The organism is Streptomyces sp. NPDC034085 (assembly GCF_055575555.1).
This window is the reverse complement of sequence record NZ_JBVISL010000011.1, coordinates 108313-164855: the sequence shown is the minus strand read 5'-3', so window position 1 is coordinate 164855 and position 56543 is coordinate 108313. Positions and strand designations below refer to the sequence as shown.

Below are 56543 nucleotides of genomic sequence, written 5' to 3'. Positions count from 1 at the left end.
GGGCAGCTTCAAGGTACTGGCCAACGCCGTTCTCGGGGGCAGTCCGTACGCGTCCGAGCAGGAGGTCATCGGGCAGGACTGGGACGGGATCCTGGCCAACAGCCCCTACAACAACCTCCAGAACGCCGACTACGGCGCGGAGTCCGTCATCCAGTCCCTCGACAGCACCGACCGGGCGTGGAAGCAGACCTGGGAGGACATCGCCCCGCGCCGGGAGATCGACCCCTCGAAGGCGGCCGAGCCCACTCGCGAGCGGGACGGCGGTGAGCAGCGATGACGGACTGGGGAGCGCTGGCCGACAAGGGTCTGGGGCAGCTGGAGAACACCTGGACCGCCGCGAAGAAGAAGGTCGGCGAAGGCATCGACAAGGCCACCGACGAGATCGGCGACGTCCTGCACAAGGTCGGCAAGGACCGTTGGGCGGACGACGTCGAGGACCTCGGTGACGGCCTCGCCGCCCGTCTCGGCGCATCCGTGGCGGAGCAGCAGCTGGGTCAGACCGAGCAGGCCGACGAACTCCTCCACGGCTCACCGGCCGACATCCGCGCGTCGGCCGCGCACATGAAGGACTTCCAGGCCGCGTTCGACCGGGTCGGCCAGGGCATGAAGGCACTGGACGCCGGCAGCTGGAAGGGGGCGGCGGCCGACGCCTTCCGCGAGGCGTTCGCCGTGCATCCGACCAAGTGGCTGCACGCCGCCGACGCCTGCCAGAAGGCGGGCGACGCCCTGACCAGGTACGCCGACACGGTGGAGTGGGCCCAGAAGCAGGCGGGACAGGCCGTCGAGCTCTACAGGAAGGCACTCAAAGCCCACGAGGATGCCGCCGACGCCTACGCGAAGGCCGTCGACGCCTACAAGGCGACCGCCTTGGCGGGGAAGAACCCGGGCCCGGTACCGACCGCGCCGGACAACGTCGGAGCGGCGGAAGCGAAACACGCCCAGGAGATCCTTGCGGAAGCCCGTCGCCAGCGCGACGAGGCTGCCACCAGCGCCGGGACCGCCCTGACGGCCGCGCTGGAGCACGCCCCGGCCCAGCCTCCGCCCCTCCTCCGGGCCAAGGCCGCCGTCCTCGACCACGGGGCCGCCGCGTCCCTGGAGCTCGCGCACTTCAGCGGAGGTGTCGCCAAGGGCACGGCCGGGATGCTCAACTTCCTGCGCGGCATCAGCCCGTACGACAGCTACAACCTGACCCACCCCGCCGAGTACCAGCAGAACGTCAGCATGACCCTGGCGGGCCTGGTCTCGGCCCCCGCCCACCCCGACCGCGTCGCCGGCGCCCTCATCGACCCCTTCCGGAACGACTTCGCCGAAGGCGCCGGCCGCCTGCTGCCCGAGTTGCTGGGCACGGAGGGCTTCGGAGGTGCGGCCAGGACCGGGGCCCGGGCCGGAGCACGGGTGGCGGAGGAGGCGGTGGAGGGCGCGGCGGCCAAGGAGGCCCGCGCGGCCCAGCAGGCGGAGCCGGAGGCATCCGCCCGCGCCCAGGGGCAGAAGGTGTGCCGCGAGGACCCGGTCGACGTGGCGACGGGCCGCATGGTGCTCCCCCAGACCGACATCGTCCTCCCGGGCACGCTCCCCCTCCTCTTCACCCGGACCTTCGAGTCCTCGTACCGGACGGGCCGCTGGTTCGGCCCGTCGTGGGCGTCGACGGTCGACCAGCGTCTGGAGATCGACGAGGAGGGTGTGATCCTCGTCCGCGAGGACGGCAGCCTGCTCGCCTACCCGCACCCCGAGCCCGGTGTCCCCGTACTCCCCTCGCACGGGCAGCGCTGGCCGCTGACGCTCGACGCGGACGGCGGATACACGGTCACGGACCCGGAGTCCGGCAACGTCCGCCACTTCGACGACAACGGCCTCATCATCCAGCTGGAGAACCGGACCGGCGCCTGGATCACCTTCACGTACGACGAGTCCGGCGCCCCGGCCTCTCTCCGCCACAGCGGCGGCTACGATCTGCGCCTCACCTCGTCCGACGGCCGGATAACCCGCCTCTCCCTCGGTGACGGCACGGAGATCCTCCGGTACGCCTACACCGGCGGCCACCTCACCTCGGTCACCAACTCCTCGGGCCTACCGCTCCGCTTCGGGTACGACGAACTCGGCCGGATGACGTCCTGGACCGACACCAACGACCGCCACTTCGACTACGTCTACGACGACCGGCACCGCTGCATCGCGCAGTCGGGCACCAACGGCCACCTGAACGTCCGCTTCGCGTACGGGGACGGCGTCACCACCCTCACCGACTCCCTGGGCCACACCACCCGCTTCCTGGTCAACGACCGGGCCCAGGTCACGGCCGAGATCGACCCGACGGGCGCCACCACTCAATCCGCGTACGACGCCTACCACCGCCTCCTGACGCGCACGGACCCGCTCGGCCACACGACGCGCTTCGAGTACGACGAGGACGGCCGCCTGACCACCGTGGTTCGCCCGGACGGCCGTGCGGTGCGGGCCGAGTACGACGCCCTCGGCCTGCCGGTGAAGGTCGTCCAGCCGGACGGCCGCGTCTTCCTCAGCACGTACGACGCCGCGGGCAACCGCACCTCGGCCACCGCGCCGGACGGCACCACGACCCACTTCGCGTATGACCCGCGCGGCCACCTGTCAGCGGTGACGAACGCCCTGGGCCACACCACCACGATCCGCTGCAACCGGGCCGGCCTGCTCCTGGAGGCGGTCGATCCGCTCGGCGCGAGCACCCTCTACACCCGGGACGCCTTCGGCCGCCCGACCGCCGTGACGGACCCCCTGGGCCACACCACACACCTCACCTGGAGCGTCGAAGGCCGCCTGCTCCACCGCCAGAACCCTGATGGCTCCGCCGAGTCCTGGACGTACGACGGAGAGGGCAACTGCACCTCCCACACCGACGCGGTGGGCGGTCGGACCGTATCCGAGTACGGGGACTTCGACCTCCTCACGGCCCGCACGGGTCCCGACGGCGCCCGCTACACCTTCGACCACGACACCCAGCTCCGCCTCACCGCCGTCACCAACCCCCAGGGCCTCACCTGGCAGTACGCCTACGACCCGGCCGGGCGTCTGGCGTCGGAAACGGACTTCGACGGCCGCACGCTGACGTACGCGTACGACGCGGCGGGCCGCCTGGCAGCCCGCACCAACGCCCTCGGCACGCACACGACGTACGAGCACGACGCCCTGTCCCAGCTCCTGCACAAGCACACACCGGACGGCACCACGTCCTACGCGTACGACGCCTTCGGCGCACTCGCCCGGGCCGTCTCCCCGGACGGTACGGTCCTGACCCGCGAACGCGACCCATACGGACGCCTCACCGCGGAAACCGTCGACGGCCGCACGCTGTCCTACACCTACGACCTCCTGGGCCGCCGGGTCGGCCGCACCACGCCCAGCGGCGCCCATTCCCGGTGGACGTACGACGCCGCGGGCCACCGCACCGAACTCAACGCCTCGGGCCGCACGATCGCCTTCGAACGCGACGCGGCCGGCCGGGAAGTGACCCGCACCTTCGGGCCCCACCTCGCCCTCACCCACGACCACGACCCGCTCGGGCGCCTCACCGACCAGCACCTGACCGGCCAGGACGGTCGCACGCTCCAACGCCGTGGCTACAGCTACCGCGCGGACGGAGCCCTCACGGCCGTCGACGACGCCCTCGCGGGCCCGAGCACCTTCACCTTGGACTCGGCGTCCCGCGTCACCGCAGTCGACGCCGCGAACTGGTCGGAGCGCTACGCCTACGACGAGGCGGGCAACCAGACCCGAGCCGGCTGGCCCGTCCAGCACGCGGGCACCGAGGCCCACGGCACCCGCACCTACTCCGGCACCCGCATCACCAGCGCGGGCGGAGTCCGCTACGAGCACGACGCGCTGGGCCGGACCGTCCTGCGCCAGAAGACGCGCCTCTCCCGCAAGCCGGACACCTGGCGCTACGAGTGGGACGCGGAAGACCGCATGAGCGCCGTCACCACTCCCGACGGCACGCGGTGGCGCTACCGCTACGACGCCTTGTCCCGCCGTACGGCGAAACAACGCCTGTCCCCCGACGGATCGGTCGCCGAAGAGATCCTCTTCACCTGGGACGAAACCACCCTCTGTGAGGAATCCACCGGACAGGTCGCCCTCACCTGGACCCACGACGGCCTCCACCCGCTCACCCAGGCGGAACGCGTCCTCGGCACCACCGACGAGCGGTTCTTCGCCATCGTCACCGACCTCATCGGCACCCCGAAGGAGCTCGTAGCGGAATCCGGCGAGATCGCCTGGCGCTCCCGCTCGACCCTCTGGGGCACCACCGCATGGCCCCGCAACGCCGCGGCGTACACGCCGCTCCGCTTCCCGGGCCAGTACTTTGACCCCGAAACGGGCCTCCACCACAACTACTTCCGCACCTACGACCCCGAAACGGCCCGCTACCTCACCCCGGACCCCTTGGGCCTCACCCCGGCCCCCAACCCGTCAACGTATGTCCACAACCCGCACACCTGGTCGGACCCCCTGGGCCTCGGCCCGTGCCCCGATATTCCCGAGCGAAAGCTCGACTACATGTTCGATCACGACATCAAGCCAGACCCGCACAACAGTGCACGTGCGAAGCAGAATGCACAACAGCTGAAGAGCATCGGATTCCATGACACCCCAGCATCTCGCGAGTACGTGCGAAGGCACCTCGAAGAAGCTGCGGCAAGCGGACACTTCGAGGAACATTTCAGCAATCAATACGGAAATTACGGCGTAACCAAGTCCGTCATTACAGGACCGAATGGCATTCGCCAAATGGAAGCGACTTGGCAGCTCACGCCTGACGGTGTCCCGCAATTCACAACCGTCGTCATCAAGGGCGGCAGCTACTGGCGCAGCATCACCTCAGCCCCATAGGAGCGCTTGAATGCCCGAGTTCGTCACACCTGATCCCCAGGCGTTCATCAACGCGTTTGGTGTGGAGCCAGAAGCACAGGGAGAAGGCGGTTACAAACTGCGCTTCTTGGAAGTCACCGGAGAGCAGATCGAGTTCTCATACGACGCTACCGCAGGATCGATTGCCGTCACCTGGACCCCCTCACCCTCAGGCATGCCCGTGACCATCTATCGTGAAGGTGCGGAACTATTGAGGGTCGATGAGTCATTCAACCAGACACGACTCATCGTCGAATTCCGAACCCAGGACACGGTAGGAGAACTGATCCTCCAAGTATTTCCGCACCCGGACCTCCAGGAGAAGACCTTGCTCGCTTAGCCACCGTGCTCCCCGACGCCCTGCGGGCGTCAACGGGCCGCTCGGCGGCTCCCTGCGCACCTCACGAACGGGCAGAGGTGAACGCCCGGCGGTAGGCCGACGGGGAGGTGGCCAGGGTGGATGAGAGGTGGCGGCGGAGGGAGGCCGAGGTGCCGAAGCCCGATTGGGTGGCGACCTGGTCCACCGGGAGGGTGGTGGTTTCCAGGAGGCGGCGGGCGTGGTCGACGCGGCGTTGCGCCAGCCACTGGCCCGGCGGCATGCCGACCTCCGACACGAAGCGGCGGCAGAAGGTGCGGACGCTCATTCCGGCGTGGGCCGCCAACTCCCGCAACGTGAGCGGGCGGTCCAGGTGGTGCAGGGCCCAGGCACGGGTCGCGGCCGTCGTGGCGGTTTCCGGCTCCGGCATCGGGCGCTCGATGTACTGGGCCTGGCCGCCCTCCCGCCACGGCGGGACCACGCACAGGCGCGCCACCCGGTTGGCGATCTCGCTGCCGTGGTCGCGGCGGACCAGGTGCAGGCACAGGTCCACTCCGGCGGCGACCCCGGCCGCCGTGAGGACGCGGCCGTCGTCGACGAAGAGGACGTTCTCGTCGACCTCGATGTGGGGGAAGGCCCGTTGGAAGGTGCGCGCCTCGTTCCAGTGCGTGGTGGCGCGCCGCCCGTCGAGCAGGCCCGCTGCGGCGAGTACGTACGAGGCCGTGCAGATCGACACGATGCGGGCGTGCGGCCGGAGCAGGGCGAGGGCCTCGGCGAGGTCGGCCGGCAGCCAGTCCCGGGGCTCCGTCGGGCCGCAGGTGAAGGGCGGGATCACCAGGGTGTCCGCCGTGCGCAGGGCCTCGGCGCCGTGCCCGACCGTGATGGTGAAGTCGGCGCTGGTGGCGACCGGGGCGCCCGTCAGGCTGCACGTGGTGACCTCGTAGAGCGGTTCGCCGTCCGGCCCGCAGGCCGTGCCGAAGATGCGTACCGGGATGCTCAGTTCGAAGGGGTAGACGCCCTCCAGGGCCAGGACGACCACACGGTGCAGCGCAGAAGACATGGCAAGATCTTTTCAGATGGTGGCAGTCTTGCCACTCGTTCCGCAGGCCGCGGTGCGGAAATCTTGATCTCGGGACGGGGCCGCAGGGGCCCCTCCGGGAACGGGGTGGCGTGATGCGTGCGGTGGCTCAGGACGGGTTCGGCGGGCCCGAGGTGCTCGAGGTCGTCGAGGTGGAGCGGCCGGAGCCGGGGCCGGCCGAGGTGCTCGTACGGGTCCATGCGGCCGGGGTCAACCCGACGGACTCCTGGCACCGCGCCACCGGCGGGCTGGCAGGGAAGCCGATCCGGCTCGGCTGGGACGTGTCCGGGGTCGTCGAGGCGGTCGGCATCGGGGTCACCACCCTCGCCCCCGGCGACGAGGTGTTCGGCATGCCGCGCCACCCCGTCCCGGCGGGCACGTACGCGGAGTACGTCACCTCCCCCGCCCGGCACCTCGTCCGCAAGCCCGCCGCGCTGAGCCACGTACAGGCCGCCGCGCTGCCGCTGGCCGCGCTCACCGCCTGGCAGGCCCTCGTGGACACCGCGGGCCTGTGCCCCGGGCAGCGGGTGCTGGTCCACGCGGCGGCCGGCGGGGTCGGGCACCTCGCCGTGCAGATCGCCAAGGCGCGCGGCGCGTACGTGATCGGCACCGCCCGCGCCGCCAACCACGCGTTCCTGCGGGGGCTGGGCGCGGACGAGGTGGTCGACTACACCGCGGTCGACTTCGAGACGGCCGTCGAGCCGGTGGACGTCGTACTCGACGCCATCGGCGGGGAGTATGGGCCCCGTTCGCTGCGCGCCCTGCGGCCCGGCGGCATCGTGGTCTCCCTCGCCTCCCCGGCCGAGGCCCGCCTCGCGGTGGAGGCCGGGCCGCTGGGGCTGCGGGCGGCCTTCATGGCGGTGGAGGCCGACCACGCGGGGATGCGGGAGATCGCCGCCCTGGCGCAGGCCGGTCTGCTGCGGCCCGAGATCGACACGGTGCTGCCGCTGGAACTGGCCGGGAAGGCCCACGAGCTCAGCGACGGCGGCAGGACCCGGGGGAAGATCGTCCTGTCCGTCACCGCATGAACGACGGCACGGTCGACGGCACGACCAGCCGGGGCGGCCGGTCCTCCGACGCGGGGCCGCACGAGCGCCTGCTCGTACGGCCCCGCCCGGCGTGCGCCCGCTAGGAGACGGCCACCCCCTCCAGGAACGGCTCCAGCGCCTCGCGCAGCGCGGCCGGCTGGTCGTAGTGGACGTAGTGGCCGGCGTCGGGGATCTCGGCGTACTGCCCGGCCGGCAGGACGCGGACCATCTCCTGTGCCTCCGCGCGGCCCAGATCGCCGTCCAGGGCCCGCACGACCAGGGTGGGGCAGCGGACCTGGGCCAGCTCCTCCCAGTGCGCGTCGTGCACCCAGGTCTCGCGGACGGTCAGCATCTGGCTGCGGGAGAAGACCGGGCGCCAGCCGTCCGGCGCCTCGTGCATCACCTCGGCGAAGAAGGCGCCGCGGCCGGGGTCGGGGCGCTCGACGCGGGGGTCGTCCTCGCCGAACCAGCGGCGGGCGGCGTCCTGCGTGGGGAAGGGCAGCGGCCAGCGGCGGAACCATTCCTCCCACTCCTGCTGGGAGGCCTCGCCCAGGGCGGACGCCCGCATGTCGCAGATGACCAGGGCCTGGACCAGATCGGGGCGCCGGGCGGCAAGTTGCCAGCCGGTGAGGGCGCCCATGGAGTGGCCGATCAGCACCACGGGGGCGAGCCCGAGCTGCTCGATGACGGCCTCGGCGTCGGCGACGAAAGCCTCGCGGCCCAGCGAGGCGGTCCGGTCGGGCCCGGCGGCGGGGCGGCTGCTGTGGCCGTGCCCCCGCTGGTCCAGGGCCACGACCCGGCGGTGCTCGCCGAGCCAGCGGGCGGTGCCGGCCCAGTGGAGGGCGCGGCCCATCAGGCCGTGGAGTAACAGGACCGCCGGTTTCCGGGGCTCGGCAGGCGGCTCCCGGAACTCCCAGGCGGCCAGGCGTACGCCGTCGGCGCCTGTGACATCGATGCGCTGTACCACCGGAGATGCACCCCCTTCGCTCCCGGCCAGACTATCGAACCCGCATTCGAAAACGGGCGTCTCGCCGACAACACCGCTCTTTCGAGTGACCTTGCTCAAGGATTGGCCGCCCCTGCCGATGGAGATCCTTTCAACAGGGAGGCGGGCCGCTCGGGGAAGACGGTCCGAAGGGGATGACCTTGAGAGCTCGGGGCTCCAGGTCAGCAAGGGGAGGACCGGTCCCGGCGCCGAAAGGCGCCGGGACCGCCTTGCGTCCGGCCGGCCGGCGGCACCGGGCCGCCGGCCGTCAACACCCTCGGAAGGTCAGCCCGGTGCCGTCAGCGCTTGGCGACGAACACGTGCGACGCGATGTCGGCGTCCAGCTCCGCCGCCTCGCCGCCGCTGCCGACCAGCACACCGCCCGGAGACTCCGTCACGCTCACCACCGAGCCGGGCTGCACGCCCGCCCGGCGCAGCGTGTACATCAGCTGGGCGTCGGTCTGGATCGGCTCACCGATCCGGCGGACGACCACCGTCTTGCCCTCGGTGCCCGGATCCAGCTCGGACAGGCTGACCATGCCGTCCTCCAGGAACGGGTCCGCCTCCGCCTTCTCGCCCAGCTCCTCCAGGCCCGGGATCGGGTTCCCGTACGGGGACTCCGTCGGGTGGCGCAGCAGCTCCAGTACGCGCCGCTCCACCGCTTCGCTCATCACGTGCTCCCAGCGGCAGGCCTCGGCGTGCACCTGCTCCCACTCCAGGCCGATGACGTCGACGAGCAGGCACTCCGCGAGACGGTGCTTGCGCATCACGCGCGTCGCGAGCTTGCGGCCCTCGTCGGTCAGCTCCAGGTGGCGGTCGCTGGCCACCGCCACCAGCCCGTCGCGCTCCATGCGCGCCACGGTCTGGCTCACCGTCGGGCCGCTCTGGTCCAGCCGCTCGGCGATCCGGGCGCGCATGGGGACCACACCTTCCTCTTCCAGCTCCAGGATGGTGCGGAGATACATCTCCGTGGTGTCGATCAGTCCGGACATTCGTGCCCCTCGGATTGCGTGCGCTGGCCCTGTCCCCAATTCTGACGCATCGCGCCGACAACCGTCCCGCGCCGGGCGTCAAGGCATGTACGGGACATCCGCCCGGGGCCGCGCCGCGGTGGCGGACGGGGTGCACGGGGCGGGCGGTGCGGGATTGACGGCCGTATTGACACGCCCTTGGTCCAGACCGCACGGTGAGCGGCGGACATCGGCGACGCAGCCACCGCGCACCCACACCCTGGAAGGGCCTACGGCGTATGAGCGAGAGCAAGCTGGCCGGGCAGTTCTTCGACGCCGCCATCGGCCTGCTGGAGCGGGTGCGCGACGAGGAGGGCTCCCGGATCAACGAGGCCGGGGCCGAGATCGCCCGGGCCGTCGCCTCCGGGAACCGGCTGTTCGCCTTCGGCGCCGGACACTCCTCGCTGCCCGCGCAGGACGTGGTCTACCGGGCCGGCGGGCTCGCGCTGATGAACTTCCTCGCCGTCCCGGGCACCGCGGGCGTCGACGTCATGCCGGCCACGCTGGGCAGCGCGCTGGAACGGGTCGACGGGCTCGCCGGAGCGGTCCTGGACAGCAGCCCGGCCACCGCCGGTGACGTCCTGGTCGTCATCTCGCTGTCCGGACGCAACGCCCTGCCCGTCGAGATGGCCATGAACGCCCGCGCGATCGGCCTGAAGGTCATCGGCGTGACGTCGCTGGCGTACGCGGCGGGGACCAGGTCGCGGCACGTGTCGGGCACGTTCCTGAAGGACCACTGCGACATCGTGCTGGACAGCAAGATCGCGGTGGGCGACGCCGAGTTGACGGTGGACGGCATCGACGCGCCGTTCGCTCCCGCGTCGACGGTGGTGACGAGCGCGATCATGCAGGCGGTGATGGCGGCGGCGGCCGGGGAGCTGGCGGCACGGGGCGTCGAGCCGCCGCTGCTGCGGTCGGGGAACGTGGACGGCGGGCACGAGTGGAACGGGCGCGTCATGCGGGAGTACGGGGACCGGATCTTCTTCCGGCACTAGACGGCCCCCTCCCGGGCGCTGCCCGGACCCGCGCCTCAAACGCCGGCGGGGCTGCAAGACCCTGGGGCTCCGCCCCAGACCCCGCGCCTCAAACGCCGGCGAGGCTGGTTGTGCCGGCCAGGCGGGAACGAGGGCACTCACCGGAGGGGGCGGGGGCGGGGTGGGGTGTCGTCCGGGACTAAAACGAGATGAATTCGGCGCGAGGTACCGCTCCCCAACCGGACCCGGAACAGGCGCCGAACATCGAAGCCCGTCCCGGACGACACCCCACCCCGCCCCCGACCCCGGCCCACGACACCCCGCCCACACCGCCCGGCCAGGGCAACGGCCCGGCCAGGGCAACGGCCCCCGCCGGGGCAGCCACACCCCCACCCCACCCGGCCAGGGTCACGGCAGGGGCGGGTGTGTCGCCAGGGAGAGGTCCGCGGCCACTCGGGCCGCCACCTCCTCCGCGTACAGCGCGTCCGCGCGCTCGAACGGCGGGCGGGAGGCGCCGCGGAGGAACGTGAGGGCGCCCAGGGTGCGGCCGCGGCTGCGGAGGACCGCGCACAGGGCGTGCGTGGCGCCCGGGGGCCACTGGCGGGCCCGGGCCCACGCGTCGGCCGCCTCCCCCGCCGGGGCGCTGGCCCGGACCGGGCCGATCCGGTCCAGGGCCTGGAGCGCCGGGTGCGCGGCCCCGTACCGGACGGGAATCGCACCCGGCCCCGGCAGGAGCAGCGCCAGCCCCGACGGAGAGGCCGCCGAGCGGACCAGGCGCCGCCCCGGCCCGGGCGCCAGTACGTCGACCAGCGCGTGCTCCGCGAAGCCGGCCAGCGCGTAGTCCAGCCGGACGGCGGCCGCCTCCGCCGGGTCCTCGCACTCGGCGGCGGCCCGCCCGGCCCGGTAGAGCTGGTTGGTCCGGAACCGCAGCTGCCCGGTGTCCAGCTCGGCCTGGCGGGCCTCGGTGACGTCCTGGAACAGCCAGCCGACCCCCAACGGGACCGGCTCCTCCGCCAGCGGTGACGCCAGCCGCAGGAACCCGCACCGCCAGCAGCGCCGCCGCACCCCCTCCGGGGTGCGGACCGACACCCACAGCTCCAGCGGCGACGGCGGCGCCCCCTCGGCCAGCACGTGCTGGAGCGCGCCCTCCAGTTCCTCCACGCCCTGCTCCAGCAGGTCCCCGAGCGGCCGCCCCAGCAGCGCGCTGCGCCCGGCTCCGAAGGCGCGCGCGGCGTGGGCGTTGACCACCGCCGGCCGCAGGTCCACGTCGACCAGGACGACCCCCCACGAGGCGTCGTCCATCAGCGCCTCGCTGAGGGCGATGGACCGCTCCAGGTCGATCTGGGCGTGGACCTCGCTGAAGGCGCAGTAGACCCCGGCCGGCTTCCCGTCGGCGCCGGGCACCGCGGCGGACTGGGTCCGTACGAGGATCCGGCCGCCTTCCTTGGTCAGCAGGGCGAACTCGTGGACCTGCCGGCCGGGCGCGTCCTGCGCCGCCATCAGCCGGTCCTGCACGTCGTCGGCGTCCGCGGCGCGCGCGGCCCACCCCGCGAAGCCGCGCCGCCCCACCGCCTCGGCGGCGCTCCAGCCGAGGATCCGCTCGGCCTCGCGGTTCCAGTGGGTGATCACGCCGTCGGAGTCGAACGCGCACAGGGCGGCGTCCATCCCGTCGAGCAGCGCGGCCAGCAGATCGTCGGCGGTCTCGCTACGCCCGGAAGCACTCACCTGGCACCCCCCGCAGGTGTTCGCGTGTGCGGCACGTCAGATCATTGAACTGGAACGTGACCCAGGCCACAGCCGCTTCTCGGAATCGTCCCGGAATGTCCGCCTCGCCATTCGCCCCGTAAATCACTTGAGGGCTCCGGAAGGGCGGCCTAGGCTCTGCCGTACACGAGAAGGGAGGTGGTTCCCGAAATGTACGGAAACCGGACGCGTGAGGTGGCTGCGGGCTAGGGCCCGTCGTCAGCAGCGCACCCAGTGCGGTGCCCGGCGGAAATCGCCCGGCGCCAATCCCAAGCAGTCACCCGACCCGCGGGCTCGCCGGCACGTCCGGCCGGCTCCTCTCACTGCAGGAGAGGAACCCGAGCCCGCGGGTCGTCTGCGTCTGCGCCCCGCCGGGACACGGGGACTGCGGGCGGAACCCGCAGCACCGGGCCGCGGACCCCGCCCCGCTCCCCGACAGCCGCCGGCGTCACGGGCAGAGGCGCTCCACCCGCCACTTGTCCCCGTCGAGGACGTACCGCAGCCGGTCGTGCAGCCGGTTCTCGTGGCCCTGCCAGAACTCCAGCGCGTCGGGCAGCACCCGCAGCCCGCCCCACTCCGGCGGCACCGGCACCTGCTCGCCCTCCGGGTAGCGCTCGGCCAGCGCCGCGTAACGGCGGTCCAGCTCCGCCCGCGACCCGATCACCGTCGACTGCGCGCTCGCCCAGGCGCCCAGCTGCGAACCGTGCGGCCGGGACCGGAAGTAGGCGGCCGTCTCGTCCCGGCCGATCCGCTCGGCCCGGCCCGTCACGATGACCTGGCGGGCGATCGGGTGCCAGGGGAACAGCAGCGAGACGTACGGGTTCTCGTCGATCTCCCGGACCTTGCGGGAGCCGTAGTTGGTGAAGAAGACGAAGCCCCGCGAGTCGTACTGCTTCAGCAGCACCGTGCGGGAGCTGGGCCGCCCGCCCGCCGTGGCGGTCGAGACGACCATCGCGTTGGGTTCGAAGAGGTGCGAGTCGGCCGCCTGCTGGAACCACAGGGCGAACTGCGCCATGGGGTCGCCGGCGAGGCCCGCCTCCTCGACGATCTCGGAGCGGTACTGCTTGCGCATGACGGCGGGGTCAATGTCCTGATCGGTCACACGGTCATCCTGCCGCAGGACGCCGGCCGCCGGTGTGCCGTATGTCACGCTTCCGCAGGCCCACGGGAACGGACAAAATCTTGGGGCCGGTCCGAGGGTTCCCGCACGGATGACCTTCGGCCCTGCCGGGCATCAACGGGGATGACCGCGCCGGACCGCGAATCACGCCGGAACCGCGCGTGTTCGCACTACCTGAGGAGCCGCCTGATGTCCGATTTCGTACCCGGACTCGAAGGGGTCGTCGCGTTCGAGACGGAGATCGCCGAGCCTGACAAGGAAGGCGGATCGCTCCGCTACCGGGGGGTGGACATCGAAGACCTGGTCGGGCACGTCTCCTTCGGGAACGTCTGGGGCCTGCTGGTCGACGGTGCGTTCAACCCCGGCCTGCCGGCCGCCGAGCCCTTCCCGATCCCGGTGCACTCCGGCGACATCCGCGTCGACGTGCAGTCCGCGCTCGCCATGCTCGCGCCCGTATGGGGTCTGAAACCGCTGCTCGACATCGACGTGGAGACCGCCCGCGACGACCTCGCCCGCGCCGCCGTCATGGCGCTGTCGTACGTCGCCCAGTCCGCCCGCGGCCAGGGCCTGCCGATGGTGCCGCAGCGGGAGATCGACAAGGCCGAATCCGTCGTCGAACGGTTCATGATCCGCTGGCGGGGCGAGCCCGACCCCAAGCACGTCAAGGCCGTCGACGCGTACTGGACCTCCGCCGCCGAGCACGGCATGAACGCCTCCACCTTCACCGCCCGCGTCATCGCCTCGACGGGCGCCGACGTCGCCGCCGCCCTGTCGGGCGCCGTCGGCGCCATGTCCGGGCCGCTGCACGGCGGCGCGCCCTCGCGCGTGCTCGGCATGATCGAGGAGATCGAGCGCACCGGCGACGCCGTCGCGTACGTCAAGAAGGCCCTGGACAAGGGCGAGCGGCTGATGGGCTTCGGGCACCGCGTGTACCGCGCCGAGGACCCCCGCGCCCGCGTCCTGCGGCGCACCGCCAAGGAGCTGGACGCCCCGCGCTACGAGGTCGCCGCCGCCCTGGAGAAGGCCGCGCTGGAGGAACTGCACGCCCGCCGGCCCGACCGGGTCCTCGCGACCAACGTGGAGTTCTGGGCCGCGATCATGCTGGACTTCGCCGAGGTCCCGGCGCACATGTTCACCTCGATGTTCAGCTGCGCCCGCACCGCCGGCTGGTCGGCGCACATCCTCGAGCAGAAGCGCACGGGCCGCCTGGTGCGCCCCTCCGCCCGCTACATCGGCCCGGGGCGGCGCGACCCGCGCGACATCGAGGGCTACGGGGACATCGCCGCCACGGCCTGAGCGCCCGGCGGTGCGTTCCGGCGCCGCATCCCGGACGGGGTGCGGCGCCTCCGCGCGTCCGGGTCCGTCAGCCCAGGGCGGCGTCGATGAGCGCGGACCACTGCGCCACCACCCGCGCCCGGCGGGCCGTGTCGTCGGTCAGCACGTTGGCCAGGCCCAGACCGCGGGCCATGTCGAGGAGCCCCTGCACGGTCTCCCGTACGCCCGGCCGCGACTCGTCCGCGCCCAGCAGCTCGACGGCGATCCGGTGGGTCTCGCGGCCCACCCGGGCTTCGAGCTCGACCACCTGGGGGCGCAGCTGCTCCTCGTTGGAGGCGGCGACCCACAGCTGGAGCGCGGCACGGAACAGGGCGCCGGTGTACAGGTCGACCAGGGCCTCGACCACCGCCGGACGCGGCGCCGGGGCGGCGTGGAACAGCTCGCGCAAGGCGGTGGAGCGCTCCTCGGCCACGTACGCGACGGCGGCGGTGAAGAGGGCCTCGCGGGTCGGGAAGTGGTGCTGGGCGGCGCCGCGCGATACCCCGGCGCGTTCGGCGACGACGGCGACGGTGGAACCCGCCCAGCCGTGTTCCGCCAGGCAGGAGACGGCCGCCTCCAGCAGGTGGCGCCGGGTGACCCGGCTGCGGGCCTGCTTGGGGACGAGGCCGGTCTGCCGGGGGGCGGGGCCGGTCACCGTGCCCATGAGGGGTCCCGGCGCTCGAAGCGGGCGGTGATGCCCTCGCGGGCCTCGTCGGAGGCGAAGAGGCGTGCGGAGAGCTCCGTCAGCCGGTCGCCGTCCCGGTCCAGGGCCTCCCGTACGGCGGCGGTGACCATGGCCTTGGTCTCGGCGAGGGCCTGCGGGGAGGCCTTGCGGAGTCCGTCGAGGACGGGCGTCAGGGCGGTGTCGACGTCGTCCGCGGTGTGGAGCGTCAGCAGCCCCATGCGGGCGGCCTCGGCGGCGTCGAAGGGCTCGGCGGTGAGGAAGTAGCGGGAGGCGGCGCGGGGGTCGAGGCGCGGCAGCAGGGTCATGGAGATCACGGCGGGGGCCAGGCCGAGGTGGGTCTCGGTGAAGGCGTACGAGGACTGCGGTCCGGCGGCGGCGATGTCGCAGGCGCCGAGGAGGCCGAGGCCGCCGGCGCGTACGTGCCCGGTGACGCGGGCGACGACCGGCTTGGGCAGGGCGGTGACTTCGCGCAGCAGGGCGAGGAAGTCGGCGGGGTCGCACGGGGACTTCAGGTCGGCACCGGCGCAGAAGGTGTTCCCGGTGTGGGTGAGGAGCACCGCCCGGGCCCCGGGGTCGGCGGCCGCCCGCGCGAGGGCGTCGCGGAGCTCGGCGACGAGCTGGGCGGAGAGCGCGTTGCGGTTGGCCGGGGAGTCGAGGGTGAGCGTGGTGATGCCGGTTGCCGGGCCGGCGGTGGCGTGCACGAGTGGGGCCATGTCTCCTCCGGAGGGGGTGTACGGGTGGGGCGCCCGGCCGGGCCCTCCCGGGGGGAGAGTACGCCGTTGCCCTGGCCGGGCCTTTGCCCTGGCCGGGCGGTGTGCTGTGGGCGGCGTCCCGGTGGGCCGGTGTTGCCCCTGGCTGGGCGGTGTGCTCTGGCGGGGTGTCGTGGGCCGGGGTCGGGGGCGGGGTGGGGTGTCGTCCGGGACGGGCTTCGATGTTCGGCGCCTGTTCCGGTTGTGCTCTGTTGGACGGTACCGCGCGCCGAATTCATCTCGTTTTAGTCCCGGACGACACCCCACCCCGCCCCCGACCCCTCCGTACGTCTCCTAGTACGACTTGGGGAGGCCCAGGGTTTGGTGGGAGACGAAGTTGAGGATCATCTCCCGGCTGACCGGCGCGATGCGGGAGACGCGGGCCGCCGTGATGAGGGAGGCCAGCCCGTACTCGCGGGTGAGGCCGTTGCCGCCCAGCGTGTGCACCGCCTGGTCCACCGCGCGGACACACGCCTCCCCCGCCGCGTACTTCGCCATGTTCGCCGCCTTCCCCGCGCCCATGTCGTCCCCCTCGTCGTACAGGCGGGCGGCCTGCTGCATCATGAGGCGGGCCAGTTCCAGGTCGATGTGCGCCGCCGCCAGGGGGTGGGCGATGGCCTGGTGGGCGCCGATCGGCTCCTTCCACACCTGGCGGGTCTGCGCGTACGCGACGGCCTTGGCCAGGGCGTGGCGGCCCATGCCGATTGCGAAGGCGGCCGTCATGATGCGTTCGGGGTTGAGCCCGGCGAAGAGCTGGAGGAGGCCCGCGTCCTCGTCGCCGACGAGGGAGGAGGCGGGGAGGCGGACCTCGTCCAGGGTGAGTTCGAACTGCTTCTCCGCCGCCTGGAGTTCCATGTCGATGACCGAGCGGCCGAAGCCGGGCGCGTCCCTCGGGACGATGAACAGGCAGGGCTTGAGGCGGCCCGTGCGGGCGTCCTCGGTGCGGCCGACGATGAGGGTGGCGTCGGCGATGTCCACGCCGGAGATGAAGACCTTGCGGCCCGTGAGGATCCAGTCGTCGCCGTCGCGGCGGGCCGTGGTGGTGATGCGGTGGGAGTTGGAGCCGGCGTCGGGTTCGGTGATGCCGAAGGCCATGGTGCGGCTGCCGTCGGCGAGACCGGGGAGCCAGGCGCTCTTCTGGGCGTCGGTGCCGAAGCGGGCGATGACCGTGCCGCAGATGGCGGGCGAGACCACCATCATGAGGAGGGGGCAGCCCGCGGCGCCCAGCTCTTCGAGGACGATGGAGAGTTCGGCGATGCCGCCGCCCCCGCCCCCGTACTCCTCCGGGAGGTTGACGCCGAGGTAGCCGAGCTTGGCGGCGTCGGCCCACAGCTCGTCGGGGTGGCGGCCCTCGCGGGCGACGCGGGTGAGGTAGTCGCGGCCGTAGCGCTGCCCGAGGGCGGCGACGGCTGTGCGCAGGGCCTTGTGCTCTTCGGTCTCGATCACGGCTGTTCCTCCTGGACTACGGCGAGCAGGGCGCCGAACTCGACCTGGCGGCCGGTGACGGCGTGGAGCGCGGTGAGCGTGCCGGAGGCGGGGGCGAGGATGCGGTGCTCCATCTTCATGGCCTCCAGCCACAGCAGGGGCTGCCCTGCGGTGACGGTGCTGCCGGGGGCCAGGCCCTCGGCGACGCGGACGACGGTGCCGGGCATGGGGGCGAGCAGGGAGCCCGGTTCGGTGCGGTCCTGGGGGTCGGGGAACCGGGGGACGGGCACGAGGGTGTGGGAGCCGAGCACCGAGTCCACGTAGACCTCGGTGTTCGAATTACGTTTCACGTGGAACATCCGCCGGACGCCGTGCACTTCGAGGGTGACGGCCTCCGGGCTGGCGGCCAGGACGCGGACGCCCGGCTCCTCCACCGGCGCGTAACGGGCCTCGTACGCGGTGCCGGCCACGGTGTAGCGGCGGCTCTGCGGCTGGGAGCGGAGGTTGCGCCAGCCGCCGAGGCGGGCGGCGAGGGGCGCGTCGGCGGCGGGGGCCGCGTCGGCGAGGGCGGCGGCCAGGCAGGCCAGGGCGGGGTCCGGGGCGGCTGCGGTGAGGGCGTCGAGGTGGCGGTCGTAGAAGCCGGTGTCGAGGCGGGCGGCAGCGAACTCCGGGTGCCGCAGGGAGCGTACGAGGAGGTCCCGGTTGGTGGTCAGCCCGTGGATCCGGGCCCGGGACAGGGCGTCCGCGAGGATCCTGACCGCTTCGGCGCGCGTCGGCGCGTGGGCGACCACCTTGGCCAGCATCGGGTCGTAGTGGACGCCGACGGTGTCCCCGGCGGTGAAGCCGGTGTCGACGCGGACCGCGCCGGGGACGTCGAGGGTGTGCAGCACCCCGGTCTGCGGCCGCCAGTCGTGGGCGGGGTCCTCCGCGTAGAGGCGGGCCTCCACGGCATGGCCGGTGGGCTCCGGCGGGGTGGAGGGGAGCGCTTCGCCCTCGGCGATCCGCAGCTGGAGTGCGACGAGGTCGAGGTCGAAGACCTCCTCCGTGACCGGGTGTTCCACCTGGAGGCGGGTGTTCATCTCCAGGAAGCACGGGCGGCCGTCGGCGCCGACGAGGAACTCGACCGTGCCCGCCCCCCGGTACGAGACGGCCCGGGCGGCGGCCACGGCGGCGCTGTGGAGCCGCTCGCGGAGCGCTGCGGGCAGGCCGGGGGCCGGGGCCTCCTCGATGACCTTCTGGTGGCGGCGCTGGAGGGAGCAGTCGCGGGTGCCGAGCGCCCAGACGGTGCCGTGGGCGTCGGCGAGGACCTGCACCTCGACGTGGCGGCCGCGCTCCACGTACGGCTCGGCGAAGACCTCGTCGTCCCCGAACGCCGACAGGGCCTCGGCGCGGGCCGCCTCCAGGGACTCCTTGAGGGAGTCGAGGTCCCGTACGACGCGCATCCCGCGGCCGCCGCCGCCCGCCGCGGCCTTGAGGAGCAGGGGCAGGTCGCCGGGGGTGGCGGTGGCCGGGTCGACGGGGTCGAGGAGGGGGACGCCGGCGGCCCGTACGAGTTCCTTGGCCCGGGTCTTGGAGGCCATGGCCTCGATGGCGGCGGGCGGCGGGCCGACCCAGGTCAGGCCGGCGTCCAGGACCTGCCGGGCGAAGTCCGCGTTCTCGGAGAGGAAGCCGTACCCGGGGTGCACCGCGTCGGCGCCCGCCGCGCGGGCCGCCTCGATCAGCAGGTCGCCGCGCAGGTAGGTGTCGCCGGGAGCGGCCCCGGGCAGGCGGACGGCCGCGTCGGCGCTGCGGACGTGCAGGGCGTCGGCGTCGGGGTCGGAGTGGACGGCGACCGTGGCCAGGCCCAGGGCGCGGGCCGTGCGGAAGATCCGGACGGCGATCTCGCCCCGGTTGGCGACGAGGAGGGAGGTGATCGGAGCGGTCATGTGGGGGCTCACATCCGGAAGACGCCGAAGCCGCCGCGGGCGCCCTCGACGGGGGCGTTGTGGACGGCCGACAGGCACAGGCCGAGGACGGTACGGGTGTCGCGCGGGTCGATGACGCCGTCGTCGTACAGCCGCCCGGACAGGAACATGGGGAGGGACTCGGACTCGATCTGCGCCTCCACGAAGGCCCTCATCCCCGCGTCCTGTTCCTCGTCGTACGGGAGTCCCTTCGCGGCGGCGGACTGGCGGGACACGATGGAGAGGACTCCGGCGAGCTGGGCGGGGCCCATGACGGCGGACTTGGCACTGGGCCAGGCGAAGAGGAACCGCGGCTCGTAGGCGCGGCCGCACATGCCGTAGTGGCCGGCGCCGTAGCTGGCGCCGATGAGGACGGACAGGTGCGGGACCTTGGAGTTGGAGACGGCGTTGATCATCATCGAGCCGTGTTTGACGATGCCGCCCTGCTCGTACTCCTTGCCGACCATGTAGCCGGTGGTGTTGTGGAGGAACAGCAGCGGGATGTCCCGCTGGTTGGCGAGCTGGATGAACTGGGCGGCCTTCTGCGACTCCGCGCTGAACAGGACGCCCTGGGCGTTGGCGAGGATGCCGACCGGGTAGCCGTGCAGGGTGGCCCAGCCGGTGACCAGGCTGGTGCCGTAGAGGGGCTTGAACTCATCGAAGTCGGAGGCGTCGACGATGCGGGCGATGACCTCGCGGGGGTCGAAGGGGGTCTTCAGGTCCGCGGGGACGATGCCGAGGAGTTCCTCCGGGTCGTACAGCGGCTCCTCGGCCGGGGGCGGGTCGGCGTACGGTTTGCGGTGGTTGAGCCGGGCCACGACACGGCGGGCCTGGCGGATGGCGTCGTACTCGTCGAGGGCGTAGTGGTCGGCGAGCCCCGAGACGCGGGCGTGCATGTCGGCGCCGCCGAGGGACTCGTCGTCGCTCTCCTCGCCGGTGGCCATCTTGACCAGCGGCGGGCCGCCGAGGAAGACCTTGGAACGATCCTTGATCATGATGGTGTGGTCCGACATCCCGGGGACGTACGCGCCGCCGGCGGTGGAGTTGCCGAAGACCACGGCGACGGTCGGGATGCCCTCCGCCGAGAGCCGGGTGAGGTCGCGGAAGACCGCACCGCCCGGGATGAAGATCTCCTTCTGGGAGGGCAGGTCGGCGCCGCCGGACTCGACCAGGCTGATGCAGGGCAGCCGGTTCTGCCGGGCGATCTCGTTGGCCCGCAGCGCCTTCTTCAAGGTCCACGGGTTGCTGGCGCCGCCGCGCACGGTGGGGTCGTTGGCGGTGATCAGGCACTCGACGCCCTCGACGGTGCCGATGCCGGTCACCATCGAGGCGCCGACCGGGTAGTCGCTGCCCCAGGCGGCGAGGGGTGACAGCTCCAGGAACGGGGTGTCCGGGTCGAGGAGCAGCTCGATCCGCTCGCGGGGCAGCAGTTTGCCGCGGTCGCGGTGCCGGGCGGTGTACTTCTCGCCGCCGCCGGCGAGGGCCTTGGCGTGCTCGGCGTCGAGCTCCGCGAGCCGCTCCAGGGCGGCGGTACGGGCCTGCGCGTGCTCGGCGGCGAGGGGGTCGACGGTGGTACCGAGGCGGGTCATGGGGTCCCCTCCGGGGCGGGCGGCGGGCTGGCGGTGCGGTGCGGCGGCGCCTCCCGGGACGACGGCGGGCCGGCGGGGGCCGGTGGGCCGGCGGCGGGGTGGTCCGCCCGGGCCGGTGGGCCGGCGGCGGGGTGGGGTGGGGGCAGGAGGCGGGCCGGGACGTCGAGGTGGCGGGCGCGCAGCCATTCGCCGAGGGCCTTGGCCTGCGGGTCGAAGCGGTGGCCGGAGGCGACGCCGTCGCCGAGGAGGCCGGTGACGGTGAAGTTGAGGGCGCGCAGGTGGGGCAGTTCGTGGCGGGTGACGGGCAGGCCCCGGGTCTCGGGCAGCAGGTTCTGGAAGGTCTCGGCGGTGAGGGTGCGGTGCAGCCACTGCCATGCGTCGTCGCTCCCGACCCACACCCCGACGTTGGCGTCGCCGCCCTTGTCCCCGCTCCGGGTCCCGGCCACCGCTCCGAGCGGGGCGCGGACCGTGGGCCCGGTCCCGTCCGGAGCCGGGATCCGGGGCCGGTCTCCGGCTCCTGCGGACGGGGTCCGGTGCAGCGGCGCGGAGTCCGGGGGGCGCGTCGAAGGGGGGACCGGCAGGCGGGTGCCGTCTTCGAGGACCGCCGTGTGCGGGACGGAGCCTGCCGGGACGAGGGCCGAGGTGAACACCCCGTACGGCTGGGCGGGGCCCGGCGGGGCCGTCACGTGGAACCCGGGGTAGCTGGCGAGGGCCAGCTCGACCGCCGCCGAGGTCAGTTCCCGCCCGACCCGGTCCGGGGAGGGATCGCGGACCACCAGCCGCAGCAGGGCGCTCGCCGTCTCCTGTGTGTCCGCGTCCGCGTGGTCCGTGCGGGCGAGCGTCCAGCGGACGCGGTCCACCTCCCGCAGCGCTTCGGCCAGTTGCGCCCGCACCAGGGCGGCCTTGGCCTCGATGTCGAGCCCGGTGAGGACGAAGACCACCTCGTTGCGCCAGCCGCCGATGCGGGTGACGCCCACCTTGAGGGTGGGGGGCGGCGGTTCCCCCTCGACCCCGCTGATCCGGACCCGGTCCTCGCCGTCCGGGGTGAGGCGGACCGTGTCCAGGCGGGCCGTGACGTCGGGGCCGAGATAGCGCACGCCCTGGGTCTCGTACAGGAGTTGCGCGGTGACGGTGCCCGGCGTGACGGCTCCGCCGGTGCCGGGGTGTTTGGTGATGACCGCCGAGCCGTCCTCGGAGATCTCCGCGAGGGGGAACCCGGGCCGCCGTACGTCGTGGGCGGTGAAGAAGGAGTAGTTCCCGCCGGTGGCCTGCGTGCCGCACTCCAGGACGTGGCCCGCGACCACCGCCCCCGCCAGCCGGTCGTACTCCTGGGGACCCCAGTCGAACCACCAGGCGGCCGGCCCGCTGACCAGCGCCGCGTCCGTGACCCGGCCGGTCACGACCACGTCCGCGCCCGCCCGCAGGCAGGCGGTGATCCCGGCGCCGCCCAGGTAGGCGTTGGCGGTGAGGGCATCGGGGTACGCGGTGGTGGCCGCGCCGCTCCCGGACGGCATCAGGTCGTCGCCCTCGACGTGCGCGACGGAGACGGGGACCCCCACCTTGGCGGCCAGGGCCCGTACCGCCGCGGCCAGCCCCGCGGGGTTGAGCCCGCCCGCGTTCGCCACGATCCGCACGCCCCGCTCGTGCGCGAGCCCGAGGCCTTCCTCCAGCTGCTTCAGGAACGTCTTGGCGTAGCCGAGGTCCGGGTTCTTCAGGCGGTCGCGGCCGAGGATCAGCAGGGTGAGCTCGGCGAGGTAGTCGCCGGTCAGGACGTCCAGCGGGCCGCCGGTCAGCATCTCGCGCACGGCGTCGGACCGGTCGCCGTAGAAGCCGGACGCGTTGGCGACGCGCAGCGGCCGCCGCGTCACCGCCGGCTCCCCTGCGGGTCGCGGCCCGGGCCCGCAGGACCCGCGAAGGCCTGTGCGATGCCGAGCCACTGGTCGGCGTCGGGTCCGGTGGCCGTGAGCCCGAGGTCGGCCCGGTGGGCGCGCTGGGTGACCAGCAGGCAGAAGTCCAGCGCGGGCCCCGTGATCCGCTGCACCGCGTCGGCCGGGCCGTACGCCCACACCTCGCCGGTGCCGGGGGCCGTCAGCTCCACCCGGAACTCCGCCTGCGGCGCCGGCAGGCCCCGGACGGCGTACGCGTAGTCGCGCGCCCGCACCCCGATCCGCGCGACGTGCCGCAGCCGGGCGGTGGGGACGCGGCGTACGCCGAGGGCGTCGGCGACGTCCTGGCCGTGCGCCCAGGTCTCCATGAGCCGGGCGCTCGCCATGGAGGCGGCCTTCATCGGGGGCCCGTACCAGGGGAACCGCGCGTCCGGCGAGGCGGCCGCGAGTGCCGCGTCGAGCGCGGCCCGGCCCTCCCGCCAGCGGGCGAGCAGCTCGGCGGGCGCCAGGGCCGCCCCCTCCTCGGCGCCCTCGTCGACGAAGGACTCGGGGGCCTTCAGCGCCTCCTCCACCCTGCGCGCGAAGCCCTCGGCGTCGGTGAGGGCGAGCAGCGCGGCCTGGTCGGTCCAGTGCAGGTGGGCGATCTGGTGGGCGATGCTCCAGCCGGGCGCGGGCGTCGGCCGCGCCCACGCGGTACCGGGCATGCCGGCCACCAGCGCGTCCAGTTCCCGGCCCTCGTCCCGGAGGTCGGCGAAGACCGCGGCGAGGGCGGAGCTTTCCGCGGCGAGGGCTTCCGCAGCAGGGGTACCGGGCGCGGGGGGACCTGCGGCGGGGGTTCCTGCGGCGGGGGTTCCTGCGGCGGCGGACGGATCGGGCACGGGGTGCTCCTCTCTCGGCGTGAGCGGAAGCCTGGCAGCCTCCGCTAAAACAATCAAGCACGCTTGCATGATTTGTGCGCCGTGCGTGACATTCCCGCCAGGATCGCCAACTGCCCGTCCGGATGCGGTGCTTGGCGTCCCGCCGCCATCCGGCAAGGCCCGCCCAAGGCAGCGGCCGCGCCCTGCCGCGCACGCCGAGGGACGGTTCCGGCCGTACGCCGGGAAGGCGCCGGAGGGGCGACCGCCGCGCGCCGATACTGGGGGCCGCCTGTGCAGCCGCCGCACCCGATCCCCTCCACGCCAGCCGACGACGAGGACGGTCCGCCGTGAACCCCGCTGCCCCAGCCGACTTCCACTCCCTCTATCCCCAGCTCGACGCCACCGCCCTCACCGCCTACGCCGACGCCCTGGAGAGTGGCGACCTCACCGGCCTCCCGCCCGCGCGCGCCGCCGAAGCCCAGGTCGTGCGCGCAGCGGCCGTCTTCACCCGCGGCGAGGTCACCGGCGCCTGCGGCGACCTGCTCGACGCCGCGCTCTGGCGGCACACCGGCCCCCGGCCGCGGGCGGTCGTCGTGATGCCCTCGCCGTGGACGGGCCTGGGCTGGGCCGCGTACGCCGTCCAGGGGGCCGCGTTCGCGGCACGCGGCTACGACGTACTGGCCTACACCGTCCGCGGCTTCGGCCGCTCCGACGGCCAGGCCGACTTCGCCGGGCCCCTGGACGTCGCCGACGGCAGACGGGCCCTGGACCACCTGCTGGAGCGCGCCGCCGGCCCCGTCACCCGGATCGGCTTCCTCGGCGTCTCGTACGGCGCCGGCATCAGCCAGCTCGTCGCCGCGCACGACCCCCGGGTCGACGCGGTGGCGGCGCTCAGCACCTGGGGCGACCTCGGCGAGGTGCTCCGCGAGAACTCCACCCGCCGCTGCGCCGCCGTACAGGCGCTGCTCACGGCGGCCGGGCGGGCCCGGCTCAGCCCGGAGACGGAGCGGGCGCTGGAGGACGTCCTGGCCGACCGGGACGGCGAAGCGACGCTGCGCTGGGCGCAGCAGCGCTCACCGTTCGGGCAGGTCAAGGAGCTGAACCGGCGGCGCGTGCCGGTCTTCCTCGCGCACGCCTGGCACGAGACGCTCTTCCCCGCCAACCAGACGCTGAGGCTGTTCGACGAGCTCACCGGGCCCAAGCGGCTCGACCTGTCGATCGGCGACCACGGCGGCCCGGAGAGCGCCGGACTGCTCGGGCTGCCGAGTCCGGTGTGGACGGACGCCCACCGCTGGTTCGACCACCACCTGCGGGGCGCCGCCAACGGTGTCGACGCGGAGGGCGAGGTGCTCGCCGAGGTGATGTGGACCCGCGCCCTGGAGCCCTCCGCCGGCTGGCCCGACCTCACCCGGGAGGTCCGTCGGCTGTACCTCACGGGAGGCGGGGGCCTGGCCGAGGAGCCCGAGCACGGCTGGACGGCGGGCGTGCTGTGCGGGGTGGACACCCCGGCCGCGGTGGCCGACGCGATCGTGCGCTCGGGGTACGCGGAGATGGCGGGGCGGCCCAGGACGTACCGGGCCGGGGAGATCGACTCCGCCGTGACCGCGACCTGGGTCGGCGCCCCCGCCGAGGAGACCGTCCGCGTACGGGGCATCCCGCGGCTGCGGGTGACGTACCGGGCCGCGAACTCCGGCTCCACCTTCGTGGCATACCTCCTGGACCTCGCCCCGGACGGCTCGGCCCGCCTGATCACGCACGCCCCGTTCAGCGACCTGCCGTCCCCGCCGGACAGCCTGATCGGCGCGGACATCGACCTCCAGGCCACGGCGTACGACGTCCCGCGCGGGCACCGCCTCCTGCTGGTGGCGGCGGGGCGCGACCCCTTCTACGGGGACGCCAACCTGCCGCGCGCGACGCTGGCGTTCACCTCGCCGGAGCCGACGCCGTCGTACCTGGAGGTGCCGGTGGGGTGAGCGGTGGGCGGGTTCCTCGGGGACGAGGCGGCGGGCCGGGCCCCGGCCCGCCCCCGCATCCGGCCCCCGATGTCCCCGGCCCAGCCCCCTGGGGCCAGGCGCGGCGGATCGCTACGCGCTCCTCTCGTCCCGGCGGGTTGCGGTCGGCTGGGGCTTGGCGAACTCCTCGATCAGGACGGGGTATTGCTCTGCGCCGTGTCCGGCGGCGATCGCGCGGTCGGCCATGGCCTTGAACAGCTTGGGGAGTTCGGCGTTGACGCCCGATGCCTCGCTCTCTTCGATCAGGTGCGCCATCGCCCTCGCGTCGGTCTCCAGGGCCGACACCTCGGCCGGGAAGGAGCCGTCGTCGATCTGCTGGGCGTATCCGGGGAGCCATTCGGCCACGCCGGCGGCCATCTGGCGGGCGAACGGCGCGTAGGTCGCGGCGTCCACGCCGGCCGTCCGGAGCAGGGCGGTGCCCTGGAGCCAGGCGTTCAGGACGCTCCACATCATGGCCAGACCCGCCACGTCGTAGAGGGACGCCAGCCCGGGGTCGGTGCCGAGGTGGGTGACGGTGCCGAGGGCATCGAGATCCTGGAGGTGGGGGCCGCTGAGGAGGATGACCGCCTCAGGGGTACCGATGGTCGAGGGGATGGCCATGATGGCGCCGTCCACGTACCGGGCGCCCCGCTGCTCGGCCCAGCGGGCGGCTTCCCGGGCCTGGGCCGAGTTGCCCGAGGTGAGGTTGAGCAGGGTGGTGCCCTTGAGCTCGCTCGCGTCGAGCAGCTCGTGCACGGCCTGGTAGTCGGTGAGGCAGATGATCGTCAGGGAACCTGCCGTGAGCGCGTCGTCCACCGTGGGCGCCGGCTGTGCGCCTTCGGCCACCAGCCGGTCGGCCTTGGAGGCCGTACGGTTCCACACCGTGGTGGGGTGTCCGGCCTTCAGGAACGCGCCGGCGAGGGCCTGGCCCATGAGTCCGAGTCCGATGACGGAGACGGGGAGTTTGTCGGTCATGGCAGCATCGTCAACGTTGATACCGGTCTCAAGGTCAAGTGGGGGATGCGATGCGGATCGGGGAACTGAGTCGCCGGACGGGCGTCAACGCCCACCAGTTGCGCTATTACGAAGCCCAGGGCCTGCTGGCGGCGGAGCGCCGCGCCAACGGCTACCGCGAGTACGACGAGACCGCCGTACTGCGGGTGAAGCAGATCCGGCACCTGCTGGGGGCGGGATTGTCCTCCGAGGACATCGCGTACCTGCTGCCCTGTGCGGTCGGCGAGGTCCCGGAGCTGCCCGGCTGCCCCGAACTGCTCGCCGCGATGAGGACCCGGCTGCGGCGCATCGACGATCAGATGGGCAGGCTCGCGCAGTCCCGTGGCGCCCTGTCCGACTACATCGACGCGGCCGAGCGCACGGGCGGCGAGGACTATCCGGCCTGGAACACCGCATGAAGGTCCCCGCCGAAACGTTTTAGGGTGGACGGCACATCGTGAACCGGAACAAGGAGCAGACGTGAGCGCCATCGCCCTCCAGCAGGAGATCGCCCGGGAACTCCAGGTCGCCCCGGCCTTCGAGGCCGAACAGGAGATCGAGCGCCGGGTGGCCTTCCTCACCGAGCGGCTGACCTCCACGGGTCTGCGGGCCCTCGTACTCGGCATCAGCGGGGGCGTCGACTCGACCACTGCGGGCCGGCTCTGCCAGCTCGCCGTCGAGCGGGCCCGCGAGGCCGGTCACGAGGCGCGGTTCTACGCGATGCGGCTGCCCTACGGTGTCCAGGCCGACGAGCACGACGCGCAGCTGGCGCTGTCCTTCATCCAGGCCGACCACGTCCTGACCGTGGACATCAAGCCCGCCAGCGACGCGGCGCTGGAGGCGTCGGTGGCCGCCGGCGTGACCTTCCGCGACGCCGCGCACCAGGACTTCGTGCACGGCAACATCAAGGCCCGCCAGCGCATGATCGCCCAGTACGCGGTGGCCGGCGCGCACGCCGGTCTGGTGGTCGGCACCGACCACGCCGCCGAGGCCATCTCCGGCTTCTTCACCAAGTTCGGCGACGGCGCGGCCGACCTGGTCCCGCTGACCGGCCTGACCAAGCGCCGGGTGCGCGCGGTCGCGGACGCGCTGGGCGCGCCCGCCGAGCTGGTGTGGAAGGTCCCGACGGCCGACCTGGAGACCCTCGACCCGGGCAAGGCCGACGAGGACGCCCTCGGAGTCACGTACGACGACATCGACGACTTCCTGGAGGGCAAGCCGGTGGACGAACGCGCCTACGAGACGATCGTCGCCCGCTACCGCCTCACCGACCACAAGCGCCAGCTCCCCATCGCCCCCTGATCGCACCGCCGTCCTGATCGCCGTCCGGTGCGGGTATCAGCCCCGGACGGCCGCCAGTAGCCGGGCCGGGGGCGTCGGGGGCACCCGCCCCCTCACCCCCGCCCCCGCTTCGCCTTCCTCTTCCCCTGCGAGCGCACCGCGCCCATGCTCGCCGCGATCACCAGGGCGATCGCGAGGGCGTCGAGCGCCGACATGGCCTGGCTCAGGATCAGGAATCCGGCCGTCGCCGCGATGGCCGGTTCCAGGCTCATCAGGATCGCGAAGGTCGGCGCCGGCAGGCGGCGCAGGGCCAGGAGCTCCAGCGTGTACGGGAGCACCGACGACAGCAGCGCCACACCGAGGCCCAGGGCCAGCGTGCTCGGGGTGAGCAGGTCGGAGCCGGCCTCCGCCACGCCGAGCGGGAGCGAGATGACGGCGGCCACCGCCATCGCCAGGGCCAGGCCGTCGGCCTGCGGGAAGCGGCGGCCGGTACGGGCGCTGAAGACGATGTACGCGGCCCACATCGCGCCCGCGCCCACCGCGAAGCCCGCGCCGAGCGGGTCGAGCCCGCCCAGGCCTCCGCCGCCGTGGCCGGCCAGCAGGGCGACACCGGTCAGGGCGAGGGCGGCCCACAGCAGGTTCACCAGGCGGCGCGAAACGATCACGGACAGGGCCAGCGGGCCGAGCACTTCCAGGGTCACGGCCGGCCCCAGGGGAATGCGGTCGATGGACTGGTAGAAGAGGCCGTTCATCCCGGCCATGGCCACCCCGAAGGCGACGATCGTGCCCCAGTCGGAGCGCCCGTACCCGCGCACCTTGGGCCGGCACACCAGCAGCAGCACCAGCGCGGCGGCCGCGAGCCGCAGCGTGACCACGCCCGCCGCGCCCACCCTCGGCATGACCATCACCGCGAGGGCAGCGCCGAACTGCACCGACACCCCGGCCGAGACCACCAGCGCGACCGGCCCGAACCGGGAGGACCGGGCGGGGGCGGGGGTCGGGGCCGGGGCGGAGACCGGGGCGGCGGTCGTCGAGGACGAGGAGGAGGGCGCAGGCATGAATCCAGCCTAAGGGGTATGTAAGCCCCATCCCCACGTGTCCTGCCTTACCCCCGGCCCCGCGCCCTCCCGTACCCCCGGCCCCGCGCCCCTACGACTCTTCCGCCGCCCCCTCCGCCAGCCCCTCCGCCAAGAGCTCCGCCAGGTGCCGGCCCCGCCGGCCGGCCAGCTGCGCGATCTGGGTGCGGCAGGAGAACCCGTCCGCCAGTACAGCCGTCTCGGGCGGCGCGGCCCGCAGCGACGGCAGCAGCTGTTCCTCCGCGCACGCCACCGAGACGGCGTGGTGGCCCGGCTCGAAGCCGAAGTTGCCCGCGAGGCCGCAGCAGCCGCCGCTGAGCTCGCCCGTGAGCCCGGCCCGCTCGCGCAGCCGCCGGTCGGCGGCGTCGCCGAGTACGGCGTGCTGGTGGCAGTGGGTCTGGCCCGCGACGGGCCGGTCCAGCCGGGGCGGGGCCCAGTGGGGGGCGTACTCCTCCAGCGTCTCCGCGAAGGTGCGCACGGCTCCGGCGAGGCGGTGGGCGCGCGGGTCCTCGGGCAGGAGGGCGGGGAGGTCGGTGCGCAGGGCCGCCGCGCAGCTGGGTTCGAGGACCAGCACGGGACCCCGCAGTGCCTCCTCCCCCAGGGCGTCCAGGGTGCGCAGCAGGACGGTGCGGGCCCGGTCCAGCCGGCCGGTGGAGACGTACGTCAGCCCGCAGCACACCCGGCCGCGGGTGGGGACGGTGACGCCGAGGCCGGCCGCCTCCAGGACCCGGACAGCGGCGCGGCCGGCCTCGGGGGCCAGGTACTCCGTGAAGGTGTCGGGCCACAGCGTCACGCGCAGGACACCCCCACCACCCGAACCCCCCGCCCCCGCCCCCCACCACCGCGTGAACGGCACCCTGGCCACCGGCGGCAGGGCCCGCTCCCGCGCCAGGCCGGGCACGCGCAGGATCCGCCCGGCCGCGTTGACGGGCCCGGCCGCCCGCAGCGCGGCGATCAGCCGGAGCCAGGCCGGGAGGCCGCCCAGGGTGTAGTGGGACAGCGGGCGCAGCCGGCCGGCCCAGTGGCGGTGCAGGAACTCCGCCTTGTAGGCGGCCATGTCCACGCCCACCGGGCAGTCGCTGCGGCAGCCCTTGCAGCTCAGGCACAGGTCCAGGGCCTCGGCGACCTCCGCCGAGCGCCACCCGTCGGTGATGATCTCCCCGGCCAGCATCTCGTGCAGCAGCCGGGCCCGGCCGCGCGTGGAATGCCGCTCCTCCCCCGTGACCCGGTACGAGGGGCACATCACCCCGGGCCCCCCGGGTTCGGCCGACCGGCACTTGGCGACACCGACGCAGCGGGCCGCGCCCTCCGCCGCACCTTCCCCCGCACCGGACGCCGCCAGGGGCAGCACCGCGAACCGGAGGTTCTCGTCGAGGCGCGCCGGCCTGACGAGGATCCCGGGGTTCATGCCGCCCGCCGGGTCCCACACGTCCTTGTACGCACCGAACAGCTCGATGACCCGCGGCCCGTACATCCGGGGCAGCAGCTCCGCCCGGGCCTGTCCGTCGCCGTGTTCCCCCGACAGGGAGCCGCCGTGGGCGACGACCAGGTCGGCCAGCTCGCCGGAGAACGCCCGGAAGCGCGCCACGCCCTCCACCGACACCAGGTCGAAGTCGATCCGGACGTGGACGCAGCCCTCCCCGAAGTGCCCGTACGGGGTCCCGTGCAGCCCGTGCTGCGCCAGCAGGGCCCGGAAGTCCCGCAGGTACGCCCCGAGCCGGGCCGGCGGGACCGCGCAGTCCTCCCACCCCGGCCAGGCCATGCCCCCTCCCCCGGGCATCCGCGTCGCCGTGCCGGCCGCGTCCTCCCGGATGCGCCACAGGGCGCGCTGCGCGGCGGGCTCCGTCACCAGCAGCGCGTCGAGCGCGTCGGCCTCCCGCAGCAGGTGCCGCGCCGCCGCCCCGTCCGGCATCTCCACGAAGAGCCAGGCCCCGCCCCGGGGCAGCAGGCCCCCGCTCCCGGCTGCCCCCCGCACCAGGTCCTCGGCCATGCCCTCCACCGTGAGCGGCCCGTGTCCGAGGAGCCCGGCGGCCGCGTCCGCCGCGGCGCTCTCGTCGGGGTAGCCGAGCACCACCAGCACCGGCTCGGGCGGCAGCTCCACGAGGCGCACCACCGCCTCGGTGACCACCCCGAGGGTGCCCTCGCTGCCGCAGAAGGCCCGCGCGAGGCGCACGCCCCGTTCGGGGAGCAGCGCGTCGAGCCCGCCGTAGCCGGAGATGCGGCGGGAGAAGGATCCGGCGGCGAGGCCCGTACGGAGCACCGCGAGGTTGCCGGCGGCCAGTTCGCGCAGCCCCGCCGGCGCGCCCGCCCACCCCGTCCCGAGCCGGTGGGCGGCGCCCCCGTACGCGGTGACCGCGAGTTCTTCCACGTTGTCGGCGGTGGTGCCCCAGGCGACGGAGTGGGCCCCGCACGCGTTGTTGCCGATCATTCCGCCGAGGGTGCAGCGGGAGTGCGTGGACGGGTCGGGCCCGAAGGTCAGCCCGTACGGGCGCACCGCTTCCCGCAGCCGGTCGAGCACCAGCCCGGGCTGGACGACGGCGGTCCGTGCGGCGCGGTCCACCGACACCAGGGCGTTCATGTGGCGGGTGAGGTCGAGCACCACGCCCACCCCCGTGGCCTGGCCGGCGATGGAGGTGCCGCCGCCGCGCGGTACGACGGGCACCCCGGCGTCCGCGCAGATCCGCAGGGCGGCCGCGACGTCCTCGGCGTCGCGCGGGGCGACGACGCCCACCGGTACCCGCCGGTAGTTCGAGGCGTCCATGGTGGCCAGTGCCCGTGCGGCGGCGCCGAAGTCCACCTCCCCGCGCAGTCCGGCCCGCAAGGTCCGCTCGATTTCCCCGGGAGACGTCACGGGCACACCCTGCCACCGCCGCCCCGCGTCTCACCGGGTGGACGCGCGTCCGACGGCCGGTCCGGGACCCGATACGCTCCGCTCGTGGCTGAGATCCAGATTCCCGCTGACATCAGGCCCGCCGACGGACGCTTCGGCGCGGGCCCCTCCAAGGTGCGGACCGAGGCGCTGGACGCCCTGGCCGCCACCGGTACCTCCCTGCTCGGCACCTCGCACCGCCAGGCCCCGGTCAAGAACCTGGTCGGCTCGGTGCGTCAGGGCCTCCGGGACCTCTTCTCCCTGCCGGAGGGATACGAGGTGATCCTGGGCAACGGCGGCTCCACCGCCTTCTGGGACATCGCGACCCACGGTCTCATCGAGCGGAAGTCCCAGCACCTCACCTTCGGCGAGTTCTCGTCCAAGTTCGCCAAGGCCGCGAAGCTCGCGCCGTGGCTGGACGAGCCGTCCGTGATCTCCTCCGAGCCGGGCACGCACCCGGAGCCGGTCGCCGAGGCGGGCGTGGACGTGTACGCGTACACGCACAACGAGACCTCGACGGGTGTCGCGGCGCCGATCAGGCGGGTCGCGGGCGCGGACGCCGGTTCCCTCGTCCTGGTGGACGCGACCTCGGGTGCCGGTGGACTTCCGGTGGACATCACCGAGACCGACGTCTACTACTTCGCCCCGCAGAAGTCCTTCGCCTCGGACGGCGGTCTGTGGGTGGCGGCGTTCTCCCCGGCCGCCCTGGAGCGGGCCGCGCGCGTGCACGCCTCGGGCCGGCACGTCCCGGAGTTCTTCTCGCTGCCGACGGCGATCGACAACTCGCTGAAGAACCAGACGTACAACACCCCGGCGCTGGCCACCCTCTTCCTGCTGGACCAGCAGCTGGAGTGGATGAACAGCCAGGGCGGCCTGGAGTTCACGACGGCCCGTACGGCGGACAGTGCGCGCCGCCTGTACGGCTGGGCGGAGGCGTCGAAGTACGCGACCCCGTTCGTGCAGGACGCCGGCAAGCGTTCCGCCGTCATCGGCACGATCGACTTCTCCGACGACATCGACGCGGCGGCGGTGGCGAAGGTGCTGCGCGCCAACGGCATCGTGGACACCGAGCCGTACCGCAAGCTGGGCCGCAACCAGCTGCGCGTGGCGATGTTCCCGGCGATCGACCCGGCGGACGTGCAGGCGCTGACGGCCTGCATCGACTACGTGATCGAGCAGCTCTGACCTGACGGGATCGACGGGCCCCGCCCGTACCCGGGGAGCCCCGGCGCCTTCGCGGCGCCGGGGCTCCCGCGTTCCCCGGGTGTCCTCCGTATCCTCCGTGTCCTCCGTGTCCTCCGTGTCCTCCGTGTCCTCCGTGTCCGCCTGTCCACCGTGTCCTCCACCTCGGCGGCCGGGACTTTGGTCCCCAAAACCGGGGCGGGGGGCAAGCGGGCGGATCCCCCTCGCACCCGCTCCCGCCTGCGCCTTCCGGTCGCGGGACTTTCGTCCCTCTCCTCCCGGCGCCCGGAATGCACTGAAACCGAAGCTCCCGAGTGTCCCTCTTGTCCGGTGTGCCGGGACTCGCCCGGCTCCGCTCAAGGAGGAACCCATGCGCACCGCTCTCACCCTCACCGCCGCCGCCCTCACCGCGTCGCTGGCCCTCGGCGGCGCCACCGCCTTCGCCGCCGGCACCCCCGCCCCCGCCCCCTCGCCGTCCGTCCGCGCGAGCACGCACCCGGCCCCCTCCGCCCGCGTGGAGGTGCCCGCCTCCCCCGTGAAGCCGGGCGACGCCGTCAGCGTCACCGTGACCGCCCCCGCCGGCTCGCGGCACCTGGCCGTCTCCTCCGCTGCCCTGGGCCGCGTCACGCCCGCCGCCGGCCAGGACGGCACCTGGGCCGCCACCGCCGGGGTCGCCCGCGTCAAGGACGGCTCCTACGACGTCCTCCTCACCGGCAGCGCCCCCGACGGCACCCCGCTGCGGGCCACCGCGCACCTCACCGTGCGGGGCAGTGCGACCCGGTGACCCCCCGGCCGGGCACCCGGCGGCGCCCGATCGCCCCTCCGCGTCGCCGTGTTCGCCCACCTCACGGGCAGGGCGCGGCCGCCCACGCGATACCTTCGACACTCCAGAGGCAGCGGCAGCATGGAGGCAGCGGCGTGAACGTGCGAGTGACAGCGGCCCAGACCGGCGTGGACCCCTTCGGCACCGCCCGGCTGCGGCGCGGGGTGCTCGACGCGTGGGGGGCGGGCCCGGCCCGCTTCCGTGAGGACGCCAACGCCGAGGAGGACCTCGCGCTCGGCGGTTACCGGGACCGGCTCGTCGTGGAGCTGGCGCAGAACGCCGCCGACGCGGCCGGCCGCGCCAAGGTCCCCGGCCGGCTGCGCCTGACCCTGCACCCCTCCGGCCCCGACGGCCCCGCCGTGCTGGCCGCCGCCAACACCGGGGCCCCGCTCGACGCGACGGGCGTGGAGTCGCTGAGCACCCTGCGCGCCTCCGCCAAGCGGGAGAACGACCAGGGCTCCGTCGGACGCTTCGGCGTCGGCTTCGCCGCCGTGCTGGCCGTCTCCGACGAGCCGGCGGTGCTCGGCCGCCACGGCGGCGTCCGCTGGTCCCTCGCCGAGGCCCGCGAGCTGGCCCGGGACGCCGCCAACGGCAGCCCCGGCCTCGGCGACGAACTCCGCCGCCGCGACGGCCACGTACCGCTGCTGCGGTTGCCGCTGCCCGCCGAGGGCACCGCCCCCGAGGGGTACGACACCGTCGTGGTCCTCCCGCTGCGCGACGCCGCCGCCGAGGACCTCACCGAACGCCTGCTGGCCGGCGTGGACGACGCGCTGCTGCTGACCCTGCCCGGGCTGCGCGAGGTCGTCATCGAGACCCCGTCGGCCGGGCACCGCGTGCTGTACCGGCGCATGGACGGCCCGTACACCGTCATCGAGGACTCCGCCTCCGGCACCCACCGCTGGCGCACCGTCCGCCACACGGGCCCCATCGAGCCGGCCCTGCTCGCCGACCGGCCCGTCGAGGAGCGGCTGCGGCCCGACTGGACGGTCACCTGGGCCGTCCCGGTCGACGCCGACGGCGCACCCGTACACCCCCGTACCGCGCCCGTCGTCCACGCCCCGACCCCCACCGACGAGCCGCTCGGCGTCCCCGCCCTGCTCATCGCCTCCCTGCCGCTGGACACCACGCGCCGCCACCCCGCGCCGGGACCGCTGACCGACTTCCTGGTGGAGCGCGCGGCGGACGCGTACACCGAACTCCTGGGCACCTGGGAGCCGGTGACCACCGCGCTGGTGGACCTCGTGCCCGGCCCGCTCGGCAAGGGCCCGCTGGACGGGGCGCTACGCGCCGCCGTGCTGCGGCGGCTGCCCCGTACCGCCTTCCTCGCCCCGGCCGCCCCCACCGAGGAGCTGTCGGCGCTGCGCCCCTTCGAGGCCGAGGTCGTGGAGGGCGCGGGCGCCGACACGGTACGGGTCCTCGCGGAGGTGCTCCCGACGCTGCTGCCGGCCGGGCTGGAGCGGCGCCCCGAGCTGCGCACCCTGGGCGTGGGCCGGCTCCCCCTCGGTGACGCCATCGAGCGGATCGCGGGCATCGAGCGCACCCCGGACTGGTGGCACCGCCTGTACGACACCCTGGCGGGGGTGGACCCCGACCGGCTGTCGGGCCTGCCCGTGCCGCTCGCCGACGGCCGCACCACCATCGGCCCGCGCCACGTGCTGCTGCCCGGCCCGGACACCCCGGCGGAGCTGGCCCGGCTGGGTCTGAAGGTGGCCCACCCGGACGCCGCGCACCCGCTGCTGGAGCGGCTCGGCGCCCTCCCGGCCACCGCGCGCGCCGTCCTGACGACCCCGCAGGTGCGGGCCGCCGTGGCCGCCTCGCTGGACGCGGGCGAGATCTGGGACGAGGACGCGCCCGACCCGGAGGAGCTCGCCGACACCGTCCTGACCCTGGTCCGCGCCGCGGGCCTGGCCCCCGGTGACGAGCCCTGGCTGGGCGCGCTGGCCCTGCCGGACGAGGACGGGGAGCCGACCCCGGCCGGTGAGCTGCTGCTCGCCGGGAGTCCGCTGGCGTCGGTGCTGCGCGAGGGCGAGGTCCCGTACCTGGACGCCGACTTCGCCGCCCGCTGGGACGCGGACACGCTGGCCGCGTGCGGGGTGCTGACCGCGTTCCAGCTGGTCCGCGCCACCGACGTGGTGCTCGACCCGGACGAACTGGAGCCGCGCGAGGGGGACTTCGCCGAGCCGGACGACGCGGGTCTGCTGGACGCCGTCGACGTGTGGTGCGAGGACCTGCTCGACCAGCTCCCGGACACGCCCGTGCCGCCGGTGGCGACCGAGCTGATCGCCGTGCGGGACCTGGACCTCGTCGACGACGACCGCTGGCCGCAGGCCCTGGCGATGCTGGCACAGCCGCCGCTGCGCGACGCCCTGACCCAGCCGGTGCGGATCCTGCTCCCGGACGGCACGACCCGGTCGGTGCGCCCGTACACGGCCTGGTGGCTGCGCGACCACCCGGTGCTCGACGGCCGCCGCCCCGCGGGGCTGCGGGCGGCCGGCGGCGATCCGCTGCTGGCGGGCCTGTACACCCCGGCGGACGCGACCGGCTTCGAGGACGAGCAGGTGCTGCGCGCCCTGGGCGTACGGACCTCCGTGCGGGCCCTGCTGGAGGAGCCCGGCGGCGCCGCCGAACTGCTGGCCCGCCTCGCGGACCCGGAGCGCGAGGTGACGGGCCGGCAGCTGCACGGCCTGTACGGGGCGCTGGCGGACCTTGACCCGGAGCAGGTGACGCTCCCGGACGAGCTGCGGGCGGTGGTGGACGGGGAGGTGGTCGTGGTGGACGCGGCCGACGCGGTCGTCGCCGACGCCCCTGACCTCCTGCCGCTCACCGGGGGTCTGCCGCTCCTGCCGGTGTCCCCGTCCCGCGCGGCCGACCTGGCGGACCTGCTCCAGGTGCGCCGCCTGTCGGACACGGTCCCGGCGGAGGTGAGCACGCCGGGTGAGGAGCACGAGGTCCCGGAGCCGGTACGGGTCCTGCTGGGGCCGTCGACGCCGAAGACGTACGTGGAGCACGAGGAGCTGGTGGCGGGCGGTACGGAGCTGGACTGGCGGCTCACCCCGGACGGCGTCCTGCACGCGGCGACCCTGGAGGGCGTGGCGGCGGGCCTGGCCTGGGCGGCGGCCCAGTGGCCCCGCCGCTTCGAGGTGGCGGCCCTCCTGGAGGACCCGTCCCGCACGGCGGAACTGGCCCGGGACAGGTGGTTCGACTAGGGCGGCTACGCCGGGAACCGCCGGTCCACCCACCGGAAGGTGCACTCGATCAGCGCCGCCGCGCCCGCCGCGACGGCGACCGCCGTCCAGGGCATCGTGGTGCCCTCCAGCTTGAGCTGGAAGAAGTGCTGGAGCCACGGCACCACCAGCACGACGAGGAAGGCCGCTCCCATCGCGCCGACCAGGGCGACCCGCCACCACGTGTACGGGCGGGCGATGATCGCCAGCACCCACATGGAGGTCAGGAAGAGGGCGAGCGTCGCCGCGCTCGTCTCGGCCTCCAGGGAGCCCGGGCCGCTGTAGTGGTGCCGGGCGATCAGGTACGTGGCGAAGGTGGCCGCCGCCGCGATCACGCCGCCGGGGACGGCGTAGCGCATGACCCGCTTCACGAAGTGCGGTCTGGCGCGCTCCGTGTTCGGGGCGAGCGCCAGGAAGAACGCGGGGATGCCGATGGTGAGCGTGGACAGCAGGGTGAGGTGGCGCGGCAGGAAGGGGTACTCGACCTGCGAGCAGACCACCAGGACCGCCAGCAGCACCGAGTAGACCGTCTTGGTGAGGAAGAGCGTCGCGACCCGGGTGATGTTCCCGATGACCCGCCTGCCCTCGGCGACGACCGAGGGCAGGGTGGAGAAGCTGTTGTTCAGGAGCACGATCTGGGCGACGGCGCGGGTGGCCTCCGAGCCGGAGCCCATGCTCACGCCGATGTCGGCGTCCTTGAGGGCCAGGACGTCGTTGACGCCGTCGCCGGTCATGGCGACGGTGTGGCCGTTGGACTGGAGGGCGCCGACCATGTCCCGCTTCTGCTGCGGGGTGACGCGGCCGAAGACCGAGTTGCCGTCGAGCGCCTCGGCCATTGCGGTGCGTTCGGCCGGCAGGTCGCGGGCGTCGACGGTGTTCTGGGCGCCGGGCAGCCCGAGCTTGCCGGCGACCGCGCCGACGGAGACGGCGTTGTCGCCGGAGATGACCTTCGCCTTCACCGCCTGGTCCTCGAAGTAGCGCAGCGTGTCGGCGGCGTCGGGGCGCAGCCGCTGTTCGAGGACGACGAGGGCGGTGGGCCGGACGGCGGTGGCCACGGCGGGGTCGTCGAGCTCGCGGGCGGAGCGGGCCAGCAGCAGGACCCGCAGTCCCTGCTCGTTGAGGCCGTCGATCTCCTGGAGCGCCGGGTCCCCGGCGGGCAGGAGCACGTCGGGGGCGCCGAGCAGCCAGGTGTTGTTCTCGCCGTCGCCCTCGCTGAAGCTGGCGCCGCTGTACTTGCGGGCGGAGGAGAAGGGCAGGGACTCGGTGCAGCGCCAGTCGGCGCTGTCGGGGTAGGCGTCGATGATGGCCTGGAGGCTGGCGTTGGGGCGCGGGTCGGATTCGCCGAGGGCGCCGAGCACCTTCTCGACGTACGCCGGTTCCGCGCCGCCGAGCGGGCGTACCTCGGTGACGTCCATGCCGCCCTCGGTGAGGGTGCCGGTCTTGTCGAGGCAGACGACGTCGACGCGGGCGAGGCCTTCGATGGCGGGCAGTTCCTGGACGAGGCACTGTTTGCGGCCGAGCCGGATGACGCCGATGGCGAAGGCGACGGAGGTGAGCAGGACGAGCCCCTCGGGGATCATCGGGACGATGCCGCCGACGGTGCGGGCGACGGACTCCTTGAGGTCGGTGTCCTTCACCACGAGCTGGCTGATGATCAGGCCGATGGAGGTCGGGACCATCATCCAGGTGACGTACTTGAGGATGGTGGAGATGCCGGAGCGCAGTTCGGAGTGGACGAGGGTGAAGCGCGAGGCCTCTTCGGCCAGCTGGGCGGCGTAGGCCGCGCGGCCGACCTTGGTGGCGGTGAAGGCGCCGCTGCCGGCGACGACGAAGGAGCCGGACATGACGGGGTCGCCGGCCTTCTTCAGGACGGGGTCGGCCTCGCCGGTGAGCAGGGACTCGTCGATCTCCAGTCCGTCGGCCTCGCCGAGGGTCCCGTCGACGACGACCTTGTCGCCGGGGCCCAGTTCGATGACGTCGCCGAGGACGATCTCGGAGGTGGAGACCTCGGCGGTGGTGCCGTCGCGGCGCACGCTCGGTTTGGCCTCGCCGATGACGGCGAGGCCGTCGAGGGTGTTCTTGGCGCGCAGTTCCTGGATGATGCCGATGCCGGTGTTCGCGAGGATCACGAAGCCGAAGAGGCTGTCCTGGATGGGCGCGACGATCAGCATGATCGCCCACAGGAGGCCGATGATGGCGTTGAAGCGGGTGAAGACGTTCCCGCGGACGATGTCGGCGGTGGAGCGGGACGAGCGGACGGGGACGTCGTTGATGTCGCCGCGCGCCACGCGTTCGGCGACTTCGGCGGTGGTGAGGCCGCCCGGCGTGAAACGGGGGGCGGGGGGCTTCACCGGGTGTACGGGATCGAGCTCGGCGCCCGCGTCGATGGCGGCGCCGTCGGCCCGTTCCGGCCCGTCGTGGTCGGTCCTCGCCCGCTGCGTCATGCTTTCGACGGTAAAGGCGGTGCGGGCGCTTCACCCGCCGAGCGGCCGGAGGATCCGACGTCGGGATGACCCGGACCGTCCCCGGGTCGCCCCCGCGGAGGTGCTACGTGCCGTCGCCCGGCTGCGCGGCCGGTCCCGTCTCCCCGGACCCGTCGGCCCGTGCGGCCCGCTCCGCCGCGTGGGCGCGGAGCGCGGCGTCGCGGCCGCGGACGTACCAGATGCCGATCAGGCCGAGGCCGCCGCCGGCGGCGCAGGTCCACACCCACCACAGCAGGTCCCGGTCGGCGAACCAGCCGTAGAAGGGCAGCTGGAGGACGAACAGGGCGAACCAGAGGACCGTGCCGCCGGTGATGGTGGCGACAACCGGGCCCTCCAGGGGCTCGGGCGCCTCGTGCTTCGCAGTCCACTTCGCCATGGCGACCAGTCTAGGCGGCGCGTTTCGGGGTCTACGCGCGGAGATGGACTGGCCTTCGGTCGTGTGTTCATACTGAAACGGTTTGCCTGCGACCGGATTCGTTCGTATGAACCGCCCAATAGACCCCGTTTGAGGACCGCATGAGCACCTCGGCACCCGCCGCGGCCCCCACCACCGGCCTGGACCGCTACTTCAAGATCTCCGAGCGTGGTTCGACCGTCGCCCGCGAGGTCCGGGGCGGCTTCGCCACCTTCTTCGCGATGGCCTACATCATCGTGCTGAACCCGATCATCCTGGGCAGCGCGAAGGACATGTACGGGCACCAGCTCGACGGCGGCCAGCTCGTCACCGCCACCGTCCTGACGGCCGCCTTCTCCACCCTCCTGATGGGCGTCATCGGCAACGTGCCGATCGCACTGGCGGCCGGTCTCGGCGTCAACACCGTCGTGGCCCTCCAGCTGGCCCCCCGCATGAGCTGGCCCGACGCCATGGGCATGGTGGTGCTGGCCGGCTTCGTGGTGATGCTGCTGGTCGCCACCGGCCTGCGCGAGCGGGTCATGAACGCCGTCCCGCTGGGGCTGCGCAAGGGCATCGCGATCGGCATCGGCCTCTTCATCATGCTGATCGGCCTGGTCGACTCCGGCTTCGTCACCCGTATCCCGGACGCCGCGCACACGACGGTCCCGCTCCAGCTCGGCGGCAACGGCCACCTGCACGGCTGGCCGGTCCTGGTCTTCGTCGTCGGCGTCCTGCTCACCCTCGCGCTGCTGATCCGCAAGACGCCCGGCGCGATCCTGATCTCCATCGTGGTCATGACCGTCGTCGCGGTCGCCGTCCAGGCGGTCACCGACCTGCCGGACCTGGCCTGGGGCCTGACCGTGCCGCAGTGGCCGGGCAATCCGGTGGCCGCGCCCGACTTCGGGCTCGTCGGCCAGGTCAGCCTCTTCGGCGGCTTCGGGAAGGTCGGGGTGCTCACGGGCGCCCTGTTCGTCTTCACCGTGCTGCTGTCCTGCTTCTTCGACGCGATGGGCACCATCCTCGGCGTCGGCGACGAGGCCAAGCTGACGAAGCCGGACGGCACCTTCCCCGGCATCAACCGGGTCCTGCTCGTGGACGGCCTGGCCGTCGCCTCCGGCGGCGCGACCTCCTCGTCCGCCACCACCTGCTTCGTGGAATCCACGGCGGGCGTCGGCGAGGGCGCCCGCACGGGCCTGGCCAACGTGGTGACCGGCGCGCTCTTCACCGTCTCGCTCTTCCTCACCCCGCTCGCCACGATGGTCCCCTCACAGGCCGCCACCCCCGCCCTCGTGGCGGTCGGCTTCCTGATCCTGGCGGGCTCGGTCCGGGACATCGACTGGAACGACTTCACCATCGCCGTCCCGGCCTTCATGGCCATGGTGCTGATGCCGTTCACCTACTCGATCACCAACGGCATCGGCATCGGCTTCGTCAGCTTCTGCGTGCTGCGCCTGGCGACGGGCCGGGGCCGCGAGGTGCCGGCGGCCATGTACGCCGTCGCGGCGGTCTTCGTCTTCTACTACGCGATGCCGGCCCTCGGCCTCACGTAGGCCCACCCGGCCACACGCAGGCCCCGCGCACGGCCGGGCCTCACGTGAGCCCGTAGAACTTCTCCGTCTCGTCGACGGCGGCCTTGAACCGCTCGTCGAAGTCATCGCGAATGAGCGTCCGGACGACATAGTCCTGGACGCTCATTCCGCGTTTGGCGGCATGGTGGCGGAGCCGGTCCAGCAGCTCCCCGTCCATGCGCACGCTCAGCACATGTGTCCCCATGCCCGACAGGGTCGGGGCAGGCGGTGCGGGCGCGTGTCACTTTTCGCCGCTTCCTCACCCGTACGAGTGAGACGGGGTGGCTGGTAACCGGTTTTTCATTAGACAGAGTAATGAGTTACTCTAAAGACATGCATGACCTTTCCCATGGCGACGACGCCGCCGCCGTGAACGACCTCCGCTCCGCCGTGATGCGGCTGGGCCGGCGCCTGAAGCACCAGCGCGTCGACGAATCGCTCAGCCCGACCGAGATGTCGGTGCTCGGCACCCTCGCCCGCTGCGGCCACGCCACACCCGGCGAGCTGGCCCGGCGCGAGCACGTCCAGCCGCCGTCGATGACACGCATCGTCGCGCTGCTGGAGGCCAAGGGACTGGTCACGCTGGAGCCGCATCCCGAGGACCGCCGCCAGAAGGTGGTCCGCCAGACCGAGGAGGCCGAGGCGATGCTCGAAGAGAGCCGTCGCAAGCGCAACGCCTTCCTGGCCGGGCTCGCGGCCGAGCTCACCGAGGACGAATGGGCCAAGCTCCGCGCGGCCGCACCCGTCCTGGAGAAGCTCGCGCACCTATAGGAACCACGCCAGGAGGCGAACGCTTTTGAGTACGGGAACCGGAGCAGACTCCGCACCCGGCCATACATCCACCACTACTACTGCTCCGGATGGCAGTGCGGGCAGGCAGACCATGTTCAGCTCGCTGAAGATCCGCAACTACCGGCTCTTCGCCACCGGCCAGGTCGTCTCGAACACGGGCACCTGGATGCAGCGCATCGCGCAGGACTGGCTGGTCCTCTCCCTGACCGGCTCCGCGTCCGCCGTCGGCATCACCATCGCCCTGCAGTTCCTGCCGATGCTGCTGTTCGGGCTCTACGGAGGCGTACTCGCCGACCGGCTGCCCAAGCGGCCGCTGCTGATCACCACGCAGAGCGCGATGGGCCTCACCGGCGTCGCGCTCGCCGCGCTGACCCTGGCCGGACACGTCCAGGTCTGGCACGTCTACCTCGCGGCCTTCCTCATCGGCCTGGTCACCGTCGTCGACAACCCGGCCCGGCAGACGTTCGTCTCCGAGATGGTCGGCCCCGCGCAGCTCGCCAACGCGGTCAGCCTGAACTCCGCCAACTTCCAGTCCGCGCGGCTGGTCGGCCCGGCGATCGCCGGCGTGCTCATCACGGCCGTCGGCTCCGGCTGGGCCTTCCTGCTGAACGGCCTGTCCTTCGCCGCGCCCATCGCCGGCCTGCTGCTGATGCGCACGCACGAGCTGCACTCCGTCACCCCGCAGCCGCGCGCCAAGGGCCAGCTGCGCGAGGGCCTGCGGTACGTCGCGGGCCGGCCCGAGCTGGTGTGGCCGATCGTGCTGGTCGGCTTCATCGGCACGTTCGGGTTCAACTTCCCGATCTGGCTGTCGGCCTTCGTCGACGACGTCTTCCACGGGGACGCGGGCACGTACGGGGTGTTCAACACCCTCATCGCGGCCGGCTCCCTGGCCGGTGCCCTGCTGGCGGCCCGCCGCGGCCAGGCCCGGCTGCGGCTGCTGGTGACGGCGGCGGTGCTCTTCTCGGCCCTGCTGCTGGTCACCGCGTTCGCCCCGGGGTTCTGGCTCTTCGCGGCGCTGCTGGTGCCGATCGGGATGTTCGGCCTGACCGTGAACGTCGTGGCGAACTCCAGCGTCCAGATGGCCACCGATCCCGAGATGCGGGGGCGGGTCATGGCGCTGTACATGATGGTCTTCACCGGCGGCACGCCCGTGGGGGCCCCGCTGGTGGGCTGGATCACGGACACCTACGGAGCGCGGCTGGGCATGGCGTCCGGCGGCCTGCTCTCCCTGGTGGCGGCGGTCGGCGTCGCGGTGGTCCTCTCCCGCGTGGGCAACCTCCGCCTGAGCGTGAACCGCCGCGGCATCGCGTTCGTCCCGTCCCCGCGCCGCGAACTGACCACGGCCGCCTGAGCCCTGACCGGGCGGTCCGGTGGGGGGGAGGTCCCCGACCCGCCCTTCCACCGTTCCCCGGGCGCTGCCCGGCCCCGCGCCAGCGGGTGAGGCGCGGGGGTCCGGGGGCGGCCCCCCAGGGGGCCGGGGCGCAGCCCCGGGGAACGGGCGAAGGGCGGGGAGGGGCGAGCCCGGCGCAGCGGCACGGCCCCCTGGGGCCCGTCACCCCGCACTCGGCCCCCGGCCCCCGGCACGGCCCCCTGCCCCGGCGCGGAGCGGAGCGGTAGCGTCGGGGGCGTGAGGCTGTTCGCCGCCGTGCTGCCCGGGCCCGACGCCGTCGGGGAGCTGCGTGACGCCGTCGCGCGGGCGCCCCACCCGGAGGGGCTGCGGTGGACCACCGAGGCGGCCTGGCACTTCACGCTCGCCTTCATGGGCGAGGTCCCCGACCCCCTGCTCCCCGAGCTGCACGCCCGCCTCGCCCGCGCGGCGCACCGTACCGCCCCCTTCCCGCTCCGCCTCCACGGCGTCGGCCACTTCGGCAACCGCACCCTGTGGACCGGGGCCGCCGGCGGGCTCGACGCGCTGCGCCTGCTGGCCGAGCGCGCCGACGCCGCCGCCCGCCGGGCCGGGATCCCCATGGAGCAGCACCGCCGCTACACCCCGCACCTCACCCTGGCCCGCAGCCGCCCCGGCCCCGGCCCCGGCGCCTCCCTGCGGCCCTGCCTCGACGCCCTCGCCGGCTTCGAGGGCACGCCCTGGCGGGTCGACACCCTCAGCCTGGTCCGCAGCAACCTCCCCACCAGCGGCATCCCCGGCGAACAGCCCCGCTACGAGGTGGCCGGGGCCTGGCCCCTGTCGGGCTGAGGCCGGCGTTCGGGGAGGGTTCACTCCCCGGTGGCCCGTACTTCGGGGCGCGGAATCCGGATTCCGGTGAAACAGAAGCAGTAGAGGCGGCCCCGGCATGCTCCGGCCCAGTAAACCGAGCAGGCCGCCCGCTGACGCCCCGCACCACCCGTCGCCCCGCGCCACCGCGCGCGGCGACGGCCCGGAGTTCCTCCAGTCACCCCCGAAGGAGTCCCCGTGCCGCTCACCGAGCCGACGATGACGACGACCGCGCCGACCACCCCCGCGCGCACCGCCACCCGGCGCAGGCTGCTGATGTGCCGTCCCCAGCACTACGACGTCACGTACTCGATCAACCCCTGGATGCACCCGGAGAGGAGCACCGACCCCGGCCTCGCGGTCCGCCAGTGGGAGCGGCTGCGCGACCTGTACCGCGAACTCGGCCACACGGTCGAGGAGATCGACCCCGTCGAGGGCCTGCCCGACATGGTGTTCGCAGCGAACGGCGCCACCGTCGTCGACGGCAGGGTCTACGGCGCGCGGTTCCGGCACGTGCAGCGCACCGCCGAGGGCCCGGCGTACCTGGACTGGTTCGGCCGGCGCGGCTACCGCGAGGTGCTGTGGCCCGAGTACGTCAACGAGGGCGAGGGCGACTTCCTCACCGTCGGCCGCCGGCTGCTCGCCGGCACCGGCTTCCGCACCGACCCGCGCTCGCACGCCGAGGCCCAGGAGTTCTTCGGCCTGCCGGTGACGAGCCTGACCCTCGTCGACCCGGAGTACTACCACCTGGACACGGCCCTGGCCGTGCTCTCCGACGACGAGGTCATGTACTACCCGGCCGCCTTCTCCGAGGGCAGCCGGGCCGTGCTCCGCACGATGTTCCCCCACGCGATCCTCGCGACCGCCGAGGACGCGGCGGTCTTCGGGCTGAACGCCTTCTCCGACGGCCGGCACGTGCTGCTGCCGGAGGCGGCGACCGGCCTGATGGCCCAGCTCAGCGCGCGCGGCTTCGAGCCGGTGGGAGTCGGGCTCTCCGAACTCCTGAAGGCGGGCGGCAGCGTGAAGTGCTGCACCCTGGAGCTGCGCGACCGCTGAGTCACCACCGACGTCATCACCGACGTATTTCCGGAAAGGACCGTTGTGACCTCTGCGACCGCGATCGCGGACAGCTACGCCCGCCTGCTCGGCCTCCTGGCGGACGGAGGAGCCGACTACCGGCTGCTGCGCCACGCCCCGGAGGGGCGTACCGAACGCGCCAGCCTGATACGCGGCCACCGGCTCGAACAGGCCGCCAAGTGCCTGGTGATCAGAGTCGCGCTGGGACGCAAACAGCGCCGCTACGTCATCGCCGTGGTGCCGGGGCACTGCCGCGTCGACCTGGAGGCGGTGCGGGCCGAGTACGGCGGCACGAACGCGTCCTTCGCCGTGCGGGAGGTCGCCGAGGAGCTGACAGGCTGCGTCAGCGGTTCGATCATGCCGGTGAGCTTCGATCCCTCCGTGGAGGTGGTCGTGGATCCGGCCCTGCTGGAGCACGAGGAGATCTGGTTCAACGCGGGCCGCCTCGACGAGTCGGTGGCGCTGCGCACCTCCAGCTACCTGGCGCTGGTACGCCCGCGGGCGGCCCGGATCAGCGAGGCGTCGGCGCTGGTCCCGCCGGACGGCGCGGGGCTGCCGGCCCTGCGGCTGACGGTGACGTAGCGGTACGCGTCGGGCACCTCGGCCGGCGGGGGTCCCGGGTGCCCGGCCCGGCCCCGCACCCCGGTCAGCTCCCGGCCGCCTCCGGCCCGGGCGCGGGCGGCGGGGGGCCCGCCAGGTGGGCGCGGGCGACGCCGGCCGGTACGCACATCCGCCAGGCGTCGGTGACCAGCTCCGCGAGTTCCGCGGTGTCGAGGGCGGCCATGCGGGCGTGCACCCAGTGGTAGCGCATGTCCCCGGCGCCGGGCAGGGAGAACGTGTCCGGGGCGGACGCGACGAGCGCGGCCCGCTCCTCCTTGGGGAAGGCGAAGCCGAGCTCGGTCTCGTCCCGGGACAGGGCGAGGTAGACGATCCGGCCGATGCGGAACTTCACCCGGTCGCGGACGAGGTGTTCCTCGGTGCGCGGCAGCGCGAGCGCGAGCCGCCGTACGTCGTCGACGGTGACCATGACGCAAGTCTCGCAGCCCCTGGCGAAGGGCGGGGAGGGGAGCGCGTTAGTCTCGACGGGTGGACCCGAAGACCAGGAACCGTGTCATGGCCGGTGTGCTCGTGCTGATGTTCGTCGTCGTGGCGGTGGCGGCCGCGGTGGGCCAGTAGCCCGCACGCCCCGCCGCTGCCGTACGCCCGTACCCGCCCGCCCCGCCCGCGCTCGAAGCGCCGGCGGGGCGGTGTGCGTGCGCAGCCGCCGCGGCTACCAGGCGAAGGCCTCCGGGGAGGGGCCCGGGCCGGGGAAGATCTCCTCCAGGGAGGCCAGCAGCTCCTCGGAGAGTTCCAGCTCCACCGCCCGCAGCGCCGACTCCAGCTGCTCCGCGGTGCGCGGGCCGACGATCGGGCCGGTGACGCCGGGGCGGGTCAGCAGCCAGGCCAGGGCGACCTCGCCGGGTTCCAGGCCGTGCTTGTCGAGGAGGTCCTCGTACGCCTCCAGCTGCGCCCGGACCGAGCTGTTGGCGAGGGCGTCCGCCGAGCGCCCGGAGGCCCTCCGGCCGCCCACGGTCTCCTTCTTGATGACGCCGCCCAGCAGGCCCCCGTGCAGCGGGGACCAGGGGATGACGCCGAGCCCGTACGCCTCGGCGGCCGGGATGACCTCCATCTCGGCGCGCCGCTCGGAGAGGTTGTAGAGGCACTGCTCGCTGACGAGGCCGAGCCGGCCGGTGCGGGCGGCGGTCTCGTTGGCCTGGGCGATCTTCCAGCCGGGGAAGTTGGAGGAGCCCGCGTAGAGGATCTTGCCCTGCTGGACGAGGACCTCGATGGCCTGCCAGATCTCCTCGAAGGGGGTCTGCCGGTCGACGTGGTGGAACTGGTAGAGGTCGATGTGGTCGGTCTTCAGGCGGCGCAGGCTCTCGTCGACGGCCCGGCGGATGTTCAGGGCGGAGAGGCGGTCGTAGTTGGGCCAGGTCTCGCCCTCACGGGACATGGAGCCGTAGACCTTGGTGGCGATGACCGTCTTCTCGCGGCGGCCGCCGCCCTGCGCGAACCAGGTCCCGATGATCTCCTCGGTGCGGCCCTTGTTCTCACCCCAGCCGTATACGTTGGCGGTGTCGAAGAAGTTGATGCCGGCGTCGAGGGCGGCGTCCATGAGCGCGTGGCTCTCCGGCTCGCCCGTCTGGGGGCCGAAGTTCATGGTGCCGAGTACGAGGCGGCTGACTTTGAGACCGGTGCGTCCGAGCTGCGTGTACTTCATGGGCCACTAGCCAACTGCTTGGAGTGCGCTCCAGGCAAGACCCCTTCGCACGAAGGGGGTTACGGATCCCGCGCGGGCCGGTAGGGGCCGCCGACGCCCCAGGCCTGGTGCAGGACGGCCGCGAACTCGCCGGCGAGGCGGTGCTCCCCGGAGGCGTTGGGGTGCGTGCCGTCGTAGGTGTCCCGGTGGATGTCGTACGCGTGCGGGCGGGCGGCCAGCAGGATCGGCGAGGCGTCGGCCGTCAGGTCGGCGACCGCTTTCCCGAGCAATTCGTTGAAGCGGGCGACCTCCGCCGCGAACGGGGCGTCCTTCTCGGCACGGACGTTGGGTATGACCGGCAGGAAGACCATCCGCACGGCGGGGCGCGCCTCCCGCGCTGCCGCGACGAAGCGGCGCACGTTGTCGGCGGTCTGGTCGGCCTTCGTGTAGAAGCCGAGGTCGATCAGGCCGAGGGAGACGAGCAGGACGTCCGCGCGGGCGGCGCCGGCGGCGGGCCCGACCAGGGGCGCCATGTGCTGCCAGCCCTCGCCCCAGCCGGCCAGGTGCCGGCGGGCGTGCGCGGGGAAGTCCGCGGCGGCGTAGGCGTGGCTGGTGGGGGTGTCGGTGGCGGTGTCGTACAGCGCGCTGCGCGGCCCGACGATCTCGAACGAGCCGTCGCCCAGGGTGGCGCCGAGGTGCTGCCACATCCGGTAGCGCCAGGTGAAGTCGCCGGCGCGTCCGATGGTCATGGAGTCGCCGACGAACATGAAACGCATCCGGCCATCATCGCGGATCACACGACCGGAACCCCTGTGACGCCGGACACGCCGCAGGGGGTGTGCGGGGCACCGGACACCGCGGACCCGGCCCGGTCCACCGGACACCCCCCACGGGCTGGCAGGCTTGAGGGATGCGCCTGCTGCCCCGGTTGACCGCCGTTCCCGCCGCCCTCGTGCTGGCCGTGCTGCCGGGGGCCGCCCTGGCGGCGGAAACCCCCGCCGCCGCCGGGTTCACCATCACCGACCCGCGCATCAGGGAGTCGAGCGGCCTCGCGGCCAGCCGCGTCCACCCGGGCGTGTACTGGACGCACAACGACAGCGACGACGGCCCGTACGTGTACGCGGTGGACTCCGCGACGGGCAGGACCCTCGCACGGGTGACGCTGACCGGGATCGGGACGCCGCGCGACGTGGAGGCGATCTCGCTCGGCCCGGACGGGCAGCTGTACGTGGGCGACATCGGCGACAACAGGAACGGCACCTGGGACCACGTGTGGATCTACCGCTTCCAGGAGCCGGGGGAACTGGGCGACCAGACCGTCAAGGCCGAGCAGTTCACCGTCGTCTACGCCGACGGGCCGCGCAACGCGGAGGCGCTGATGGTCCATCCGGTGACGGGCCGGGTGTACATCGCGAGCAAGAACGAGCAGGGCGGCGGCCTGTACGAGGGCCCCGAGCGGCTGTCGGCGGACGGGCGCAACGTCTTCCGCCGGGTCGCGGAGGTGCCGTGGGTGACGGACGGGGCGTTCTCGCCGGACGGGGGGCGCCTGACGCTGCGCGGGTACTTCACGGCCCGGACGTACCCGTGGAAGGACGGCCGCCCGCAGGGGGAGGGCGAGCGGCAGGACGCGCCGTGGCAGGGGCAGGCCGAGTCGGTGACGTACACGCCGGACGGCCGGACGCTGATGTTCGGGGCGGAGGGCGCGAACAGCAAGGTGGTGGCGGTACCCGTGACGGCCGCGTCGGGTGCGCCCGACCCGGCGGGGGCCGGGTCGCCGCAGCAGCCCGGGGGTCAGGGCGCCGGCGGATCGGGCTCCGGGGCCCGGGGCGAGCCCGCCACGCCGGGCTCCGGCAGCTTCACCAAGGGGGCCCTGGTCCTGGCGGCGGGCACGGCCCTGGTCCTGGCGGGCAAGCGCCTGCTGCGCCGCCGCCCGAAGCCCTGAGCCACCGCGGCCGCGGGCCGTCCGGACGCCGCCGCCCGGAGCTGAGCCGGCCCGGCCGCGGGCCCGTTCCGGCGTTGCGGAGGCGTTCGGGAACCGGGCGGGCGGCCGACGGCGTCCCTCTCCGCGCCCGGCCTTGCGGCCACGGCGCACCGCCGGGCCCGGGCCCTTGTCGTTCACGGGGGTGACGACAGGGGTCCGCGCCCGCCCTGCCCGCCGGCCCGCGCCGCCTGCGCTACGAGTGCCCCAGGTCGGCGGACGGCAGGTCCGCCGGGGGCACCGAGCCGGTGTCGGGGGCCTGGCGGAGCGGGAACTCGTCCGTCGCCATCGAGTCGAGCACCGGCGGCGCGGGCCGCAGCGGCTTCGGCATGACCGCGGCCTCCGAGTGGCCGCCGCAGCCGTACGACAGGGACACCAGCCGGCCGTCCGCCGGGGCGAACTCGTTCGCGCAGACACCGAAGGCCTGCCCCAGCGAGCCCCCGATCGCGACGAGGAACCCGCACGAGACGCACGACGCGGGCGCCGCCTGCGCCATCGCCGTCTTCGCCCCGAACGACTCGTCCCACCGGTCGGCCGCACTGTGCAGCCCGTACCGCGACAGGACGCGCGCACGGCGCATGCCGAGCTCTTCCGCCACCGCGGCGATGGAGCCGCGCGCCGGGACGACCGCCCGGTCGGTGACGTCGGCGTCCTCCGCCTCCACCAGTTCGGCCATCTCGGCCGACACCACCGAGTTCGGCGGCGGCGCGTCCTCCCCGGACCAGCCCGGCTCCAGCCGCAGGTCGTCGGCGTCCGTGGGCAGCAGGTCGCCGGGGCCCATGTCGCCCGGGCGCAGCCGTTCGCTCCACGGCACCCATTCGGGGGCGAGCAGGGCGTCGTCGCCGGGCAGGAGCACCGTTTCGTCGAGGGTGACGTTCTTCGCGCGGGAGGCGCGGGTCACGGTCACGGCCCAGCGCCAGCCCCGGTAGCCCGGCTCCTCGCACTCGAAGAGGTGCGTGACGACCCGGTCGCCCTCCGCGACGACCGACACGTGCTCGCCCACCACACCGGGGTAGGCGGCCTCCTCGGCCGCCGCGCGGGCGAACTCCACCGCCTCGGCGCAGAGGCGGTCGGGGGCGGGCGTACGCGGGGTACGCGGGGTACGGCTTCGCGTCGTCGCAGCACTCACAGGTCTCGTTCTCTCCTACGCCGTCTCACGAGTGCGCCGTCCGTACTGTCGTCCACAACGACCCGTCGGTCTCGTCCGTACGTAGCGCGGGCGGAGCGGACCAGAGGGCCGCGTCGACGTCCGCGCCCCGATCGGCCTCGGGCGCACCCCACTGTGATCCATTCTGCGGGATCGCGAAGAGGCGCGCGGCCAAGTGCAACCGCCGGTGGCGCGCTACGCACGCTACCTCCTCCGGAGCCTTCGGCCCACATGCGAGGTCCGATTCGCGGACAACGCCCGTACGAGGGGACCGGCGCGGCGGCGGCCCGCAACGCACCGGGGGACGTGCCGGAGGGGGTACTGGCGGCCGTGTGGGGCACTATGGCCACGTGGCACCCGTACGGTCGTCCGCAGACGGCCCGGGACCGGCCAGGCGGGCCGGCCGGGCCGTCGGGCGTGCCCTGCACCTGCCGATCACCGGCCCGGCGCGCGGGATCCGGCGCGCCACGCACGCCCAAGGGGCGGGTGAATCGGGGCTGGGCCGGCTGATCGAACTGCACGCGATCAACGGCGCCGGCGACGTGATGATCACGGTGGCGCTGGCGTCGACGGTGTTCTTCTCCGTCCCCACGGACGAGGCGCGCGGCCGGGTGGCCCTGTACCTGGCGATCACCATGGCGCCCTTCACCCTGCTGGCCCCGGTGATCGGCCCCCTGCTGGACCGGCTGCCGCACGGCCGGCGGGCGGCGATGGCGGGCGCGATGCTGACGCGGGCCCTGCTGGCGCTGATGATGTCCGGCGCGGTCGCGACGGGCGGGCTGGAGCTGTATCCGGCGGCGCTGGGCGTGCTGGTGGCCTCGAAGGCGTACGGCGTCGTCCGCAGCGCCGTGGTCCCGCGCCTGCTGCCGCCGACGTTCTCACTCGTCAAGGCGAACTCCCGGGTCACGCTGGCGGGCCTGCTCGCCACGGGCGCGGCGGCGCCGGTGGCGGCCGCCCTGCACGGGATCGGGCCGCCGTGGCCGCTGTACGGGGCCTGCGCGATCTTCGTCTGGGGCACGGTCGCGGCGTTCCAGCTGCCGCACAAGGTGGACGAGGCCAAGGGCGAGCGCCGGGCCCGGCTGTCCACCCACGAGGCGCACTCGAAGCGCCCGGGGCTGCGGACGGTCAGCCGTCCGGTGCTGTGCGGGCTGCTGGCGAACGCGTCGATGCGCGGGCTGTCCGGGTTCCTGATCTTCTTCCTGGCGTTCCTGCTGCGCGAGCACCCCCTCGGGGGGCAGAGCGCGGCGGTGTCGCTGGGCATCGTCGGCGTGGCGGCGGGCCTCGGCAACGCCTGCGGCACGGCGGTCGGGGCGTGGCTGCGGGCGCGCGCGCCGGAGGCGATCGTGGCGGCGGTCCTCTGCGCCACCCTGGGCGTGGCGATCCTGGCGGCCGTCCTCTTCAGCGGGCTGCTCATGGCCGTCCTGGCCGGGACGGCAGGCTTCTGCCAGGCGCTGGCGAAACTGTCGCTGGACGCGATGATCCAGCGGGACGTCCCGGAGGCCGTCCGCACGTCGGCCTTCGCCCGTTCGGAGACGCTGCTCCAGGTGGCGTGGGTGCTGGGCGGCGCGATCGGCATAGCCCTGCCGCTGAACGGGATCCTGGGCATGTCGGTCGCCGCCGTCCTGGTCGCCCTGGGCACGACGATGGCCCTCCGCGGCCTCCTCACCTCCCGCCCCCACCCGGCCCACCCCCGAGTGGCGTAACACCCCCCGCAACACCCACCCCGGCGCCCGATCCAGCCCCGCCGGCGTTCGAGGCGCGGGCCCGGACCGGAGCCGAATCCAGCCCCGCCGGCGTTCGAGGCGCGGGGTCTGGGGCGGAGCCCCGGGGAGCCCCCGAGCCCGCGGCGCAGCCGCCCGGTGCCCCCACCCGCCCGGCCAGGGCAACGGTCGCCCCGCCGCAGGACCCCCGTGCGGCGGCGCAGCCCACCGGCCCGATAGCCTTCGGCTCATGACCGCACCGCTTTTCCCGGGTAGGGCCCGCCGCAGCGTCGCGGCCCTCGGAGCCGTGTCCGCCGGCCTCCTCCTCCTGTCCGCCTGCGCCAACGACAAGCCGACGCCGCTCGCGACGGTGACCGTCGGCAGCACCTCGGTGTCCGCCGAGTCCGAGTGCCGCGCCGACGGCAAGGACCTCTCCATGGACAGGGTCCAGGAGTGCCTGACGGACCTGAAGGACGCCAAGACGATCGATTACGGCCGCGGCGACACGCTGCGCCTGGGCGTCGAGCCCGAGATCGTCGAGGACGGCAAGAAGTGGCAGGCGGTCCTCGACGGCCAGCCGATCACCGAGCCGTCCGCGAACACCTACCGCAGCTTCCAGGGCGCCGACGTCTTCGCGACCGGCGGCCAGGGCGAGGCGCCCCAGTCGAAGATGCTGGGCTTCGTCCAGGTCGGCGAGGACGGCAAGCCCCTCGCCGTCTGGTCGTTCAAGCTCAAGCTCAAGAAGTAAGCGGCAGGCGCAGCGGCGTGCGCGCGCTGATCGTGACCGCGGTGGCCGCGGAGGCCGAATCCGCGGCCGCCGGCCTGACCCCTCATCCGGACCCGGTCACGCCCGAGCCGCGCACCCTTCCCGGTGGGTACCTCATCACCCGCCGGGACCTGCCCGGCCTCGCCGCCGACGTGCTCGTCGGCGGTGTCGGCCCGGCCGCCGCCGCGGCCGCCACGGCCACCGCGCTCGCGCTGGCCGACTACTCCCTCGTCGTCTCCGCCGGCATCGGCGGCGGGTTCGCGCCCGCCGCCCCGCCCGGCTCGCTGGTGGTCGCCGACGCGCTCGTCGCCGCCGACCTGGGGGCCGAGACCCCCGAGGGTTTCCTGCCGGTGCAGGAGCTCGGCTTCGGCCGCAGCGTGCACCTGCCGCCCGCCGAGCTCGCCGCCCTCGCCGCCGAGGCGACCGGGGCGCTGCTCGCGCCCGTCCTGACCGTGTCCACCGTCACCGGCACCGCCGCCCGCGCCGCCGAGCTGTCCGCCCGGCACCCGCTCGCCGGGGCCGAGGCGATGGAGGGCTTCGGGGTGGCGGAGGCCGCCGCCGCGCACAGGCTGCCGGTACTGGAGATCCGCGCCGTGTCCAACGCCGTCGGACCGCGCGACCGGGCCGCCTGGCGGATCGGGGAGGCGCTGGACGCCCTGACCGCCGGATTCCGCGCCCTGGGACCCGTACTCGTCACATGGGGAGAACGCCATGAGCACCGGTGAACCGCTCGGCATCGCCTACTCGCCCTGCCCGAACGACACCTTCGTCTTCGACGCCTGGGCGCACGGACGCGTCCCGGGCGCGCCCCCGCTCGACGTGACCTTCGCCGACATCGACATCACCAACGGCATGGCCGAGCGCGGCGAGCTGGACGTGCTGAAGGTGTCGTACGCCGTACTGCCGTGGGTGCTGGAGGAGTACGCGCTGCTGCCGTGCGGCGGGGCGCTGGGGCGCGGCTGCGGCCCGCTCGTGCTGACGCGGGAGCCGGGCGCGGACCTGAGCACCGGCACGGTCGCGGTGCCGAGCGAACGCTCCACCGCCTACCTGCTCTTCCGGCTGTGGGCGGCCGACGTGCTGCCGGACGGGGTCGGCAAGGTGGTCGTGCTGCCGTTCCACGAGATCATGCCGGCGGTGCGCGACGGGCGGGTGGACGCCGGACTGGTCATCCACGAGGCCCGGTTCACGTACCGGGACTACGGGCTGCACTGCCTGGCCGACATGGGCGAGCACTGGGAGTCCACCACCGGTCTGCCGATCCCGCTCGGCGCGATCATCGCCAAGCGCTCGCTGGGCGCGGACACGCTGCGCACGCTGGCCGAGTCGGCCCGTACGTCGGTCCGGATGGCGTGGGACGACCCGGAGGCGTCGCGGCCGTACGTACGCGCCCACGCGCAGGAGCTGGACCCGGCGGTGGCGGACCAGCACATCGGGCTGTACGTCAACGAGTTCACCGCCGACCTCGGTGACGCCGGGTACGCGGCCGTCCGCGGGCTGCTGACCAGGGCCGCGGCCGAGGGACTGGTTCCGGCCATCCCGCCGGACGCACTGCGCTTCCCGTGACGCGGCACGCGTGACGCACCGGTGCCCCGCGGCTCGCACGAGCGGCGGGGCACCGTCAGGCGTCGCGGACGTCCCGGACGCCCGGGCGTCTCAGACGTCGAGCTGGTCGGCCACCGCGCGCAGCAGGCCGGCGATCTTCGTGCCGTGCGCCTTGTCGGGGTAGCGGCCGCGCTCCAGCATCGGCGTGATGTTCTCGAGCAGGGTCGTCAGGTCCTGCACGATCGAGGCGAGCTCGTCGGGCTTGCGGCGCTGGGCGGCCGCGACCGAGGGTGCCGGATCCAGCACCGTCACGGAAAGTGCCTGGTCACCGCGCTGTCCCGCGACGACTCCGAACTCCACCCGCTGCCCGGGCTTGAGGGCCTCGACCCCGGCCGGGAGCACCGACGAGTGCACGAAGACGTCTCCGCCGTCGTCGCGGGAGAGAAAGCCGAAGCCCTTCTCGCTGTTGAACCACTTGACCTTGCCGGTAGGCACGTCCGTCCTCTGTCCTTGTGCTCGTCGGGTCCGGTCGGCCGGGGTGAACGGCTCCGGATAGCAGTGCAGCGGGTCCTCCGACCCGCCTCCTCAAGGCTAATGGTCCAGAAACCGCTGGCAAGACGTCCCCCGGTCCTTCCCGCTTCGCCGCTTCGGCCAGGGAACTACCCTGGTCGCGTGACTGTTACTCCTCACCCCGACGAAGCGCGCCCCGGCGACGGCCTGGTCAAGACGGGGGGCATCGTGTTCATCGTGGGCGCCGTGGCGACCCTGGTGACGATGGCCCCGCTGTTCCTGGGCACCGACCCCTTCCCGCCGTACGCGTGGGCCGTGTGCATGCTCATGGGCGTCGGCTTCGCCATCTCGGCGGCGGGCGTGCTCCGCTCGGCCGCCGCACAGCGCCGGGCGGCCCGGGCGTCCCAGGCCGCCTGACGCCGCCGCTCAGGCCGCGCGGTTGCGGACGTACTCCGTGAGCCACTGCGGCAGCGCGGTGAGGTCCGTCAGCACCACGTCCGCACCGGCCGCGCGCAGCTCCTCCGCCGGGCACGGCCCGGTCGGCACCACGACCGACAGCGCCCCGGCCGTCCGGGCCCCGCGCACGTCGCCGACGTGGTCGCCGACGTAGACCTGCGCCCCGTACTCGCGCAGCGCCCCGGCCTTGGCCTCCGCCCAGAGCCAGCCGATGACGGCGTCGGGCTCTATGCCGAGGTGCTCGAGGTGGTGGCGGGCGTTGGGCTCGTTCTTGGCCGTCACCACGATCGCCCGTCCGCCGAGGGCCTGGACGGCCTTGACCGCCTCGCGGGCGCCGGGCATCGCCGGCGTCGGCTCGATGGCGTAGTCGACGTACAGCTCCCGGTAGAGGTCCCGCATCGCCGGGATCTCCTCCTCGGGGAACCAGTGGGCGAGCTCCTGTTCCAGCGGCGGCCCGAGGCGCGTGATGGCCTCATCGGCGTTGATGTACGCCCCGGTCTTCGCGGAAAGCGCCTGGTAGGCGGCCTTGATCCCGGGGCGGGAGTCGATGAGCGTCATGTCGAGGTCGAAGCCAACGGTCAGCTGCGCGACCGGGGCACCGGGCTGCGGGGGGATGTGGGAGGTCATAGCGCCATTGTGCCGAGGCTCCAGCGGGGT

The 56543-nt window shown here is 73.9% G+C and carries 48 protein-coding genes (1 of these 48 running past the window's edge); 24 read left to right on the top strand and 24 right to left on the bottom strand.

Annotated features, from left to right (window positions below; all coding sequences use genetic code 11):
* The 3 genes in view from ACZ501_RS30030 to ACZ501_RS30020 are tightly spaced (at most 10 nt apart) and all read left to right on the top strand, a layout consistent with a single transcriptional unit that may run on beyond the window.
* Positions 1–277: the 3' end of a hypothetical protein gene (locus tag ACZ501_RS30030; protein WP_361604774.1), read on the top strand. Its footprint begins 308 nt before the window's first position; 277 of the gene's 585 nt are visible here — the last part of the coding sequence; its start codon lies beyond the left edge, outside the window; it ends in the stop codon at positions 275–277.
* A complete protein-coding gene (locus ACZ501_RS30025; protein WP_468799622.1) occupies positions 274–4863 on the top strand; it encodes a putative T7SS-secreted protein in 4590 nt (1529 codons plus the stop codon). The genes ACZ501_RS30030 and ACZ501_RS30025 overlap by 4 nt, the downstream gene beginning before the upstream one ends.
* 10 nt (positions 4864–4873) lie before the next feature.
* Positions 4874–5221 (top strand): hypothetical protein, encoded by a 348-nt coding sequence (locus ACZ501_RS30020; RefSeq protein ID WP_468799620.1) that lies wholly within the window; start codon positions 4874–4876, stop codon positions 5219–5221.
* A 61-nt stretch (positions 5222–5282) separates the two neighbouring features.
* Here the strand turns inward: ACZ501_RS30020 and ACZ501_RS30015 are convergent, their stop codons facing one another.
* Entirely contained in the window at positions 5283–6257 is a 975-nt protein-coding gene (locus ACZ501_RS30015) for a GlxA family transcriptional regulator (protein ID WP_468799618.1), read from the bottom strand.
* 113 nt (positions 6258–6370) lie between these two features.
* On the opposite strand from ACZ501_RS30015, the gene ACZ501_RS30010 reads away from it, so the two are divergent.
* Positions 6371–7303: an NADP-dependent oxidoreductase gene (locus ACZ501_RS30010; RefSeq protein ID WP_361604786.1), complete on the top strand. Its 933-nt coding sequence runs from the start codon at positions 6371–6373 to the stop codon at positions 7301–7303.
* Between the two features lie 100 nt (positions 7304–7403).
* On the opposite strand, the gene ACZ501_RS30005 is transcribed toward ACZ501_RS30010, so the two are convergent.
* Both ACZ501_RS30005 and ACZ501_RS30000 read right to left on the bottom strand, forming a co-directional pair.
* A complete protein-coding gene (locus tag ACZ501_RS30005) occupies positions 7404–8270 on the bottom strand; it encodes an alpha/beta fold hydrolase (RefSeq protein ID WP_468799616.1) in 867 nt (288 codons plus the stop codon).
* 317 nt (positions 8271–8587) lie between these two features.
* Positions 8588–9280, bottom strand: a complete 693-nt coding sequence (locus ACZ501_RS30000) for a metal-dependent transcriptional regulator (protein ID WP_267091060.1) — start codon at positions 9278–9280, stop codon at positions 8588–8590.
* Positions 9281–9537: 257 nt separating this feature from the next.
* On the opposite strand from ACZ501_RS30000, the gene ACZ501_RS29995 reads away from it, so the two are divergent.
* Positions 9538–10293, top strand: a complete 756-nt coding sequence (locus ACZ501_RS29995; RefSeq protein ID WP_361611577.1) for an SIS domain-containing protein — start codon at positions 9538–9540, stop codon at positions 10291–10293.
* Between the two features lie 387 nt (positions 10294–10680).
* On the opposite strand, the gene ACZ501_RS29990 is transcribed toward ACZ501_RS29995, so the two are convergent.
* A complete protein-coding gene (locus ACZ501_RS29990; protein ID WP_468799614.1) occupies positions 10681–11997 on the bottom strand; it encodes a PAS domain-containing protein in 1317 nt (438 codons plus the stop codon).
* A gap of 466 nt (positions 11998–12463) precedes the next feature.
* Positions 12464–13087, bottom strand: coding sequence for a pyridoxamine 5'-phosphate oxidase (gene pdxH / locus ACZ501_RS29985; protein WP_468799667.1), 624 nt, complete (start codon positions 13085–13087; stop codon positions 12464–12466).
* A gap of 237 nt (positions 13088–13324) precedes the next feature.
* Here pdxH and ACZ501_RS29980 point away from each other — a divergent pair, with 237 nt between their 5' ends.
* Positions 13325–14431 carry a citrate synthase 2 gene (locus ACZ501_RS29980; RefSeq protein ID WP_361609428.1) on the top strand — a complete coding sequence of 369 codons (1107 nt, stop codon included), beginning with the start codon at positions 13325–13327 and terminating at the stop codon, positions 14429–14431.
* A gap of 67 nt (positions 14432–14498) precedes the next feature.
* On the opposite strand, the gene ACZ501_RS29975 is transcribed toward ACZ501_RS29980, so the two are convergent.
* From ACZ501_RS29975 to ACZ501_RS29945, 7 genes are all read right to left on the bottom strand, one after another.
* Entirely contained in the window at positions 14499–15113 is a 615-nt protein-coding gene (locus tag ACZ501_RS29975; protein WP_361609430.1) for a TetR/AcrR family transcriptional regulator, read from the bottom strand.
* The gene (locus ACZ501_RS29970) at positions 15101–15847 is read right to left on the bottom strand and encodes an enoyl-CoA hydratase family protein (RefSeq protein WP_468799612.1); all 747 of its coding nucleotides are present in this window, start codon (positions 15845–15847) and stop codon (positions 15101–15103) included. The genes ACZ501_RS29975 and ACZ501_RS29970 overlap by 13 nt, the downstream gene beginning before the upstream one ends.
* Before the next feature lie 330 nt (positions 15848–16177).
* On the bottom strand, positions 16178–17329 hold the full coding sequence (locus ACZ501_RS29965) for an acyl-CoA dehydrogenase family protein (protein WP_468799610.1): 1152 nt from the start codon (positions 17327–17329) through the stop codon (positions 16178–16180).
* Positions 17326–19233 (bottom strand): acetyl/propionyl/methylcrotonyl-CoA carboxylase subunit alpha, encoded by a 1908-nt coding sequence (locus ACZ501_RS29960; RefSeq protein ID WP_468799608.1) that lies wholly within the window; start codon positions 19231–19233, stop codon positions 17326–17328. Before ACZ501_RS29960 ends, ACZ501_RS29965 begins: the two co-directional genes overlap by 4 nt.
* Before the next feature lie 8 nt (positions 19234–19241).
* Entirely contained in the window at positions 19242–20840 is a 1599-nt protein-coding gene (locus tag ACZ501_RS29955; RefSeq protein ID WP_468799606.1) for an acyl-CoA carboxylase subunit beta, read from the bottom strand.
* Positions 20837–22636, bottom strand: coding sequence for an acyclic terpene utilization AtuA family protein (locus ACZ501_RS29950; protein WP_468799665.1), 1800 nt, complete (start codon positions 22634–22636; stop codon positions 20837–20839). The genes ACZ501_RS29955 and ACZ501_RS29950 overlap by 4 nt, the downstream gene beginning before the upstream one ends.
* Before the next feature lie 68 nt (positions 22637–22704).
* Positions 22705–23604, bottom strand: a complete 900-nt coding sequence (locus tag ACZ501_RS29945) for a TIGR03084 family metal-binding protein (RefSeq protein ID WP_468799604.1) — start codon at positions 23602–23604, stop codon at positions 22705–22707.
* A gap of 326 nt (positions 23605–23930) precedes the next feature.
* On the opposite strand from ACZ501_RS29945, the gene ACZ501_RS29940 reads away from it, so the two are divergent.
* Complete coding sequence (locus ACZ501_RS29940; protein WP_468799602.1) at positions 23931–25556, top strand: CocE/NonD family hydrolase; 1626 nt, start codon at positions 23931–23933, stop codon at positions 25554–25556.
* Between the two features lie 111 nt (positions 25557–25667).
* Here the strand turns inward: ACZ501_RS29940 and ACZ501_RS29935 are convergent, their stop codons facing one another.
* Positions 25668–26549, bottom strand: coding sequence for an NAD(P)-dependent oxidoreductase (locus tag ACZ501_RS29935; protein ID WP_468799600.1), 882 nt, complete (start codon positions 26547–26549; stop codon positions 25668–25670).
* Between the two features lie 50 nt (positions 26550–26599).
* Here ACZ501_RS29935 and ACZ501_RS29930 point away from each other — a divergent pair, with 50 nt between their 5' ends.
* Entirely contained in the window at positions 26600–26986 is a 387-nt protein-coding gene (locus tag ACZ501_RS29930; RefSeq protein WP_468799598.1) for a MerR family transcriptional regulator, read from the top strand.
* Positions 26987–27047: 61 nt separating this feature from the next.
* Entirely contained in the window at positions 27048–27869 is an 822-nt protein-coding gene (gene nadE, locus ACZ501_RS29925) for an ammonia-dependent NAD(+) synthetase (protein WP_468799596.1), read from the top strand.
* Between the two features lie 92 nt (positions 27870–27961).
* Here nadE and ACZ501_RS29920 read toward each other — a convergent pair whose 3' ends face one another.
* Positions 27962–28906 (bottom strand): EamA family transporter, encoded by a 945-nt coding sequence (locus tag ACZ501_RS29920; RefSeq protein WP_361602373.1) that lies wholly within the window; start codon positions 28904–28906, stop codon positions 27962–27964.
* A gap of 91 nt (positions 28907–28997) precedes the next feature.
* Complete coding sequence (locus tag ACZ501_RS29915; protein WP_468799594.1) at positions 28998–31775, bottom strand: FAD-binding and (Fe-S)-binding domain-containing protein; 2778 nt, start codon at positions 31773–31775, stop codon at positions 28998–29000.
* Between the two features lie 84 nt (positions 31776–31859).
* Here ACZ501_RS29915 and serC point away from each other — a divergent pair, with 84 nt between their 5' ends.
* From serC to ACZ501_RS29900, 3 genes are all read left to right on the top strand, one after another.
* Complete coding sequence (serC, locus tag ACZ501_RS29910; protein WP_468799592.1) at positions 31860–32978, top strand: phosphoserine transaminase; 1119 nt, start codon at positions 31860–31862, stop codon at positions 32976–32978.
* A 367-nt stretch (positions 32979–33345) separates the two neighbouring features.
* Positions 33346–33759, top strand: a complete 414-nt coding sequence (locus tag ACZ501_RS29905; protein ID WP_468799590.1) for a hypothetical protein — start codon at positions 33346–33348, stop codon at positions 33757–33759.
* A 134-nt stretch (positions 33760–33893) separates the two neighbouring features.
* Positions 33894–37004, top strand: a complete 3111-nt coding sequence (locus ACZ501_RS29900; RefSeq protein ID WP_361602384.1) for a sacsin N-terminal ATP-binding-like domain-containing protein — start codon at positions 33894–33896, stop codon at positions 37002–37004.
* Positions 37005–37009: 5 nt separating this feature from the next.
* Here the strand turns inward: ACZ501_RS29900 and ACZ501_RS29895 are convergent, their stop codons facing one another.
* Both ACZ501_RS29895 and ACZ501_RS29890 read right to left on the bottom strand, forming a co-directional pair.
* A complete protein-coding gene (locus ACZ501_RS29895) occupies positions 37010–39466 on the bottom strand; it encodes an HAD-IC family P-type ATPase (RefSeq protein WP_468799588.1) in 2457 nt (818 codons plus the stop codon).
* 103 nt (positions 39467–39569) lie between these two features.
* Entirely contained in the window at positions 39570–39881 is a 312-nt protein-coding gene (locus ACZ501_RS29890; RefSeq protein ID WP_468799586.1) for a DUF2530 domain-containing protein, read from the bottom strand.
* Between the two features lie 140 nt (positions 39882–40021).
* On the opposite strand from ACZ501_RS29890, the gene ACZ501_RS29885 reads away from it, so the two are divergent.
* Positions 40022–41449 (top strand): NCS2 family permease, encoded by a 1428-nt coding sequence (locus ACZ501_RS29885; RefSeq protein WP_361602393.1) that lies wholly within the window; start codon positions 40022–40024, stop codon positions 41447–41449.
* Positions 41450–41489: 40 nt separating this feature from the next.
* Here ACZ501_RS29885 and ACZ501_RS29880 read toward each other — a convergent pair whose 3' ends face one another.
* The gene (locus ACZ501_RS29880) at positions 41490–41672 is read right to left on the bottom strand and encodes a ribbon-helix-helix protein, CopG family (protein ID WP_361602396.1); all 183 of its coding nucleotides are present in this window, start codon (positions 41670–41672) and stop codon (positions 41490–41492) included.
* Positions 41673–41800: 128 nt separating this feature from the next.
* On the opposite strand from ACZ501_RS29880, the gene ACZ501_RS29875 reads away from it, so the two are divergent.
* The 5 genes from ACZ501_RS29875 (at position 41801) to ACZ501_RS29855 (ending at position 46130) form a co-directional block, all read left to right on the top strand.
* Positions 41801–42238: a MarR family winged helix-turn-helix transcriptional regulator gene (locus ACZ501_RS29875; protein WP_361602399.1), complete on the top strand. Its 438-nt coding sequence runs from the start codon at positions 41801–41803 to the stop codon at positions 42236–42238.
* A 25-nt stretch (positions 42239–42263) separates the two neighbouring features.
* A complete protein-coding gene (locus ACZ501_RS29870) occupies positions 42264–43610 on the top strand; it encodes an MFS transporter (protein WP_468799584.1) in 1347 nt (448 codons plus the stop codon).
* A gap of 276 nt (positions 43611–43886) precedes the next feature.
* On the top strand, positions 43887–44453 hold the full coding sequence (gene thpR / locus ACZ501_RS29865; RefSeq protein WP_362461891.1) for an RNA 2',3'-cyclic phosphodiesterase: 567 nt from the start codon (positions 43887–43889) through the stop codon (positions 44451–44453).
* A 237-nt stretch (positions 44454–44690) separates the two neighbouring features.
* Positions 44691–45527: a dimethylargininase gene (ddaH, locus tag ACZ501_RS29860; protein ID WP_468799663.1), complete on the top strand. Its 837-nt coding sequence runs from the start codon at positions 44691–44693 to the stop codon at positions 45525–45527.
* Positions 45528–45572: 45 nt separating this feature from the next.
* Positions 45573–46130, top strand: a complete 558-nt coding sequence (locus ACZ501_RS29855; RefSeq protein WP_468799582.1) for a YbaK/EbsC family protein — start codon at positions 45573–45575, stop codon at positions 46128–46130.
* A gap of 64 nt (positions 46131–46194) precedes the next feature.
* Here ACZ501_RS29855 and ACZ501_RS29850 read toward each other — a convergent pair whose 3' ends face one another.
* The 3 genes from ACZ501_RS29850 to ACZ501_RS29840 form a co-directional block, all read right to left on the bottom strand.
* Entirely contained in the window at positions 46195–46575 is a 381-nt protein-coding gene (locus ACZ501_RS29850; RefSeq protein WP_361602414.1) for an MmcQ/YjbR family DNA-binding protein, read from the bottom strand.
* A gap of 243 nt (positions 46576–46818) precedes the next feature.
* Positions 46819–47808: an aldo/keto reductase gene (locus tag ACZ501_RS29845; RefSeq protein ID WP_468799580.1), complete on the bottom strand. Its 990-nt coding sequence runs from the start codon at positions 47806–47808 to the stop codon at positions 46819–46821.
* 59 nt (positions 47809–47867) lie between these two features.
* Positions 47868–48563, bottom strand: a complete 696-nt coding sequence (locus tag ACZ501_RS29840; protein ID WP_361602420.1) for a GDSL-type esterase/lipase family protein — start codon at positions 48561–48563, stop codon at positions 47868–47870.
* Positions 48564–48697: 134 nt separating this feature from the next.
* Between ACZ501_RS29840 and ACZ501_RS29835 the strand changes: the two genes are divergently transcribed.
* Positions 48698–49729: a WD40 repeat domain-containing protein gene (locus ACZ501_RS29835; protein WP_468799578.1), complete on the top strand. Its 1032-nt coding sequence runs from the start codon at positions 48698–48700 to the stop codon at positions 49727–49729.
* A 232-nt stretch (positions 49730–49961) separates the two neighbouring features.
* Here the strand turns inward: ACZ501_RS29835 and ACZ501_RS29830 are convergent, their stop codons facing one another.
* A complete protein-coding gene (locus tag ACZ501_RS29830) occupies positions 49962–50894 on the bottom strand; it encodes a DUF3027 domain-containing protein (protein ID WP_468799576.1) in 933 nt (310 codons plus the stop codon).
* Positions 50895–51262: 368 nt separating this feature from the next.
* On the opposite strand from ACZ501_RS29830, the gene ACZ501_RS29825 reads away from it, so the two are divergent.
* From ACZ501_RS29825 to ACZ501_RS29810, 4 genes are all read left to right on the top strand, one after another.
* On the top strand, positions 51263–52615 hold the full coding sequence (locus ACZ501_RS29825) for an MFS transporter (RefSeq protein ID WP_362461908.1): 1353 nt from the start codon (positions 51263–51265) through the stop codon (positions 52613–52615).
* A gap of 247 nt (positions 52616–52862) precedes the next feature.
* Positions 52863–53360 carry a DUF2771 domain-containing protein gene (locus tag ACZ501_RS29820; protein ID WP_361603687.1) on the top strand — a complete coding sequence of 166 codons (498 nt, stop codon included), beginning with the start codon at positions 52863–52865 and terminating at the stop codon, positions 53358–53360.
* A gap of 17 nt (positions 53361–53377) precedes the next feature.
* Complete coding sequence (locus ACZ501_RS29815) at positions 53378–54103, top strand: futalosine hydrolase (RefSeq protein ID WP_468799574.1); 726 nt, start codon at positions 53378–53380, stop codon at positions 54101–54103.
* Positions 54090–54941, top strand: coding sequence for a 1,4-dihydroxy-6-naphthoate synthase (locus ACZ501_RS29810; protein WP_361603693.1), 852 nt, complete (start codon positions 54090–54092; stop codon positions 54939–54941). The genes ACZ501_RS29815 and ACZ501_RS29810 overlap by 14 nt, the downstream gene beginning before the upstream one ends.
* A gap of 90 nt (positions 54942–55031) precedes the next feature.
* Here the strand turns inward: ACZ501_RS29810 and ACZ501_RS29805 are convergent, their stop codons facing one another.
* Positions 55032–55415: a cold-shock protein gene (locus ACZ501_RS29805; RefSeq protein WP_361603696.1), complete on the bottom strand. Its 384-nt coding sequence runs from the start codon at positions 55413–55415 to the stop codon at positions 55032–55034.
* Positions 55416–55592: 177 nt separating this feature from the next.
* On the opposite strand from ACZ501_RS29805, the gene ACZ501_RS29800 reads away from it, so the two are divergent.
* Positions 55593–55847: a hypothetical protein gene (locus tag ACZ501_RS29800; protein WP_361603699.1), complete on the top strand. Its 255-nt coding sequence runs from the start codon at positions 55593–55595 to the stop codon at positions 55845–55847.
* A 9-nt stretch (positions 55848–55856) separates the two neighbouring features.
* On the opposite strand, the gene ACZ501_RS29795 is transcribed toward ACZ501_RS29800, so the two are convergent.
* Complete coding sequence (locus tag ACZ501_RS29795; RefSeq protein ID WP_361603702.1) at positions 55857–56513, bottom strand: HAD family hydrolase; 657 nt, start codon at positions 56511–56513, stop codon at positions 55857–55859.
* Between the last annotated feature and the right edge of the window lie 30 nt (positions 56514–56543).

Bases quoted from the DNA above. Each gene is read 5' to 3' on its own strand.
- ACZ501_RS29795 (WP_361603702.1), bottom strand. From the start codon at position 56,513: ATGACCTCCCACATCCCCCCGCAGCCCGGTGCCCCGGTCGCGCAGCTG.
- ACZ501_RS29895 (WP_468799588.1), bottom strand. From the start codon at position 39,466: ATGACGCAGCGGGCGAGGACCGACCACGACGGGCCGGAACGGGCCGAC.
- ACZ501_RS29875 (WP_361602399.1), top strand. From the start codon at position 41,801: ATGCATGACCTTTCCCATGGCGACGACGCCGCCGCCGTGAACGACCTC.
- ACZ501_RS29810 (WP_361603693.1), top strand. From the start codon at position 54,090: ATGAGCACCGGTGAACCGCTCGGCATCGCCTACTCGCCCTGCCCGAAC.
- ACZ501_RS29920 (WP_361602373.1), bottom strand. From the start codon at position 28,906: ATGCCTGCGCCCTCCTCCTCGTCCTCGACGACCGCCGCCCCGGTCTCC.
- ACZ501_RS29820 (WP_361603687.1), top strand. From the start codon at position 52,863: ATGACCGCACCGCTTTTCCCGGGTAGGGCCCGCCGCAGCGTCGCGGCC.
- ACZ501_RS29975 (WP_361609430.1), bottom strand. From the start codon at position 15,113: ATGGGCACGGTGACCGGCCCCGCCCCCCGGCAGACCGGCCTCGTCCCC.
- ACZ501_RS29950 (WP_468799665.1), bottom strand. From the start codon at position 22,636: ATGCTGACCGGCGGCCCGCTGGACGTCCTGACCGGCGACTACCTCGCC.
- ACZ501_RS29840 (WP_361602420.1), bottom strand. From the start codon at position 48,563: ATGCGTTTCATGTTCGTCGGCGACTCCATGACCATCGGACGCGCCGGC.
- ACZ501_RS29960 (WP_468799608.1), bottom strand. From the start codon at position 19,233: ATGACCGCTCCGATCACCTCCCTCCTCGTCGCCAACCGGGGCGAGATC.
- ACZ501_RS29980 (WP_361609428.1), top strand. From the start codon at position 13,325: ATGTCCGATTTCGTACCCGGACTCGAAGGGGTCGTCGCGTTCGAGACG.
- ACZ501_RS30025 (WP_468799622.1), top strand. From the start codon at position 274: ATGACGGACTGGGGAGCGCTGGCCGACAAGGGTCTGGGGCAGCTGGAG.
- ACZ501_RS30020 (WP_468799620.1), top strand. From the start codon at position 4,874: ATGCCCGAGTTCGTCACACCTGATCCCCAGGCGTTCATCAACGCGTTT.
- ACZ501_RS29835 (WP_468799578.1), top strand. From the start codon at position 48,698: ATGCGCCTGCTGCCCCGGTTGACCGCCGTTCCCGCCGCCCTCGTGCTG.
- ACZ501_RS30015 (WP_468799618.1), bottom strand. From the start codon at position 6,257: ATGTCTTCTGCGCTGCACCGTGTGGTCGTCCTGGCCCTGGAGGGCGTC.
- ACZ501_RS29995 (WP_361611577.1), top strand. From the start codon at position 9,538: ATGAGCGAGAGCAAGCTGGCCGGGCAGTTCTTCGACGCCGCCATCGGC.
- ACZ501_RS29970 (WP_468799612.1), bottom strand. From the start codon at position 15,847: ATGGCCCCACTCGTGCACGCCACCGCCGGCCCGGCAACCGGCATCACC.
- ACZ501_RS29935 (WP_468799600.1), bottom strand. From the start codon at position 26,549: ATGACCGACAAACTCCCCGTCTCCGTCATCGGACTCGGACTCATGGGC.
- ACZ501_RS30010 (WP_361604786.1), top strand. From the start codon at position 6,371: ATGCGTGCGGTGGCTCAGGACGGGTTCGGCGGGCCCGAGGTGCTCGAG.
- ACZ501_RS29955 (WP_468799606.1), bottom strand. From the start codon at position 20,840: ATGACCCGCCTCGGTACCACCGTCGACCCCCTCGCCGCCGAGCACGCG.
- ACZ501_RS29880 (WP_361602396.1), bottom strand. From the start codon at position 41,672: ATGGGGACACATGTGCTGAGCGTGCGCATGGACGGGGAGCTGCTGGAC.
- ACZ501_RS29930 (WP_468799598.1), top strand. From the start codon at position 26,600: ATGCGGATCGGGGAACTGAGTCGCCGGACGGGCGTCAACGCCCACCAG.
- ACZ501_RS29845 (WP_468799580.1), bottom strand. From the start codon at position 47,808: ATGAAGTACACGCAGCTCGGACGCACCGGTCTCAAAGTCAGCCGCCTC.
- pdxH (WP_468799667.1), bottom strand. From the start codon at position 13,087: ATGCGCAAGCAGTACCGCTCCGAGATCGTCGAGGAGGCGGGCCTCGCC.
- ACZ501_RS29885 (WP_361602393.1), top strand. From the start codon at position 40,022: ATGAGCACCTCGGCACCCGCCGCGGCCCCCACCACCGGCCTGGACCGC.
- ACZ501_RS29905 (WP_468799590.1), top strand. From the start codon at position 33,346: ATGCGCACCGCTCTCACCCTCACCGCCGCCGCCCTCACCGCGTCGCTG.
- ACZ501_RS30000 (WP_267091060.1), bottom strand. From the start codon at position 9,280: ATGTCCGGACTGATCGACACCACGGAGATGTATCTCCGCACCATCCTG.
- ACZ501_RS29850 (WP_361602414.1), bottom strand. From the start codon at position 46,575: ATGGTCACCGTCGACGACGTACGGCGGCTCGCGCTCGCGCTGCCGCGC.
- ddaH (WP_468799663.1), top strand. From the start codon at position 44,691: ATGACGACGACCGCGCCGACCACCCCCGCGCGCACCGCCACCCGGCGC.
- ACZ501_RS29890 (WP_468799586.1), bottom strand. From the start codon at position 39,881: ATGGCGAAGTGGACTGCGAAGCACGAGGCGCCCGAGCCCCTGGAGGGC.